Genomic DNA, 56,710 nt, shown 5'->3' with positions numbered 1-56,710 from the left:
AAGCGCGTCATCGATATCTCTGCCGTCGTCAATGATCACTATATGCATCAGGCGGGTTTGAACCTTGTTGCAGATACGGGCGAAACGCTGGAAGCCATCGCAAAGGGCAACCCTGCCCATACGACTTGGCCAAGTGGCGAACCCTCGCATGTCAAAGCTGCTCTGGCAGAGGCTTTTCCCAGTGATGAAGACTGGGGACCTGCGGCTGTCATCGCCGAAACCCGGGCGGTTCTGCCGCCTGAAACGCTGGCAACAGCTGACAGCGGCGCGCATCGTATCTTGTTGAGCCAGATGTGGGAGTGCAGCGAAGAACGCGGGCTGATCCAGTCTTCGGCGCTGTGTACTATGGGCTGCGCGGTTCCGATGGCCATTGGCTTGAAACTGGCCGAACCCCAGCGCCCGGCCATCAGCTTCTCAGGCGATGCCGGGTTTCTGATGGTGGCCGGGGAATTGTCGACTGCAGCCGAAATGGGCGGCAACCCGATTTTTCTGGTCTTCGTGGACGCAAGCCTTGCCTTGATCGAGCTGAAACAACGCCAGCGACAGATGAGCAACAAGGGCGTGGACTTTGGCCATCATGATTTCGCGGCCATGGGCCGGGCCTTTGGCGGAAACGGCCACACAGTCCGCAACCGGGCCGAGTTGCGCGCAGCGCTGGAAGCTGCTGTAAAAGCCGAGACATTTACCGTCATTGCTGCTGAAATTGAGCGTGGAGGCTATGATGGCCGCATCTGAAGGCCCCCTGAAGGGCGTCAAGGTTCTGGATCTTAGCCGCATTTTGGCAGGACCCACCTGCACGCAGTTGCTGGGAGATCTGGGCGCAAGCGTCATCAAGATCGAAAATCCCGCTACCGGCGGCGACGACACTCGGCAATGGGGCCCACCCTATGTGACGGATGCCGAGGGCAACCGCTCGGACCTGAGTGCCTATTTCATGTCGGCCAACCGCAACAAGAAATCCGTCACGCTGGATATCGCCACGGCTGAAGGTCAGGCTGAGATTCGGCGACTGGCGTCACACGCGGATATCCTGATCGAGAACTTCAAACCCGGTGGGCTTGCGAAGTTCGGGCTGGACTATGCCACCCTGTCGCAAGAGTTTCCCAGTTTGGTCTACTGCTCGATCTCGGGCTATGGCCAGACCGGGCCCAATTCCAGCAAGCCCGGCTATGACCTGATGGCGCAGGGCTATGGTGGGATCATGTCTTTGACCGGCGATCCCGAGGGCGCGCCGATGAAAGTGGGTGTTGGCATCGCAGATGTGATGTGCGGGATGTACGCAAGCGTCGGCATTCTGGCCGCACTTCGCCACCGTGACCTGACTGGTGAGGGCCAGCAAATCGATCTGGCGCTGGTGGATGCCCAGATTGCCTGGCTGATCAATGAAGGCGTGAACTATCTGACCTCGGGCAGTGTCCCGCAGCGACGCGGCAACGGGCACCCGAATATCGTACCTTATGATGTGTATGAAACCGCCGACGGGCACGTGATTCTCGCGGTCGGAAATGACAGTCAGTTCAGAAAGCTTTGCAGTTTCATCAATAATCCCGAGCTGGCCGACGACCCCAGATTTGCGACCAATCCAGCCCGACTGGAGCATCGGGACGCGCTAAACGCCACTTTGCGACCTGCAATGCAAGCATTGGACACGCAGACCGTTATTTCTGGTCTCGAGGCAGTCAAAGTGCCCGTTGGCCCGGTTCAGACGCTGGATCAGGTGTTTGACACCGAACAGGTGGCGGCACGACAGATGCAGATCGCAATGCAGGCCCAGCCGGGTCAGGTCAACCTGATCGGGAATCCCCTGAACCTGTCGAGGACGCCTGTAACATATCGCAGCGCCCCTCCGGTCTGCGGGGCGGATACCGAGGCCGTTCTGAGCGCTGAAAACCCGTTCGAGGATTGAAATACTTGCACATTTAGGCGGCAAGTTGCTGAAACATGCCCTTGAATCGGCGGTTTTTTTCGTCTTTTACGCACACGTCATTTCACCAATTCGAGAGCAGGGTCGATACTGTTACGCCGCTCTCGCACACTCTGTTACATCGAACAGTGTCAAATATCGCAATCAGATTGGACCCAAGTATGAAACAAGATGTTTTTGGACAGATGAACACCCTGACCCAGCCGGCTGCTGTCGATGCCTGGAATGGTGTTCTGCTTGGTTTCATGGCCCATGCCGCCGTTACCCCCCAACATCTGGGCAAAGTGCTGGAGCTTGAGCCCGACTTCGCACTGGGCCATGCGATCAAGGGTCTGTTCATGGCTCTGCTTGGGCGACGCGAGATGATGGCGGTTGCCGTCGACGCGCTGGCTGCTGCCAACGCAGCGATGGAACGTCAGCCCATCACAGCGCGCGAGCGTCTCTATGTGGATTCGCTGGCCCTGTATTTGGCGGGCCAACAGGCTCGGGCCGCACAGAAATTCGAGGCGATTCTGCGTGATCATCCGCAGGACACGCTGGCGATGAAGCTCAGCCACGCAACCCGCTTTGTTCTGGGTGATGCTGACGGGATGCGTCGCTCGATCGAACGCGTGATGCCTGCCTATGAACCTGACCACCCGGGCCGGGGCTATCTGCTGGGCTGCCACTCCTTTGCGCTGGAAGAGACCGGCGCTTATGAAAAAGCTGAGATCGCAGGTCGTCAGGCGCTGTGGATGGTATCTGACGATGCTTGGGGTCTGCACGCGGTGGCCCACGTTCATGAGATGACCGGCAACGCGCAGCTGGGCCTTGACTGGCTGGCCGGACGAGAAGACGCGTGGGCGCATTGCAACAACTTCCGCTATCACGTCTGGTGGCATAAGGCGCTCATGCATCTGGATCTGGGTCAGGTCGATCAGGTGATGGATTTGTATGACAATCATGTCCGCAAGGACAAAACGGACGATTACCGCGACATCTCGAACGGCACTTCGCTGTTGATGCGGCTTGAGCTTGAGGGCGTAAATGTCGGAAATCGCTGGGAAGAGCTGGCTGACCTGAGCGCCGCACGCACCGAAGATGGCTGCCTCATCTTCGCCGATCTGCATTACCTTCTGGCGCTGACCGGTGACAATCGCACCGACGCCACTGCCAAGATGCTGAGCCGCATGAACACGGATGCTGCGCGCGCCAATGACGATACGACCCGCCGCATGGCCGATCCCGGAGTTGCAGCCGCCATGGGCCTCGAAGCCTTTGGTGACGGCCATTATGGCACGGCGTTTGATCACCTGCTGGCAGCGCGCGGTTCAATGCAACTGGCCGGTGGCAGCCATGCGCAACGTGATGTATTTGAACGAATTACCATCGATTCCGGCCTGCGCGCCGGGCGACTTGATGCGGTTGAACGTATTCTGGACGACCGCCGCGCCAAACGTGCCGGAGGCGAAGACAATTATGCCATCGCGCGCCGCGCCCTGATCGACGCGGCCCGTGACGGCGGCGACGTACAAAGCGTCCCCGCCGAATAACAAGAAGACCAAGAAGGACAGAGAACGTATGGCGACCATATCGCCCGCTTCTGATTTTGCACCCGCTGCGGCCCCGGCCGCAGCCCCTGCCCGCACGCGTGACCCACGGCTGGATTTTTATCGCGGTATCGCGATGTTCATCATTCTGATCGCCCATATCCCAAATGATCCCTGGGCCAAATGGATACCTGCGCGGTTCGGCTATTCCGACGCGACCGAGATCTTTGTGTTCTGTTCGGGCATGGCCTCGGCCATTGCCTTTGGCGGTGCGTTTCTACGCAAGGGATGGTGGATGGGGACAGCACGTGTCGCCTTCCGTATCTGGCAGGTCTACTGGGCGCATATCTGCCTGTTTTTCTTTGTGGCCATGACCATGGCCGCGCTGGATCAGACCGGTGCGTTCGAGAAAACCTATGTCTCATCCCTGAATCTGCAGCACTTCTTCAACGATCCTGCGTCGCAGATGGTTGGGATTTTTACGCTGACCTATGTGCCTAACTACTTTGACATCCTGCCGATGTATCTGGTGGTCCTGGCGCTGATGCCGCTTTATATGGCGCTCTACCGCGTCAGCTTTTGGCTTATGGCGGCGGTTTGCGTGGCGATCTGGTTAGTCGCTCAGACCGGCGCACTGGCATTGCCGGCTGAGCCATGGTCAAACCGTCAGTGGTTCTTCAACCCGTTTGGCTGGCAACTTCTGTTCTTCACAGGGTTCGCGTTCATGCGCGGTTGGATTCCCGCCCCACCCGTTTCTAAAACCCTGATCTGGGTTGCAATTGCCTTTGTCGTCCTGTCGGCTCCGTTCGGGTCGTGGAAGGTCTTTACCTGGATCAACACCGCCGCGCCTGATCTTGGCGCAACGATCCGTCCGGGCTGGCCCTTGACTGAGGATCTGCGTGGCAAAACAGAATTTGGCCTTCTGCGCTATGTCCACTTCCTGTCACTGGCCTATCTGGGTTGGGTCGCAGCGGGTGAGCATGGTCACCGCCTGATCGCAACAGGTCACAGTATGGGCGCACGCATCTGGCAAACACTGCTGGCGGTTATCACCAAGGTCGGCCAGCAATCCCTTGCGGTCTTTGTGTTTTCCATGGCCGCAGCCCGGTTGATCGGTGTCGCGCTTGACCAATCTGGGCGGGATGTTGCCAGTGTCTTTATCGCCAACATGATTGGCTTTGCGATGATCATCGGCGTGGCTTATCTGGCCGCGTGGTTCAAGTCACAACCCTGGAAGTCGAAGAAATGAACTTTACCCGTCGCGCATTCCTCATCTCGACGACCGCCTTGGCCTTTGCCCCGTCTGCCTATGCAACGGGTGGTGAGGTGCCATTTGACCGTGACTATGTGATCGAGATGGCGCGCGATCTGGCCAGCCGTCCCTATGCGGAACGCGAGATGGTGCCGCAGGAATGGCAGGACCTGACCTATCAGCAGTATCGCTCGATCCGGTTCCGGCTGGACCGGGCGCTGTGGTACGAAACCGAGACGCCGTTCAACGTCGATTTCTTCACACCGGGTTTGTATTTCCCGCGCACCGTGAAAGTTGAAACGGTTGAGAATGGCATGGCCACGCCGATCGCCTTCGATCTGGACATGTTCGACAAGTCCGAAGATGTGCCGCAACTGCCTATCGATGACACGCTGGGCTTTTCGGGCCTGCGCCTTCGGACCGAGATGCACCGCCCCGGCAAAACAGATGAATTCTGCGTCTGGCAAGGGGCCAGCTATTTCCGCGCCATAGGCTTGCACGAGGTTTATGGCCTGTCCGCGCGTGGTCTTGCCCTGAAAACCGGCGATCCGGATGGCGAGGAATTCCCCGAGTTCATCCGCTTCTGGCTGGAACGCCCCGCACCCGGTCAGCGCAATATGGTTGTGCATGCCCTGATGGACAGCCCCAGCGTGACCGGAGCCTATCGGTTCAACGTCACGGCGGGTGCAGATTGCATCATGGATGTCGAGGCAACCTTGTTCCCGCGCGAAGAGCTGCCCCATGTGGGCATTGCACCGGGTACTTCGATGTTCCTGTACGACCAGACCAATCACAGCCGGTTCGACGATTTCCGCCCTGCTGTTCACGACAGCGATGGGCTGCTGATCCGCAATGGCGCGGGCGAGGTTCTGTGGCGTCCGTTGGCCAACCCGACCCGGCTGCAAATCTCGTCCTTTGTTGACACGAATCCGCGCGGTTTTGGCCTGATGCAGCGCAAGCGCGAGTTTTCGGATTACGCAGATCTTGAGGCCAATTATCACAAACGTCCGGGTCTTTGGGTCGAGCCCAATGAAGATTGGGGCAAAGGCACCGTGACGCTGGTTGAAATTCCGGCAGATCAGGAAATCTATGACAACATTGTCGCCTATTGGCGCCCGGCTGAGCCCTATGCCGCTGGCAGTCAGGTCGACCTGTCCTATCGCCTGATCTGGGGGGAAGAACCCCAGCGTACGCCGATGCCGCGGGTAATCAACACCGCGATGGGCGAAAACACCTTTGGTGAGGGTCGTCTGGCCGTTATCGATTTTGAACACAGCGATCTGTTCGATGATATCGATGCGATCTCGATCTTTGTTGACTCGCCTCATGCCGAAACCTCGGACGGGGTTCTGCAACGCAATCCTGATACCGGCGGCTTGCGACTGGCTTTCTCGTTCGAACCGGGCGAGCGAAACCATGTTGAGCTGCGTGCGCAATTGCTGAAGGACAAACAGCCTGCCTCTGAGGTCTGGCTATATCGTTGGACCACATGAGCCGCGATCTGCATATCATGCCGCCCCAGGCCCCTCTGGCGATGCCCGCGCAGAACTTTGGCGCGCGGTTCCGGGATGCGGATGCACCGTCGGGCAGCCGCGCGGCGTCTGCCGGATTTTGGCGTGCGTTGGCGTTTTCCCCCGCGATGGCGGCAACATTGGGTCTGCTCTGGGTGATGAGCGATTGGTTCAGCGCCGAAGGGATTAACCTGGTCGAAGCGATCCTGTTGGCGCTGATTTCGTTCAACTTCTTCTGGATCTCTTTCACGGTCTGCACGGTGCTTTTGGGTATGGTGTCCCTGTCCAAGCAGGATCGCCCCCAAAAAAGTCACCGCGCGCAGCCGCTACGCGTGGCCCTGCTGACCCCGATCTATAACGAAGTTCCGTGGAACGTGCTGGGCAACGCCCGTACCATGCTTGAAGATTTGCAGACGCGCAGTGGTCGGCACCACTATGCCATGTTCATTTTGTCGGACACGCGCGATCCCGAGATTGCGGCACAGGAACAAGCCAGCGTCGAGGCGTTGCGTACCACGTTAGCTCCGGGGCTGGAGCTCTACTATCGCCGCCGCGAACAGAATACTGACCGTAAAGTGGGCAATATCGCCGACTGGGTCAGCCGTTGGGGTGCAGACTGGGATGCCATGCTGGTACTGGATGCCGACAGCCTGATGACCGGTCGCGCGATCTATCGCCTGACCGATGCGCTGGCGCGTGATCCGGGGGCTGGTCTGATCCAAAGCTATCCGCAACTCATTGGCGCGCAATCGGTTTTTGCCAGGATGCAGCAATTTGCCAACGGCGTCTACGGCATCGCATTTGCCGAAGGCCTGGCGCGTTGGTGCGGGCAAGAGGGCAACTATTGGGGCCATAACGCGATCATCCGCACCAAGGCTTTTGCCACCAGCGCCGGTCTGCCCAAGCTGCGTTCAATCAGCGGTCAGGACAAGCTGATCATGAGCCACGATTTTGTCGAGGCCGGATTGTTGCGCCGCGCCGGTTGGGCCGTGCGTTTCCTGCCGCGCATTCGTGGGTCATACGAAGAAACCCCACCCACCCTCATTGATCACGCCATGCGGGATCGCCGCTGGTGTCAGGGCAACCTGCAACACCTGAAGCTGCTGGGCTCGACCGGGTTCCGCGCCGTGTCGCGCTTTCACATGTTTCATGGCGCGGTCGGATACCTGATGTCCCCCCTGTGGTTCGCACTTTTGCTGATGTGGGCCTTGATCGGTCAGGGTCAGGACGCATCTGTCCTGCACTACTTCAGCCCTGACAACCCTCTGTTCCCGCAATGGCCAGAGATGTCGGAAACCCGGCATGTGCTGATCATTCTGGTCATGTACGCTATGCTTCTGGCCCCCAAGGTGCTGGGTGTTTTGGCTTTACCACTGAGCGGTGTGCACTTTTCAGACTTCGGCGGCGGGCGCAAATTCCTGACTTCGTTTCTGGCTGAGGTGCTGTTGTCCATCCTGTATGCACCGATCCTGATGGTCCAGCAGATGATCGCCGTCTTCCGTACGGCCTTTGGCATCCAGCGTGGCTGGTCGCCTCAGGCCCGCGACGGCGGCACCTATGGTCTGCGCACGCTGATCCTGTGCCATGCCCTTGAAACCGTCAGCGGTGTCGCGCTGAGCGTTGGTATCCTGTCCGGTCTGGTGTCGATCTGGCTGGCTCCGATTGCCATCAGCCTCGCACTGGCGATCCCGCTATCTGCGCTCAGCGGCGTCTCGGCAGGCGCTGCGCGCAAGATGGTCGGAATGCGGGAAGACTTCAGCGAGCCTGCTATCACCCGTTCGGCTCGCCGGTACAGGGATGAGCTGAAGCGGCTGGTCGAAGGCAAAGGCAACATGACCCCGGCAGAATAATCAGCTGCCGGGAAGCCCTTCATACCAATCGACGATCATGTCTGCCCAACCGGCAGGCACAGTATGCCCGCCGGGGAACAGCGCGAACTCTAACGCGCTGCCTTCGGTACATCCGGTCCAGCGGCGGCGCATGAAATCATCCGTGGTGCTGAAGCCGCTGGGCTTGTGATCGACGCAGCCATTGGCTTGGCGCCAAATTTCAAGCCCAGCATAGATATCACCCTGCTGGAAACGCCCGCCGCCCAGCAAGCGACCTTCCAAAGGCACGACATTGTCTGTCCAGCCATGGGTGTGGAACATGCGGATCGGACCTTCGCAAACCTCGGGGTGCGGACGCCAGAAACCTCCGGACACCGGCACATACGCGGAAAACGTGTCAGGAGCCTCACAGGCCAGATAGTTGACCATGAATCCCCCTGCCGAAAATCCGCCCAGCAGGACGCGGTCGGGATCGACGCCAAACCGGTCTGCGGCATCTTGCACGACCTCGGTCAGAAAGGCGGTTTCGTCCCGTTCGCCAAAGCCGGGATAGAAGTTCCAGCTTTTGGTGCCGCCCCGATCCGGTCGCTCCAGACCTTCAGGCGCCATGACCGCATAACCACGTTCCAACAGGGGCTCGACCATCGCGCGATTGCGCATCGTCCCCGATCCGCTGCCGCCATAACCGTGCAGGAACAGGACCATCGGTGCATTGTCCTCATCGGGCAGTTCAATGTGATACGCCCCCATCGGCGTTTCACAAACTGTCTCCTGACCAGCACAACCCGCCCATGCGGCCTGCCCGGTTGCAGCAACAAGTGCGGCCAGACTGAGTGTTCGGATCATCCTGCATCCTCATTAAATTTGCGAACCGGCAGTCCGGCCCTGACCCAACCTGGGCCTGCGGCTGAACCCAGCATACCCTCGGGCACGTCAATGATTTGAGTAAAACCGGCCGCTATGAGTTGGTTGCTTAAACGCGCTGAGCGCACCCCGCGCGCACAGATTAACGCCACTGGCGCATCCAGTTGACCGCCGGTCAACTGCTGCAATGCCTCAACGAAGTCTTCGCGCCGCATATCCAGGGGTGCTGCACCTTCGCCAATGCCCGAGGCGCGCCATTCACGCGGCGTTCGTATGTCGACCAACAGGATGCGTCCTTTGCGGGCTTGTTCATGCGCCGTTTCAACGCTGATCCGCTCACCACCGTGATCTTCGGGGATCAACCGAATTTCCCGGATCGCAAACCCCGCAGCGAGCGCAACACCACCGCCAATCAACACCCATCTTCGGGTTCGGTTCACTTGCTCGGTCACCGGTTGCCTCCTGTTCGATGCCCCTTGATCTAGCACATGTGGCCGGAAACGAATGCCTTTAAACCTTTGATCAGGATCAAGATCGCGTCATTTTTTCGCAGGTCCACCGAATAGCTGACTGTTTCAGTAGAACTTTGTGAACAAGTTACAATATCTGGACAGTCGAGAAAATATCCTTACAAAATTGACTTCACCCTGACCGCTCAGACCGGAGTATCGCATTTGTCTCTATTCCTTATCGCGGCCCTTCCTTTCCTTGGTGCTGTATTCCCTGCTCTGCTGATCCGTGCAGGCAGAAACGCGGCTGCATCTGCTGCAGCGTTGACCACGTTTCTGGCCCTTATGGGTTTGCTGATCCACATCCCATCGATCATGCGCGGAGACGTTGTGACCGCCCGGTTCGACTGGATTCCGGGGCTTGGCCTGAACGCGAACTTCATGTTGGACGGGTTGGGCTTTCTGTTCGCCCTGCTGATTTTGGGCATCGGTCTGCTGATCATCCTTTATGCGCGGTTCTACCTGTCGCGCGAAGATCCGATGGGGCAGTTCTATACCTATCTGCTGTTGTTTCAGGGCGCGATGGTCGGGATTGTCCTGTCTGACAACATCCTGCTATTGATTATTTTCTGGGAACTTACCTCGCTCAGCTCATTCCTGCTGATCGGCTACTGGAAGCACCTGCCCGAAGGCCGTCAAGGTGCGCGGATGGCGCTGGCCGTCACTGGCGGCGGCGGATTGGCAATGATCGCTGGGATGCTGATCCTGGGAAATATCGTGGGCTCGTATGATCTGAGTGTCATTTTACAAAGCAAAGAACTGATCCAAGCCTCGCCCTACTACCTGCCCGCGCTGATCCTAATCCTGCTGGGCGCTTTCACCAAATCGGCGCAGTTCCCCTTTCATTTCTGGCTACCTCACGCCATGGCCGCGCCGACGCCTGTGTCTGCTTATCTGCACTCTGCCACCATGGTGAAGGCTGGTCTGTTCCTGATGGCGCGGATGTGGCCGGTTTTGGCCGGGACAGATGCGTGGTTCTATATTGTTGCCACCACCGGTCTGGTGACGATGCTGTTGGGTGCGGTGATTGCGCTGTTCAAGGATGACCTGAAGGCCCTGCTGGCGTTTTCGACCGTTTCACATCTGGGCCTGATCACCATGCTGTTGGGTTTCGGCACGAAATTCGCAGCCGTTGCGGCGGTGTTCCACATCATCAATCACGCGACCTTCAAAGCCGCGCTGTTTATGACAGCCGGGATCGTCGATCATGAGACCGGAACACGAGACGTCAAGCGGTTGGGCGGTTTGCGCCATTTGATGCCGATCACCTTCACGATCGGCACCATCGCCGCGCTGTCGATGGCCGGTTTGCCACCCCTGAACGGCTTCCTGTCAAAAGAGATGATGCTGGAAGAGACCGTGCACACCACATGGTTGAATTCACCCTATCTGGTGCCGGGGCTGGCCTTGCTCGCATCTCTGTTTTCCGCAGCCTATTCCTTCCGTTTCGTGAGCCACGTGTTCCTTGGCCCGCAGCGCGACGATTACCCTGCCCATCCGCATGACCCACCCGTTGGTCTGTGGATTGCGCCCGCTTTCCTGGTGGTGCTTGTCATTCTGATCGGCCTTTATTCGGCGGCCATTGTCGGTCCGTTGGTCGCTGTGGTCTCCAGCGCCGTGATCGGTGGCGAAAAGCTGCCCTACTACTCGCTGAAACTGTGGCATGGTTTTGTGCCTGCCCTTTACATGTCTATCGTGGCAACGCTGGGCGGTCTGTTCCTGCTGTCGATGCACAAACGCGGTGAGCAGCTTTGGAACGCTCTGCCCCGACCCGAAGCCAAGGTGATATTCGAGGCCATCATCAACGCCTTCACCCGTCTCAGCCAGTGGGTCACGGATGAGCTGCACAATGGTGTCCTCAGCCGATATGCGATCATATTCGTCGCCTTCACCGTTGGGCTTGGCTACTACGCCTACACAACCGGCACGATTGGTGTTGAAACCCGCGTTCCGCTGCCTGCACAGATTATCCCGATCATCGGCTGGATCTGTCTGGTGGGTGCGACGCTGGGTATCATGTGGTTCCACCGCAATCGCCTGCTTTCACTGGTGCTGATTGGCGTTGTTGGCCTGATCGTTTCGGTTGCCTTCAACTATCTGTCCGCGCCGGACCTGGCACTGACACAGATTTCGGTTGAAGTTGTCACCATGATCCTGCTGTTGCTGTCGCTGAACTTCCTGCCCACGGAAACCCCGTGGGACAGTTCAGCCGCGCGGCGCTGGCGCGATGCTGCGATCTCGGTTGTTGCGGGTATCGGGACAGGCGCGTTGATCTACGCCATCATGCTGCGTGACTTTGCCTTCCCAACGATCTCGGACTTCCATCTGGCCAATTCTTACAAAGGCGGTGGCGGAACCAATGTGGTGAACGTCATTCTAGTCGACTTCCGGGGCTTTGATACCTTTGGTGAGATCATCGTTCTGGGTATCGCGGCACTGATCATCTTTGCCCTGACCGAGGCGGTTCTGAGCACAAATGTACGCGGCTATCTGCTGAACCGTAAACCGCATTGGCCGCAATCGGGGGATTCGCATCCTCTGATGATGGTGGTTGCAACCCGTGTGATGATGCCGATTGCCCTGATGGTGGGGGCCTACATCTTCTTCCGGGGCCACAACCAGCCGGGTGGCGGCTTTATCGCCGGTCTGGTCGTCGCCATCGCCTATCTGATGCAATACATGGCCAGCGGCTACACTTGGGCGATTGAACGGCAGAGGTTCTACTACCACGGCACGATCGGCTGGGGCGTTCTGATTGCCGCTGCGACCGGACTGGGCGCATGGTTTAACGAGCGTCCCTTCCTGACCAGCGATTTCGGCTACATCAACTGGCCCCCGCTGGAGGAGTTCGAATGGGCCACCGCCATGCTGTTTGACACGGGCGTGTTCCTTGCAGTTCTGGGCGCTGTAATGCTGGCGCTGGACAGCCTGTCGCGCTTTGCTTGGCAACCGGGTATGGCGCGGGAATTCCCGATGGACATCAACCCGCTGCGGGATGACCCCAAAGACGAAGACAAAGAGAAGGAGCAGGCCTGATGGAAGCGCTCGTAGCCTCTGCCGTAGGCATTATGACCGCCGCCGGGATTTTCCTGATCCTGCGTCGCCGGACCTTCCCGGTCATTCTTGGCCTGTCACTGATAACCTATGCGGTGAACGTGTTCTTGTTCGCGACGGGACGGTTGGCGCTGAATGCACCTGCCGTTCTGAACAAATATGAAGAGGTCCCCTATACCGACCCGCTGCCACAGGCGCTGGTGCTGACGGCTATTGTGATCTCTTTTGGGATGACCGCCGTGATCGTGATGATCGCGCTTTCGGCCTATTTGTCCTCGAAAGATGACCATATCGACATGAGCCCGCAGGATAGCGTGGACGCGCCGGGAGAAGACGCATGAACCACTGGATCGTTGCGCCGATTGTTCTTCCCGCGATCCTGGCCCCGTTCATCATCATGGTCCTGCGATATCATCTGGACCTGCAACGTATCTTCTCGGTCGCGGGCGTTGTCGCGCTGCTCGGCATTGCCCTGACCATCACTGCGCAAGCATCGGGTGGAGAGATCCAAGTTTATGAGCTTGGCAACTGGCCTGCGCCCTTCGGAATTGTCATGGTGCTGGACCGGCTGTCGGCCATGATGGTGCTGCTCACGGCGCTGCTTGCCCTGCCCATTGTGCTTTATGCCATCGCCTCTGGCTGGGATGATCGAGGCAAGCATTTCCACGCATTGTTCCATTTCCAACTGATGGGTGTCTGCGGAGCTTTCCTGACAGGCGACGCATTCAACCTGTTCGTCTTCTTCGAGGTACTGCTGATCGCTTCTTACGGTCTGATGACCCACGGCGGGGGCTCGGTTCGGTTGAAAGCAGGCGTGCAATACGTGGCCTATAATCTGTTGGGCTCGACCCTGTTTCTGTTTGCCTTGGGGACGATCTATGGCGTCACCGGCACGCTGAACATGGCGGACATCGCTTTGCGCGTTGCCGAAATTCCAGCCGAGGACACCGCCCTTCTGAGGGTTGGTGCAGTGCTTTTGCTGCTGGTTTTCTGCATCAAGGCCGCCGTATTGCCGTTGCATTTCTGGCTTCCCGCCAGCTACGCCAACGCCCCGCTTCCTGTAGCTGCCCTGTTTGCCATCATGACCAAGGTCGGCGCCTATTCGATCATGCGAATGTACACGCTGGCCTTCGGACCCGAGGTCGAAGCGACCCAGGGGTTGGTTAGCGATTGGCTGCAACCCGCCGCGCTTGTAACCTTGGCCGTTGGGGCCATCGGTATTTTGGGATCACAGCACATAGCGCGCATGGTGGCGTTCTGCGCTATCGCCTCGATGGGTACCCTGCTGATCGCAATCTCGCAATTCACACCGGATGCGATGGCCGCTGCGCTCTATTATGTGTTCCACTCGACGCTGGCGACTGCGCTGCTGTTCCTGGTGGCTGATCTGGTGATGGAGCGGCGCGGTGGTGCCATAACGCCAACCACACCCATGCCGCAAAACGGGCTGATCTCGGCGCTGTTCTTTGTCGGAGCCATCGCGATGGCAGGAATGCCGCCGCTGTCAGGTTTCATCGGCAAGCTGCTGGTTCTGGACGCGTCCCGCGATGCATCGGATGCCACTGCGGTCTGGGCCGTGATCCTGATCGGATCTTTCGTAACCATTGTTGGTCTCGCCCGCGCGGGTACGCTGATCTTCTGGAAAAGTCACGACGCTCAGGTTGTTACCGTCAAAGACCCAATCGAAGGAGAAGAAGCGCCTGCCCCCCTCGCCCCGGAACCACAACCCGGCCTTGCTGTCACAGCCGTGTTCGGGATGGTGGCGGGTCTGATCCTGCTGACCCTGTTTGCGGGCCCGGCGCTGGAGTACACAAGCAAAACCGCGGAACAGTTGTTTGCGCCTGAAAACTACATCTCTGCCGTATTGGGAAGGGAAGAGTGATGAAACTGCTACACCGGATTTTTCCGCACCCTCATCTGACCTTTCTGCTGACATTCGTCTGGGTGTTGCTGGCCAATAACGGGTCGTTGAACTCGTTGGTGTTTGGCCTGATCCTGGGGATCATCATCCCCTTCATCACGCAACCCTATTGGCCGGATCGCCCCAAGCTGCGCAATTGGCCGATGGTGGTAGAATATATGCTGGTCGTGCTTTGGGACATTGTTGTTGCAAACGTCACTGTTGCCCGGATCATCCTGTTCAAGCGAGATGCCGACCGCCAACCCAACTGGATCTGTGTCCCGCTGGAACTGCGCACGCCTGAGGCGATCACCGTTCTTGCTGGCACCATCACCATGACCCCGGGCACCGTCAGTTGCGATCTGTCGGCACAAGGGCATAACCTTCTGGTCCATTGTCTTGATGCGCCCAACCCCGAAGAGGTGCGCGATCAGATCAAGCAGCGCTATGAGCGCAGGCTAAAGGAGATTTTCGAATGATTTTGGAATATGCCATCTGGTTCGCCTTTGCCTGTTTCGGAGCAGCCATCATGATGTGTCTTTGGCGGATCATCACCGCTGACGGCGTCGGTACCCGCGTTCTGGCGCTGGACACGATGGTGATCAACACCATCGCCCTGATGATCCTTTATGGTCTGGATCAAGGTACCGAGATTTTTTTCGAGGCCGCCATGATCATCGCCATGCTCGGCTTTGTCTCAACCGTGGCTTATGCGCGCTTCATGCTGCGCGGAAACATTATCGAGTGAGGGGCCAGCATGACGTTTATCATTGAGCTTCTGATCGCCTTTTTCTTGATCATGTCGGGGATCTTCGGTTTTGTCGGATCCTTTGGCATGATCAAATTGAAAGACCCAATGTCCCGCCTGCACGCGCCCACCAAAGCAACGACACTGGGCGTCGGCGGTGTGCTTCTGGCCTCGATCACGCATTCTGTCCTGCTGGAAGGCAAACTGTCATTGCACGAGCTGCTGATCACACTGTTTTTGTTCCTGACTGCACCGATCACGGCGCTGTTCATTGCAAAATGGCACATTCATCGTCATGAAAAGCCTCAGGATCTGCCGGATGCGGGTGAGGATGAGCTTTGGGCCACCCACGCGGTCGAGCAGGTCGAAAACGTCCCGGACCATAGCGCGAATTAAATCCAATGCATTCACCTCCGCTGCCTTTAACCCGCGATCTGGTTCTTGTTGGCGGCGGTCACACCCACGCGTTGCTGTTGCGAAAATGGGGTATGAATCCCCTTCCCGGCGCCCGGGTAACCGTGATCAACCCTGGCCCCACCGCCCCATATTCCGGGATGCTACCGGGATATGTCGCGGGACATTACGATCGGTTGGAATTGGACATCGATCTTGTCAAACTCGCACGCTTTGCAGACGCACGTGTCATTCTGGGCGCAGTTGAGGGGATCGATACCGACACACATCAGGTGCATGTTCCCGGACACCCGCCGGTCGGGTTCGATGTGGCCTCGGTCAATGTTGGCATCACGTCGGATATGCCCACACTGCCGGGCTTTGCCGAACATGCCATTCCCGCCAAACCTTTGGGCCGATTTGCCGCGCGTTGGGCTGACTACTTGAACCATGATGGCCCTGCGGCAGTGGCGGTGATCGGCGGAGGCGTCGCCGGGGCCGAATTGGTCATGGCCATGGCACATGCTCTCAAGGCCAAGGGGCGAGCAGCGCAGGTCACACTCATCGACAATGCGTCGATCCTGACGGCCACCAAACCCAAGGCGGCGGCCACGATCCGACGGGCCATGCAGGATCTGGGTGTGCAGGTCATCGAAAACGCTGTGATCACCCGGATCGCCGCTGATCACGTCGAGTTGCAGGACGGCCGCGCAATCCCCGCCTATTTCGTGACCGGAGCCGCCGGCGCGCGCCCTTATGATTGGGTCGCAAAATCTGGGCTGGACCTGCAGGGCGGGTACATCCGGGTGAACGGCTATCTTCAATCCAGCGACCCCGCTGTGTTTGCGGCCGGAGATTGCGCCCATTTGTCGGACAACCCGCGGCCCAAGGCAGGCGTTTACGCGGTTCGCGAAGCACCCGTTCTTTTCGACAATCTGCGTGCCGCGCTGGGGGCGGGACGGATGCGCAAATATGTTCCGCAGAAGGATTACCTCAAACTGATTTCTCTGGGCGGCAAATCCGCGCTGGGTGAGCGTTTGGGTACATCGTTCAGCGGCCCGATGATGTGGAAATGGAAGAACCACATCGACCAAACCTTCATGAACAGGTTCCGCGACCTGCCACAAATGAAGGTTCCTGAATTACCGCACGACCGGGCCTTTGGGTTGGATGATGCGCTTGGGGAAAAGCCAATGTGCGGCGGATGCGGGGCCAAGGTCGGACGCGATGCGTTACAGGCCGCACTGAAATCGCAACCGGCCCCGACCCGCGAAGATATCACCCCCCTGCCCGGCGATGACGCAGCGTTGTTACAGACGGGTGGCGTTCAGCAGGTCATGACTTCGGATCACCTGCGGGCTTTCACCAATGATCCCGCCTTTATGGCGCGCATCGCTGCTGTTCACGCTTTGGGGGATATCTGGGCCATGGGTGCCACGCCTCAGGCCTCCACGGCGACGATCATCCTGCCCCGTATGTCTGCCACTCTTCAGGCCCGCACCATGTCGGAAATCATGGCAAGTGCTGGCGACGTCATGAGAGAGGCCGGGGCCGAGATTGTGGGCGGGCACAGTTCCATGGGCGACGAGATGACCATTGGGTTTACGATAACCGGCCTGTGTGAAACCCCACCGATCACGTTGGCGGGCGGGCGGCCGGGTGATCGGTTGATCCTGACCAAGCCCTTGGGCAGCGGCGTTCTGATGGCTGCGGAAATGGCCGGTTTGGCGGACGGAACCTGGGTCGCGGCCACTTTTCAGCACATGACCCAGCCGCAAGGAAAAGCGGCCCGTATACTGGCCAAAGCCCACGCGATGACCGACGTGACCGGGTTTGGTTTGGCCGGGCACCTGCAAGGTATCTGCGACGCCTCCAACTGTGGTGCCATTCTTGATCTGGACGCGGTTGAGGTCATGGACGGTGCAATGGAGCTGTCGGAACAGAGCGTGCGGTCAACGATCTTTGCCGACAACCGGGCGATTGCCCTGGATCTGCCCGCTGAAGGCAAAGCCGCTTTGTTGTTTGATCCGCAAACGGCCGGTGGTTTGCTGGCGGCTGTCGATGCCACAGCGGCCGATGCCTTGATCGAGGACTTGAAGGCCGCAGGATACCCTGCCGTAATCATTGGCGAATTGACAGATACACCGGGCCTGCGGCTTCAAAGCTGATCCAGCAGGCTTTCGATTTGGGCCGCCGCTGTTGCAAGGCCGTCGTCGTCCAAGGACGCAATATCGAATTTGGCCAGCACCTCTAATGACCGCGACCGTCGTGACTTGGTGTAGGCCGGGTCGTAATGCTGTTCCATCAACGCTTGCGTCAGCGCTTGTTTTTGTCCCGTATCGATCAGGTGCATCCACCCTTCAACAACCTCGTGTCCGCGATGAAAGCGCAGTGGGGAAAGCCGATCTCGCAAACGGTCGCAATCGGACAATATGTCGTCATATGCCCGAACCAGATAGGCGGCGCGTGCTTCAATCGGCGCCGCGACGTGGATTCGAGGCGCAGCGCATAACGTAGTCCAAAGGCTGGGCGGCAAATTCAGACTGCCGATTTTCGAAGACTCCGCTTCGACCACGACCGGGCGCGCTGGATCCATCGCGCAAAGCGCGGCGGACAACGCCGATTCGAACGCCTTTTGGCTTGGCTGCCCTCCTGGGCGTTCCCCCAGCAATGACCCCCGGTGATTGGCCAAAGCCTCGAGGTCCAGAACCTGAACGCCGCGCCTTTGCAGCAGAGCCAGCAGATCGGTCTTGGCCGTTCCGGTATAGCCATCCAGAGCGATCAATCGATGCGTTAGAGAATCATCATACAAATACGCACTTACCAAGCGGCGGTACGTGCGATAGCCACCGTCAATCACATCCGCCCGCCAACCGATTTGCTGCAACATCCAGGTGAACGAACCCGAACGCTGCCCGCCCCGCCAGCAATAGACCAAAGGCTTCCAGCTACCTTCGTGATGGCTGAGGTGTTGTTCGATGTGATTGGCCGCATTGCGGAACACAAGCGCCGCCCCCAGTTTGCGCGCCAGAAACGGGCTTTCCTGCACATAGATGGTCCCGACGCGAGCACGTTCCTCGTCGTTCAGAACCGGCAGATTTATCGCGCCTGGCAGATGATCCTCAGCATACTCCGCAGGGCTACGCACGTCGATGACCGTGTCATAGCCATGTGCATAAAGCTGCGTCAGATCGGGGAAATTCAAAGCCATGCCAAAGGTCTAACTTGCCGTGTTTCGAATGGAAAGACCACGCGCCCTTATCCGTCGAAAGGTTCGATCAGATCGGGCCCACTGGCACGGTTTGAGTTCACTGCCGGATCAACACGATGGAAGGCCAATACATCATTCGCACCCGGCTGCATCAGACGCGCAGCCCCCTTTCCCGCTTCCCCCAGCCACAATGGCCAGTCTTCGGGTTCCAAAACCAAAGGCATCCGGTGATGGATAGAGCTGAGATTTTCGTTGGCTGCCGTCGTGACAATTGCGCAGGTGCCCTGACGGTTTTCATCCGCCCCCCAATCCTGCCAGACCCCTGCAAATGCAATCGGTTCCTGATCCTTACGATGAATATACCATGGCAGGCGCGTTCCCTGTTCCGACTTGGTCCATTCAAAAAACCCTGTCGCGACGATCAGACAGCGGCGCGCCCGGCAGGCGTCACGAAAAGCGGGTTTTTCCGCCAAAGTCTCGGACCGCGCGTTGATCAACAACGGCCCAGCCGTTTCAGATTTGTACCAGTGCGGCAGAAATCCCCAACGCAGCGCGTCCAGATGACGGCCTGTCTCGCTGCTGCGCACCACATGTATCTGATTTGTCGGACAAACATTGAAGTTTGGAACGGCCGGTAGCGCATTTGCAGGTCGTGCAGAAAACAGCTGCGCCATGGCGTCATTGGGAAGAGTTATTGCAAACCGTCCGCACATGGGTAATGAACCATCGACATATTCTTGATACAGGCGCAGGATCACACGGGTCACATGAAAAACCAAACGACTCAATCCCTCAAGAGCAAAGCAATTTCCCTTCTGGAAGCAGACAAGCTGCCGCAGGCTTTGAAAAAGGCGCAGCTGGGTGTCAAGAAATTCCCCAAGGACACGGACTTCCACGCCATCGCCGGTTTTGTTCTGACCGAGATGAAGCAATACAAGAAATCCATTCCGCATTTTGTCGAAGCCTCGCGGATGAAGCCGGATGATCCGCAGTTTGTGGAAAACCTCGCCAACGCCCTGATGCAGACCGGCCAGTTTCCCAAAGCGCTGGAATATACCGAACACAAGTTGGAACAGTTCCCCAACAACAAGGAACTGAACCGCGTTCTGGATGAGATACACCTCAAAGGTACGTCCTGGCGTTCGATCATCGAGCACGCGACCAACAAGCTGGCGACTGACCCCGACAATGCCGATTTGTTGACTAAGCGGGCCCGGGCCTATTCCAAGATTGGGTTTGACGAGGAAAACTCCCGCGATATTGCGCGTGCTTATGAGCTTGACCCGGATGACATTAAGATCGCCTTCCAGAAATCGGTGAGTCTGCACCAGAACGGCGACAAGAAGGGATCAACCGAAATTCTACGCCGTATCCTTGAGGAAGATCCTGAGCACGCCCCGACACTGCTGCAATTGTCGACAATGGTCGGCAAAGAGGATGCGGCGAACCTGATGGGTGCTGTTGAGATCGCTATCGCCAATAACGAGAACGAGCTGGTAGAGCTTGAGTTCGCCAAAGCGCATCTGATGTCTCAAACCGACGGTCTGGACACGGCGCTGCCGCAATTTGCATACGCCAATGCGATTCAGCACGACAGCAATCCGTATAACTTTGCGGCAGAAGAGAAAAAACTTCGCAGTATCAAAAGCCTGTTCCCGATCGGCGCAGACATTCCGACCTCTGACAGCACAGATTCACCGATGCCTATCTTTGTAATTGGGCAGCCGCGGTCTGGTACAACGCTGATGGAAATGATGCTCAGTTCTGCGCCAAATATTGCTGGGTGCGGAGAGTTAATGCTAGGCGCGGACCTATCCCAAGACTTCGAGAACGGGAAAACCGCATTCACCGCCGCGAAGGCAGCCGAATATGCGCGGGAATTCCGTAAGCTGATGCCGCCGATCCCTGAAGACTCGGTCGCCTTTGTCGACAAGATGCCCCACAATTTCCAGCGTGTAGGGTTCTTGTTGGCCGCATTCCCGAATGCCAAGGTGATAAACATGCTTCGGGATCCTCGTGATGTCGGCTTGTCCAAGTGGATTCGCCGCTTTCCTGCAGGTGGGATGCGCTATGCATCAAATCTTCAGTCGATTGCTCATTCGGCGAACATGTACCGCCAGTACATGGCGCATTGGCAGTCCGTATTTGGCGACAAGATCCTGACAGTTCCCTATGAAAAGTTGGTGGCCGACCCAGAGACCTACAGCAAACAGGTCTCCGCGTTCTGTGGCATTGAATGGAGCGAGACCATGATGCGACCCGAGGAAAACACCAAACTGGTCAGAACTGCTAGTATCGATCAGGTTCGTAACAAAATCTCAACCAAATCCATCGGCGGGTGGCACGAGGTGGCAGATCATATCAAACCGATGCTGGACGGGTTCGACCCATCACTTTGGCCGGAATACGATTTCAGCTGACCGGTAGAAAAACAGAAAAAGCCGCATCACTTGGATGCGGCTTTCTTGTTTCAAATGGCAGAATTACTTCTGCTTGATACGACCATCCAGATAGGGCTGATACGGTGCGTTTTCCGCCAGATACTCGGCTGTGACATCGGCCAGATCCGGGCCGAAATCATAAGCGTTCTTGTCATCGCCTTCGAACATCTTGTACCCGTCACCACCATTGCGCACGTAGTTGTTGGTCACAACGAGGTAGGTCTTGTTCGGGTCAATCGGAACAAACCCGTCACCTTCAGCCACCATCACTTCGCTGATGCGGCCTTCGTTCGGGGCCACGCTTGGATCCCAGGTAAAGCTCAGGCCTGCGACTTGCGGAAAACGACCTTTCACTTCTTCGACCTGACTGACGCCATTCTCAAGCGCGTCAATCACGGTTTGTCCGGTGATCTCAAAAGTGGACAGCGTGTTCTGGAAAGGCAGTACAGTCAGAACTTCGCCCATGGTCACCTCTCCTGGATCGATAGACGCCCGCAAACCGCCCGAGTTGGCGATGGCAATCTGAACGCCCTGTTCCGCGACCCGCGCCAGCATTGCATCAGCAACCAAATTGCCCATCTGGCATTCCTGTACACGACACACAGCGCGATCGCCCTCGATGGCGTCAGCCGCGTTTGCGACAACCTTGTTTCGGATTTCATCCAGAGGCACCGCCAATTCCGCGATCCGGTCCAGTGCGGCCTGATCCTCGGTCACGGTGTTGTCCATGATCAGAGGTTCACCAACAGCTTCCAACACTTTGCCGTCGTCATCAAATGTGACGTTTAATTCACCCAAAAACTTGCCATAGGCATAAGCCTGAACGATCTGCACACCGTTGACCACCGTAGGATAGGGACCTGCGGCCTTCTCCGACGCATTCGAAAGATACGTGTTCGAATGCCCGCCAACGATCACATCGACCCCACTTGTCTCCTGAGCGACACGCTGGTCGACACCATAACCTGAATGGCTCAGCACGACGATCTTGTTGACGCCTTCACCTGTCAGCCTGTCGACTTCGGCCTGTACCGCCGGCACCGGGTCTGAAAAGGTAACGTTGGGGCCGGGCGACGCAAGCTCATGTGTATCGATTGGTGTCAGCCCAATCAGGCCGATCTTTTCGCCGCCCACCTCGATCACGGTAGATTTCTTGATATGATCAGTCAGAAGTTCTTCGTCGCGAATATCGGCATTGGACATCAAAACCGGAAAATCGACCGTGTCAATAAAGCCGCGCAACACTTCTGGGCCATCGTCGAACTCGTGATTACCGACGGTCATGGCGTCATAGCCAAGCTTGTTCATAAACTCGGCAGCAACTTTGCCCTTGTAGTAAGTGTAGAAAAGAGACCCCTGAAACTGATCCCCGCCGTCCACCAGAATCGAATTCTCGGCACGTTCCCGTGCTTCGTTGACGGCAGTAACAAGGCGCGCCGATCCTCCAAAGCACTTTCCTTCCGCATTGTCTTCTGCACCGCATCCGCTGTCGTATTTGTTGATCGGTTCGAACCGCGAATGAAAATCGTTGGTGTGCAAAATCGTCAACTTGTAGTCGGCTGCTGCAACACCAGCGGTCAGGCCCAGAACCGCAACTGAAGTCAAAAATCGGGTCTGCATCTTGGAACTCCCAGTTATTGTTTAAGGGGATCGTGCGCCCATCACGACGGAGAGTCAAAGAGGAATTCCAGCTTGATTCCAAGCGCAGCGCGGGGCATCAGATCGGTATGCTGATTTTTAAGATTATCCGGGCCGAGGAATGGGCCGCCTTGCAGGACAAGGGCGCGACAGACGGCGCACCGATCGATGTGACCGACGGATTTGTCCATTTTTCAACCGCTGAGCAAGCTGCAGAAACAGCGGCCAAACACTTTGCAGGTGTAGATGGTTTGACATTGCTGGCCTGCGATGCTGACGCCATGGGCGACGATCTGAAATGGGAAGTGTCGCGGGGCGGTGCCCTGTTCCCACATCTCTATCGCCAGATCCAGCTCAGCGACGTTGTCTGGTCGCGCCCTTTGCCATTTGACGGCGCTGTGCATCAGTTCCCCGAGGACATGGAATGACATCCTTTGTTGACCCGGATCGGGATCAGTTCGAGGCATTCAAAGCTCTGGACCGGGACCAGCCGATTGAAATGCTCAATCTGGTGAAGTTCCGGGCCGTAGCGCAGTATCCTGCTGCGCATGAATTGGCAGGCGCGGGGCTGACCGGGGCGGAAGCCTATCAGAAATACGGGGCTGAAACCGCACCGATTGTTGCACGTATCGGGGCGAGCATTATGTGGCGTGGGGTGTTTGAAACAACGTTGATCGGCCCGTCCGATGAGGTCTGGGATGCCGTCTTTATCGTACGCTATCCAACCGCACACGCGTTTCTTGAAATGGTAACCAACCCTGTATACCGGGCAGCGGTGAGCCATCGTCAGGCCGCGGTCGAAACCTCGCGCCTGATCCGGTGCGGATCAGGTGAAAGCGGAAAGGCCTTCGGATGAAACTGATTGAAAAACTGGGGCTGAGCGCCCTGCACCGTATGGACCCCGAAGCTGCCCATGGCATGTCGATCAAGGTGCTGAAGTCCGGGCTGGCACCCGCGCCGGGGCCGGTGACGACATCACGGCTCAGGACCAACGTGGCGGGGTTGGAGCTGCCCAATCCGGTCGGTCTGGCCGCTGGTTTCGACAAGAATGGTGAGGTTCTCACACCTCTGTCGCGCGTCGGATTCGGCTTTATCGAAGTGGGCGCCGTCACCCCCCGCCCGCAACCGGGAAACCCCAAACCGCGCCTGTTTCGCCTGACCGAGGACAAGGCAGCCATCAACCGCTTTGGTTTCAACAACGAAGGCATGGAGGTGATGGCCAAACGGCTGGCAGAGCGCCCCAAGGACGCAGTGATCGGCCTGAACCTAGGGGCCAACAAAGACAGCGAAGACCGCGCTGGTGATTTTGCAAATGTTCTGGCGCATTGCGCTGCGCATCTGGATTTCGCTACCGTAAATGTATCCTCGCCGAACACGGAAAAACTGCGCGATTTGCAAGGCAAGGCCGCGCTGACCGCGCTGTTGAACGGTGTGATCGAGACACGGGACGCGCTGCCATGCCCTCTGCCCATCTTTCTGAAAATTGCACCAGATCTGACCGATTCCGAGTTGCAGGACATTGCCAAGGTTGCGCACGAAACCCGTGTGGATGCGGTGATCGCCACCAACACCACCCTGTCGCGCGACGGGTTGCGCAGCGCGCATAAAGGTGAGGCCGGAGGCTTGTCTGGTGCGCCGTTGTTCGAAAAATCCACCCGCGTTCTGGCAAAGCTGAGCCAGATGACCGGTGGTGATTTCCCGCTGATCGGCGTGGGCGGCATCAGCAACGCCGAGCAAGCTTATGCCAAGATCTGCGCCGGGGCGTCAGCCGTGCAATTTTATACCGCGATGGTGTATGGCGGGATTTCCTTGGCGGCTGACATAGCGCATGGACTAGATCAATTGCTGGCCCGTGATGGCTTTGACACAGTTGCCCAGGCCGTTGGCAGCAAACGTGAGGATTGGCTGTGATCGAGTATTGGCACAACCCCCGCTGTTCCAAATCCCGCGCCGGACTGGCACTGTTGGAAGAAAATGGCGCACAGATAACAGTGCGAAAATATCTTGAAGATGCGCCCTCGGCCGATGAATTGCGGGCCGCTCACGCTGCGCTGGGACTGCCTGTGATTGACATGGTGCGCAGCGGCGAAAAACGGTTCAAGGAATTGGGACTGACCAAAACCGCTTCGGATGACGAACTGATCCGCGCTATGGCAGCGAACCCCATTCTGATCGAACGCCCCCTTGCCATTGCCAGGGACAAAGCCGCAATCGGGCGTCCGCCGGAGAACCTGCTGATCTTGCTTTAGGCCACTTGCGCTTCAAGCTTGGGATAGCGCCAGCCCATCGTCGCGCCACGCGCGATGTTCAGAACCATCAGCGCGGCCCAAAGGCCGTGATTGCCAAAGCTCGGCACCAGTATGAACAAGGCGACCACGTAGATTGCCACGGATTGAATCATCGCGTTGCGCATGGCCCGGGTCCAGGTCGCACCGATATAGATGCCATCAAACATCCAACTCGCCACGCCGATTACCGGAGCTAAGGCCGCCCAGAACAGGTAGTCACGGCTAGCCAGACGCACCTCGGGCGAGGTCGACATCAGGTCAATCAGGGCCGGTCCTGCCAAGAAGAACAAAGCCCCCAGAACAACGGCCCCACCAATCCCCCATTGCGACGCCATGATACTGGCGCGCCGCAGTTGATATCGATCCCGCGCTCCAACTGCGCCGCCGACCAACGCCTCGGCCGAAAAAGCAAAGCCGTCCAGAGCAAAGGCGGTGATCTCCAGGAATTGCAGCAGAACCTGATTAGCAGCCAAGGTTACGTCGCCCAGATCCGCGCCCACAAACAGGAAGGTCGTAAATGAGCCTGTCAAAAGGACCGATCGGATCATGATGTCCCCGTTGACCTGCATCATTCGGCGCAGACGCTCGGCATCGAAAATCCGGGCCCAGTCACGCCAGATTTTGCCTTCGAAACCTTCCCGGCACAGCCACAGGCCCAGCGCCAAACCGGTCCACTCCGCGATCAGAGTGGCAATCGCGACCCCTTCCACGCCCCACCCCAGTCCGAGAACGAACCACAGATCCAGAACTATATTCAGCCCGTTCATCCAGATCTGCAGAATGAATACACCACGTGTGCGTTCAACCGCGATCAACCATCCGGTCACGGCAAAAAGCGCAATGGTGGCCGGGGCCCCCCAGATGCGAATCTCAAGATAGGAGCGGGTCAGCGCCTCAACCTCGGGGCTGGCAGGTGACAGGGCAAACGCCCCGGCAAACACCGCAGCTTGTGCAATGACAAAGCACAGCCCGGCCGCCGCACCCAGCAGCAATCCCCGGATCAGCAAAGCGCGGGTTTCGACCACATCTCCGGCACCGCGCGCCTGCGCGGCCAGACCGGTTGTGCCCATACGCAGAAACCCGAATATCCAATAGATCGAGGCCAGAATGACCGCGCCCACACCCACAGCACCAATCGGTGCGGCCTGCCCCATCTGACCTACAACGCCCGTATCCACCGCGCCAAGAATGGGCACGGTTGCGTTCGACAGCACAATCGGGGCTGCGATCTTCAGCACCCGTCTATGCGTGATAGGCGCCGATGCGTCCTGCATGGTCAGTTCTTGTCCATAGGGGGTTGAGGCATCAGGAAATGCCCCGATGCCTGCGCAAACAGTTTTGCGTGATTGTCCTGCCAGGCTTCGACCCGGACCGAGGCATAGCGCCGTCCGGACCGGCTGATAAAGGCCCGTGCATAAGCATCCCGCGGCAGACCCGAACGCAGATAATCTACGGTAAAGTCAATTGTCTTGGGGAACCGAATGCTCTTGTCCGTCACGATGGCCTCGGCGTCTATCTCTCCGCTTTCTATGCTGGCGAACATGTGTTCCCAGCTTAGTGTGATGACGGCTGTCACTTCGAGAAATGCAGCCGTCACGCCGCCATGAATCGCAGGCAGAAACGGATTGCCAATCAGTTTGTCATCAAAGTGCAGAACACCGGTCAATTCATCTCCGCGTCGGTCGAAGCTGATGTTGAGAAACCGGATGTAAGGGACACCATCAACCAGCGCACGCAATGCCGCATCACGCCTTTGCTTGACCATCTGCACCGGTTCGGGACGAGGTCTTGCCATATTAATTCCCCTCAACCGTAAAGGATCCCGCAGCTGTGGCCACAGGCAAGTCGTTGTCATTATCCACAGCAGTGGCCCGTACAAAGGCCACGTTCCGCGTGATGTGATAGCAGGTCGCGCGCGCCGTTATCGTCTGACCTGGCGTTGCCGCCCGCATGTAATCAATCCGCAGGTCGATGGTTGCGGTCCCTCCGGGCGCGGAGGGGTGGCTCATCACCGCAGCACCGCAGCACGTATCCAAGATGGTCGAGATTGCTCCGCCATGGATCACACCGGTGCGCGGATCTCCGATCAGATCCTCGTTGTATGGCAGCGTGATCTCTGCCTCACCCTCGCCGATATGGGTCAGCGTCAGGTTCAGAGCCCGCGCATGAGGTATCGCCTCGATAAACTGTCGGGCTAAAACTGTCTTATCGACCATAGGTATGTGTCCTGTTCTCTGCGCCTCCTTTATGAGCCGCTGTTTCGGCAAAGGGCAAGCCCACCTGTTGCGCTTGAGATCGGGACCGCCTAGGTTGCTGGCGAGGAGACCAGGAATGTCCAACAACCGTTTGTCATTCAAAGAAATGTGCGCCGAGTTCGATGTAACACCGCGCACCCTGCGCTATTACGAATATATCGAGCTTCTGCAACCGGACCGCGAAGGTCGGTCCCGGTTTTATGGCGCCAGGGAATGCGCGCGGATGAAGCTGATCATGCGTGGCCGCAAGTTCGGATTCCCTCTGGAAGAGATTCGCCAATGGCTGTTGATCTATGAAGATCAGGGCAACGAGGCGCAAATGGCCACATTTTTAGACATGGCGGATCGCCAGATGAGGGAGCTTGAACAGCAGCGCCAGCAACTGGACGAGGCCATGGACGAGCTAAAGCGCCTGCGCGACCAGACGGCAAAGTCTCTGGAATAAACCTGCCGTTTCCTTACGTCCGCTTCGACAAATAATCGCGGCTTGGCGCACCACATGCGTGTGTGGGCAGCTTTTGCACACTTAAAAGACGCGGGTTTTGCCTGACCTTAGGGAAAGAAAATTTCACCAAACGGTGTTTACGCGTTTGGATGTTACGTCAACTTTAAAGTGACGCAGCGTCTGAATTACGTAAACGTCACTCACGTGTTGTAAAGCTCAAAGCAACTGCGCAACTCATGTCTCATGACGCCAGCGACGAGAGTATGACGAATGACCGAAGATGTGATGACAATCCGCGAGATGTGCGAGACCTATGATGTCACACCACGCACATTGCGGTTCTACGAGGCCAAGGAACTTCTGTTCCCGATCCGCGAAGGCCAAAAACGTCTGTTCACCAAGCGTGACCGGGCGCGGCTGAAACTGATCCTGCGCGGCAAACGCTTTGGCTTCAGCCTGGAGGAAATCCGCCAGCTTCTGGATCTGTATCATGTGGGCGACCAACAGGTCACTCAGATGACCCGCACTTATGAAATCGCGTTGGAACGTCTGGCCGACATGGAATCGCGCCGCGAAGAACTGACACAAGCCATCGACGACCTGAAAGAGCAGTTGCGCTGGGGCGAAAAGGTGATCGCCTCGATGAAACAGGAAAAGAAGGCGGCCGAATAACCTCGCCCCGCCATCCGGACATATGAATTAAGGGAGCTTCACATGCCCGTTTACAACGCGCCAACAAAAGACACGCAGTTCATCCTGCATGACGTTCTGAAAATCTCGCAGTCGGATATTCCCGGCTATAACGAACTGGAAGCCGAGTTTACCGGTGCCATTCTGGAAGAGGCGGGCAAGGTCGCAACCAATGTCCTGCACCCGCTGAATGTTGTGGGCGACACCGAAGGGTGCCGGTTGGAAAACGGCATTGTATACACCCCTACCGGGTTCAAAGACGCCTTCGAGCAGATGAAAGAAGGTGGCTGGACTGGCCTCGACATGCCGGAAGAGTATGGCGGTCAGAATATGCCATATGTCATTGGTACTGCCGTTGGCGAGATGTTCTCAGGCTCCAACCAGGCCTTCACCATGTATCAGGGCCTGACCCATGGCGCGGCCTCGGCCATTCTGGCGCACGGAACCGACGAACAGAAGAACAAATACCTGCCCAACATGGTCAGCTGTGAATGGACCGGCACCATGAACCTGACCGAACCGCATTGCGGTACCGATCTGGGCCTGATGCGCACCAAGGCGGAACCGCAGGGCGACGGCAGCTACAAGATTTCGGGCCAGAAGATCTTTATCTCGTCCGGCGATCACGACATGTCCGACAACATCATCCATCTGGTACTGGCCAAAATCCCCGGTGGCCCTGACGGCATCAAGGGCGTGTCGTTGTTCATCGTCCCTAAGTTCATCGTCAACGAAGACGGCACCCTGGGTGAGCGTAACGGTGTCTCGGTCGGCAAGATCGAAGAGAAAATGGGCATCCACGGCAACTCGACCTGCGTCATGAACTATGACGAGGCCACCGGCTGGCTGCTGGGCGAAGAGCACAAAGGCATGCGCGCCATGTTCACCATGATGAACGAAGCGCGCCTTGGCGTGGGGATGCAGGGTCTGGCACAGGCAGAGGCCGCGTTCCAGAATGCTCTGGAATATGCCAAGGACCGCCTGCAGGGGCGCGACGTGACGGGTGTAAAGAACCCGGACGGTCCTGCCGATCCGTTGATCGTACACCCTGACATCCGCCGCAACCTGATGGACCAGAAAAGCTTTACCGAAGGCGCACGTGCGTTCATCCTGTGGGGTGCGACGATGCTCGACAAAGCGCACCGGTCCGATGACAAGGATGCCGATGGTCTGATCTCGCTGCTGACCCCGGTCATCAAAGGTTTCCTGACCGATCAGGGCTATGACATGACCGTTCAGGCGCAACAGGTCTATGGCGGCCATGGCTACATCGAAGAATGGGGCATGTCTCAATACACCCGCGACGCCCGTATCGCGATGATCTACGAGGGCGCGAATGGCGTGCAGGCGCTTGACCTTGTGGGCCGCAAACTGGCGCAGGATGGCGGCAAGCACGTCATGGCGTTCTTTGAGATGGTCAAAACCTTCTGCAAGGAAAACGGTGGCAAGGACGAAGCGTTTGACAAGGCGTTCATCGAACCGCTGAAAGCCGCATCCAAGGATCTGCAAGCCGCTGGCATGTACTTCATGCAAGAGGGAATGAAGAACCCGAACAACGCTCTGTCCGGTTCTTACGACTTCATGCACATGTTCGGTCATGTCTGCTTGGGACTGATGTGGGCGCAAATGGCCAATGCTGCACAGGATGCTCTGAACGTCGGCGCATCGGATAAAGAGTTCTACGAGACCAAGATCAACACCGGTCGGTTCTACATGGCGCGTCGTCTGCCCGCGACTGGGATGCACTTGGCGCGCATTCAGACTGGCGCGGACACGGTAATGGCACTGGACGCAGCGAGCTTCTGATCTCAGTGTGGGTTCGGGCCCCCTGCCCGGACCCATCTTACCGGAGGACACACATGCCAAAGCGTTTTCGCCTGACCCGCCGCTTTCCTGTCGCCATGACCGAAGACGGATATCGCAAACTCAGGGCCTTCGCGCGTGAAGCAGGTCTGGACGAAGGCGAAGCACTGTCTTTTTTGTTCGAGAACTTCAACAGCGTGATTGATGAGGAGAACCTGACCCACCGCTTGCGCATCTTCAATTCCGAGCTTGAGGCGCGGAAACGTTAACCACACCAGCCACCTGTTTTCGGGTGGGCGTGTTTTCAGAAAGACGAACCCCGAAGGCACTCTGCCTTTTGGTTGGTCTTTCTCGAAATACGCGAATGCCGACTTCGCGCTTGTGCCTTGGGAGGGGCGATCACATGTCCATCAAACTTCATTGCTTCGGAGAAAGCGGAAACAGCTACAAGGCTGCGTTGGCACTGGAAATGTCCGGTTTGGAATGGGAACCGGTCTTCGTCGATTTCTTCAAAGGTGTTACCCGCACGCCCGAGTATCGCGCCGAAGTGAATGAAATGGGCGAAGCGCCAGTCCTGATCGACGGTGATTTCCGTACCAGCCAATCCGGCGCCATTCAGGCTTATGTGACTGAAAAATCCGGAAAGTTCGGCGGCAAGGATCGGGAAGAGAACTACGACATTCTGCGCTGGGTCCTGTGGGACAATCACAAGCTCAGCTCGATGGCCGGTTTGACCCGCTTTCTGATCAATTTCCTCCCGGACCAACATCGTAATCCCGATGTAATCGCATTCAATCAGGGGCGACTGAAGGCAGCCTACCAAGTGCTGAACGCTCACTTGGACGGCCGCGACTGGATCGTTGGCGACGGCGTGACCAATGCTGACCTCAGTTGCTGTGGCTACCTTTATTATCCCGAACCATTCGGCTTTGACCGCGCCGACTGGCCCCATATCGACGCCTGGCTGACTCGCCTGTCCGAGCAGCCCGGCTGGAAACACCCCTATGACCTGATGCCCGGCAACCCGTCGGATCGAGCTTAAGGAGAAGACCCATGACCGAAGCTTATATCTATGACGCCCTGCGCACCCCGCGCGGCAAGGGCCGCAAGGATGGCAGCCTGCACGAGGTAACCTCGGTGCGCCTGTCCGCCCTGACCCTGAACGCAATGAAAGAGCGTAACAACCTTGAAGGCCACGCCGTCGAAGACGTGATCTGGGGCAACGTCACGCAAGTGATGGAGCAAGGCGGCTGCTTGGCGCGTTCTGCCGTTCTGGCCTCGGATCTGGACCAATCGATCCCCGGTCTGGCGATCAACCGTTTCTGCGCGAGCGGAATGGAAGCCGTGAACCTTGCCGCAAACCAGGTCAAAGGCGGCGCGGGCGAAGCCTACATCGCAGGCGGTGTTGAGATGATGGGCCGTGTGGCCATGGGGAGCGACGGCGCGGCGATCGCTGTTGACCCTTCGCTGGCGATGGACACCTATTTCGTGCCGCAGGGTATCTCGGCGGACATTATCGCGACGGAATATGGCTTTAGCCGTGATGACGCGGACGCGCTGGCTGTTGAATCTCAGAAACGCGCGGCTGCAGCTTGGGAAGACAATCGGTTTGAGAAATCTGTCATCAAGGTGACTGACCAGAACGGCCTGACCATTCTGGACCGCGACGAATACATGCGCCCCGGCACTGACATGCAGAGCCTCGGCGCGCTGAACCCGTCTTTCCAGATGATGGGTGAGCAGATGCCCGGGTTCGACAAGGTGGCGATGATCAAATACCCGCATCTGGAACGGATCAACCACATCCACCACGCGGGCAACAGCTCGGGCATCGTGGACGGTGCAGCTGCTGTCCTGATCGGCAACAAGGAATTTGGCGAGAAGTATGGCCTGAAGCCGCGCGCGCGCATCAAGGCAACCGCCAAGATCGGCACCGACCCGACCATCATGCTGACCGGTCCGGTTCCTGTGACCGAGAAGATCCTGGCCGACAACGGAATGAAGATCAGCGATCTGGACCTGTTCGAAGTGAACGAAGCCTTTGCCTCGGTCGTGCTGCGGTTTCAGCAGGCGTTCGACGTCGATCCTGCGTTGGTGAACGTCAATGGCGGCTCGATCGCGATGGGCCATCCGCTGGGTGCAACCGGTGCGATGATCATCGGCACGCTGTTGGATGAGCTTGAGCGTCAGGACAAGGAAACCGGTCTGGCGACGCTCTGCATTGCGTCCGGCATGGGTGCAGCAACTATTATCGAGCGGGTCTGATGCCCAAGCTGGACCTCTCTCAGATCCCGTTCAAGGGCGGCTCGTCCTATCCCGGCAAGCTGGCCGAAGCGACCGCGGGTCGTTTTGTTCAGCGCGTGGGCGATGCGGGTGGTCTGACCCAATACGGGGTCAACATCGTGCGGCTTGAGCCGCAGGGCCTGTCCTCTCTGCGCCACTACCACATGGAGCAGGACGAGTTTGCCATCATGCTCAGCGGCAAATGCGTGCTGATCGATGAGGATGGCGAGCATGAGATGCAGCCCGGTGATTGCGCCGCTTGGCCAGCAGGTGAGGCCAACGGCCACCACCTTGTGAACAAAACCGATGCGCCCGCGACCTTTCTGGTGGTGGGCACCCGGACCCCGACCGAGACCGGCTATTACAGCGACATAGACATGATGGTGAAGGATGATGAGAACGGATTCTCCTTCACCCGCAAGGACGGTAGCCCGCTGACGGCTGACCAGATTGGAGATGACAATGACTGATTTCACTCTGAGCAAAGACGCAGACGGCGTCGCCTTTGTGACCTGGGACGCCCAGGGCAAATCCATGAACGTGCTGACCCGCGAGGCCTTTCAGGAGGTTAGCCAACTGATTGATCAGGCCCTGAACGACGACGACATTAAGGGTATCGTCATCACCTCGGGCAAAGAAGGCTCGTTTGCAGGTGGCATGGACCTGAATACGCTGGCCACGATACGGCAGGAAGCGGGAGATGAACCGGCACAAGCTCTGTTCGATTTCGTCATGGGCGGCCACCACATCCTGCGCAAGCTGGAACTGGCGGGTATGGACCCCAAGACCAAGAAAGGCGGCAAGCCGATTGCCTGCGCGATCAACGGCACATGCGCCGGGATCGGGACTGAAATCGCTCTGGCCTGTCATCACCGTGTCATGACCGACAACCCGAAATCCAAGATCGGCCTGCCGGAAATTCTGCTTGGAATCTTCCCCGGTGGCGGCGGCACAATGCGCTATAGCCGCATGGTCGGCGCGATGGCGGCGGCCCCTGTCCTGCTGGAAGGCAAGATGATGGACCCGAAGAAAGCCAAGGGCGCGCAGCTGATCGACGCAGTGTCGGACGATCCGGTTGCAGCGGCCAAGGAATGGGTCCTGAATGCTAAGGATGCCGATCTGGTCAAACCTTGGGACGCGAAGGGCTATAAGATGCCCGGCGGCGCGCCTTACCACCCCGCTGGCTTCATGACATTTGTGGGCGCAAGCGCGATGGTCAACGGTAAGACGCAAGGTGCTTTCCCGGCGGCCAAAGCTCTGCTGAGTTCGATCTATGAAGGCGCTCTGGTCGACTTTGACACCGCTTTGAAAATCGAAGCACGCTGGTTCACCAATGTCCTGATGAACCCCTCCTCTTCGGCCATGATCCGGTCGCTGTTCCTGAACAAGGAAGCACTGGAGAAAGGCGCAGTGCGTCCCAAAGATGTTCCCGATCAGCGAGTAAAAAAGGTCGGCGTTTTGGGCGCGGGCATGATGGGGGCCGGCATTGCACTGGTCTCGGCCCAGGCCGGGATGGAAGTCGTTCTGATCGACCGTGATCAGGAAGCTGCCGACAAGGGTAAAGCCTATAGCGAAAGCTATATGGACAAGGGCATCAAGCGCGGCAAAGCCACGCCTGAAAAAAAAGAAGCCTTGCTGGCCCGCATCACGGCCACCCCTGATCTGGATCACCTGAAAGGGTGCGATCTGATCATCGAGGCTGTCTTCGAAGACCCCGGCGTCAAAGCTGAGATGACCAAAAAGGTCGAGGCGATCATCCCCGAGGATTGCATCTTTGCCTCGAACACCTCGACCCTGCCGATCACCGATCTGGCCAAAGCATCCATACGTCCGGACCAGTTCATCGGCATCCACTTCTTCTCGCCGGTCGAGAAGATGTTCTTGGTTGAGATCATCAAGGGCAAGGACACCGGAGATCGCGCGGTGGCAAAGGCGCTGGACTATGTGCGCCAGATCCGCAAAACGCCGATCGTGGTCAACGATGCGCGCTTCTTCTATGCCAACCGGTGCATTATTCCGTATATCAACGAAGGTGTACGGATGATTGCCGAAGGTGTGAACCCGGTTCTGATCGACAACGCCGCGCGTCAGTTGGGCTTCCCGGTTGGTCCGATCCAGTTGACCGACGAAACATCGATTGATCTGGGTGCCAAGATTGCCCGCGCGACCAAGGCCGCCATGGGCAATGCCTATCCGGACAGCCCGTCGGACGACTTGATCTTCTGGATGGAAGAACTGGGCCGTTTGGGCCGCAAGGCCAATGCGGGCTTCTTTGACTATGACGAAAAAGGCAAGCGCGTCGAATATTGGAAAGGGCTGCAAGACAAGTACCCGCACGCAGCTGATCAGCCTGACCTGATCGAAGTGCAGGAACGCCTGATGTTCGCACAGGTTCTGGAAGCGGTGCGCGCGTTGGAAGAAGGCGTTCTGGAAGACATCCGTGAAGGCGACGTGGGCGCCATTCTGGGTTGGGGCTTTGCGCCTTGGTCAGGTGGTCCGCTCAGCTGGCTGGACATTATCGGCACGCCGTATGCAGCCGAGCGGTGCGATCAACTGGCCGCGACCTATGGCGAGCGCTTCACCTGCCCGCCGCTGTTGCGTGAGATGGCTGAAAAAGGTCAGAGCTTCTATGGCCGTTTCAGTCCCGAAGCAAAAGCCGCTTAAAGCAATGATGCAGGCGCGTGAAACCACGCGCCTGCATCGTTCTTGTCAGTGTTTGGTTAGATCTGCCATTCGGGCCGCAGGAACAGAACCGGCGCATTGGGACGCCCCGGTCGACCCGGCCGCCTGACCCCAAATGACGGGCGGATCGGAAATATCGGGTCCTGCGAAATGGGTGCAGGCAAAGCACCCAATGGGTTGGCAAGGGCTGACATATCGCCCTTAGCTGCAATTATGTTGACGAGGTCAGTAGCAGCCTCTTCGTCAGCGACATCATACTGTTGCCTGTTGGGCGTTCCGCGCATATTGAACCGACCTGAGGGACAGTAGGTCTGCAAGCCACCTTCGACAAAGATCACCTGATCATCGTCGAAGAACAGAGAGCATACCTCAAACGACGAACCCGGTGCCTGCGACATCAACCTGCCCACACCATTCAGCATTCGCGCAGGCAGAATGGAAATCCCGTTGGCTTCGGCGTCAATCTTGGACAGGTTCAGCGCTATGCCCTGCTCGGGCATCAGCCAAACCGGCCGCCCGTTATACGCGGCACGTGCAGGTACAAAAACCGGCAAATATTCTGTGCGGCGTTCGTCGGCCGGAATGACCACAACACTGGTCGAGATGCGACGCACCTCTTTGAACCCGTGATCTAGCGTTCGAACCCGCTCGCCAACGACAATCCGCTCAATTGGTTTCCAGCCGCTGGTGGTGGCAATTTTCGTACTGCGCAGAAATCCCCCACGGCGCGCATTCACCGCCTGGTTCAGATTGGTTGGATCACCGTCAGGTGCTTGATTTAGATAAACAGAAATACTCGTTACTTCAGACACGTGCCTAACCCCCTTTGGCACAAACTCGTTATGTCAAAGAGCTAGCACCAAAAATGAAGAGTGTCTTATTTCGGACATATTTACGCCCAATTTGGGCCGAATCCGCCTGAAAACCGAGGGAAACTGTGAACACTCACAAAAAAACCTCTGGCTTTTGTGCTAATTCCGAAACGAACAGCCTGTACAAGCTTTCGAATCCGTACGCCAACAGCTAAGGAATGCCGCTGTCGATCTTGGCAAATGATACGAAACTGAATTTCAGGCAAACAAAACGTACAAAGACGTCAGAAAACCTCTTGCTGCTGGGATGCCTGTCTGGACCGCCATCCCAGTAACGCCCCGGCTGCTGCAATCAGAACAATGCCCGAAATCTGCATAATGCCGAGGGTCTGCCCCAAAGCCACAAATGCAAAAAGCGGGCCGAAAATCATGACCGAATATTCAAACACCGCCACATAAGACGGCTCGCCGACCTGATAAGCTTTAACCAGCATGAAAACAGCTGCGGTCGAACCGACGGCCTGAATGGCGATCCACAACATCGCTGGGGCCATATCCCAGACCCATCCGCGCGTGACAAAACCATCCGGCCCATCCGGCGCGGCACCAGGTAAAAGAGTGAACAGAAGAACGCCCGCCAAACCGGCCAATGCGAGTGTTATCGACATCACTGCTATCATGGCCACTGTGCTTTCCTGGGAACAATGCGTTCGTGTGATAATCGAACTCAGGGCATAGAAAAATCCGGCGGCGACCGGCAACAAGGTGCGCACGTCAAATTCCGTCGGGCTTAGCTGCAGGACCAGAAGAATGCCTGTGAACCCGATCAACACTGCGCAAATACGCCACGGTCCTATTGTTTGCTTGAGCACCAATGATGAGATCAAGAGCACGAAAATGGGTGACGAAAACAAACCAGCCAATGACTGCGCAATCGGCATCATGGCCAGTGATGCAAAATACAACAGCAATGCTGTAGTCATCAAAAGGCTGCGCAGAATGACGGCCCCCCATCGCTGCGGTCGCAGGCTGCCCAGCCCCAGAAGCGACAAGCCGACAATCAGCGGCAGCATCAAAAGCGCTCGGGTCAGATGGAATTGCCACAGACCAACCGTTTCGGCCAACAGAATCACAACATTATCGATCACGCCGATAATCGCCATTGCGCCAACCATCAAAGCTGAGGCCAGCACCGGGGACGAAGTTGAAGTTGCCTGCATGTTCGCGCCTCAATTGCGATCTTAAAATTGCGCTTAACCCTGTTGGGCGTCCACCACAACTCAGAAAGATCGTGCAACAGGTTTGCGCCCTGTGAACGCGCCATGCTAAGCTGCGTCAAAACAATATCGAGCAGACCTCATCCAGATGACGGCCCTGAAACAGTATCAGCGGATCGAAGCCACCGGTCTGTGGCGCCCCTCGCCCGATGAACAGCGGCGTGAGGTTGTGGTATCGATTGGCGAAGCCACCCTGACCATTTCCGATTTCAACGACAGGGCTTTGACCCATTGGTCTCTGGCAGCGGTTGAACGGCAGAATCCCGGTGCCTTTCCGGCCATCTTCAACCCTGATGGCGACCCGGATGAAACGCTTGAACTGGGAGAATCCGAAACCACGATGCTTGAGGCAATCGACCGGTTGCAGCGCGCCATCGATCGCTCGCGCCCCCATCCCGGGCGCTTGCGCTGGCTCAGTGTTGGAGGCGTCGTTGCCGCGGTTCTGGCTGTGCTGCTGTTCTGGCTGCCCAGCGCGCTGCAGAACCACGTCGTCTCGGTCGTGCCCGAGGTCAAACGGCAGGAGATCGGCGACACAATCCTGCGCCGGATCGAGCGCGTCTCGGGGCAGGCTTGCACCTCTCGGGATGCGCAGGCTTCGCTGGAACGACTGGCCCGGCGCACGGGCGTGCGGCAGATCATCATTTTGCCCGCAGGTGTTCAAGACAGCCTTAGTCTGCCTGGCGGCACCGTTCTGCTAAACCGCACGCTGGTTGAAGATCACGAAGACCCTGCGGTCGCTGCAGGATACGTTGTTGCGGAACGGGTGCGGGCGGCTCTCAAAGACCCGCTGGATGACTTGCTGGACAAAACCGGTGCATCCTCGGCCTTTCGGTTGTTGACCACCGGGGGGCTGACACCCGAGATTATCGACGCCTATACCGAACAGGTGCTCTCGCAACCCCGCCCCTCCATTCCAGACGGAGACTTGCTGGCGATGTTCTCGCAAAGTGCCCTGCCCTCAACCCCATACGCCTACGCTCGCGACATTACCGGAGAGACTGTATTGGGTCTGATCGAGGCCGATCCCATGGCGGGCCGGACCCTGGAACAGGTGTTGCCGGACCGCGATTGGGTCCAGCTTCAGAATATCTGCGGCGAATAAACCCGGCTACTTGGTTCCGAACATCCGGTCGCCTGCGTCGCCCAGACCTGGCATAATATAACCTTTCGAGTTCAACTCGCGGTCCAATGCAGCGGTCACGATGTGCACATCCGGGTGCGCCTCTTTCATGCGCGCGACGCCCTCGGGCGCGGCCAACAGGCAGAGGAAGCGGATATCCGTTGCGCCCGCCTCTTTCAGCAGATCAATGGCTGCGGCCGAGCTGTTGCCGGTGGCCAGCATCGGATCCACGGCGATGACCAAGCGGTCTTTCAGGCCCTCAGGTGCTTTGAAATAATATTGTACGGGCTTCAAGGTTTCTTCGTCACGGTACAGCCCGACAAAGCCAACGCGTGCAGAGGGCACAAGTTCCAACACCCCATCCAGCATCCCGTTTCCGGCGCGTAGGATTGACACAAGCGCCATCTTCTTGCCTGCCAGAATAGGGGCGTCCATCTCTTCCATCGGCGTTTCGATGTGACGCGTGGTCAACGGGATTTCCCGTGTTACCTCATAGGCCAGAAGCAGGGTGATTTCGCGTAGCAATTGCCGGAACTCGGCGGTCGAGCGCCCCTTGTCCCGCATGAGCGTCAATTTGTGTTGCACCAGCGGGTGATCGACGACGGTCAGATGTTCGCTCATGTTCTCTCCAGTCTTTTCTTGACCCGCGCGCGGGTGTCTTCATCGCAAAAGGCCGCTGCAAGGGCCGTCTCATTCAGTGCCGCAAAATCTTCGGCCTCCCAGCCAAATGCTGCGCTCAACATCTCATATTCCCGACGCATGGTTGTGTGAAAAAACGGCGGGTCGTCCGTGGATACCGTGACCTTCACGCCCGCTTCGCGCAAGCGCGCAATCGGGTGGGTCGCGAAATCAGGGAAAAGGCCCAGAACCACGTTCGAACCTGGGCAGACTTCAAGAATGATGTCCCGATCCACCAACTCGCGAACAAGGTCGGGGTCTTCGATGGCGCGAACACCGTGACCGATGCGCTCGACTCCCAGATCGCGGACTGCATCGCGCACACTTTCAGGACCACCGAACTCACCCGCATGTGTGGTCAGACGCAGCCCCGCTTCGAGTGCGCAGTCGAAGGCCCATTTGAAATCGCCCTGTGTTCCAATGGATTCATTTCCGCCCATGCCAAAACCGGTGATCCAGTCGCTCGCGGTCTCTGCCGCGCAATGGGCGCTGCGCTTGGCCTGTTCGGGGCCAAAATGGCGCACACAAGTGATCACACCACGCAAAGTGATATCGAACTTGCGCTCGGCCTCGTCTGCGGCGTCCTGAATGGCGTTAAGATAATCCCGCCATGCGTGCAGATCGCCGCCACCGCAGAAATCCGGGCTGAGAAAGGTTTCAGAGTAGACCACGCCATTCTCGGCGCTTTCTTCCAGAATGGCCAAAGTTAGCCGCCGAAAGTCTTCGGGCGTTTTCAGCACCTCACAAGCGGCTTCATACACGCTCAGGAAATGCGCGAAGTCTCGGAAGTCATACGATCCGTCGGGCTTGAAGATACCGCTCAGATCAACGCGCTTTTCGTGCGCAAGCTGACGGATGAAAGCCGGCGGGGCTGCGCCTTCGTGATGCAGGTGCAGTTCTATTTTGGGTAAGTCAGCGACACTCATAGAAAGTTCCTTCCCGGTCCTTGTACCGGAACGTTCAGGTGGTGGGCGATACTGGCGGCGACGTCGGCAAAATCCACTTGCTCGATCTGTCCCGCACCCTGCCCTGCAATCAGAACCGGCACCTGTTCACGCGTGTGATCCGTTCCGGTCCAGCTGGGATCATTGCCATGATCCGCAGTCAGCAGCAACACGTCGCCTCGGCGGAGTTTGGTCAGAATTTTCCCGATCTCCTGGTCGAACCATTCCAGCGCGCGGGCATATCCGCTGATGTCGCGGCGATGGCCATACAAGCTGTCGAATTCGACGAAATTGGCGAAAGTCAAACTGCCCTCTTCCGCCTCGTCCGCGAGATCAGACAGGTGCTGCATCAATTCGGCATCCGACCCTTTGCGCAGCGTGTCGATGCCCTGCATCGAAAAGATGTCGCCGATCTTGCCCACGGCGTGAACCGTGCGCCCCGCATCCTGCACCCAGTTGGTCAGCACCGGTGCAGGCGGTACAATGGCGAAATCCTTGCGATTGGTTGTCCGTTCGAACCCGGCCTCAGGCGTTCCAACAAAGGGGCGTGCAATGACACGTCCCACTTTCACTTCATGCAATCGCGGGGCAAGCCTGCGGCACAAGTTCAGCAGCCGTTCCAACCCAAAGCTTTCTTCATGCGCGGCGATCTGAAACACGCTGTCAGCAGAGGTGTAACAGATCGGCCAGCCGGTGCGCATGTGCTCGGCCCCCAAATCGGCAATGATCGCTGTGCCCGAAGCATGACAATCCCCAAGGATCCCTTCGGTTCCGGCGGCCTCAGCCGCTGCACGACTCAGGTCCTCGGGAAAAGCTGGAACCGTGTCTGGGAAATAGTGCCAGTCCCATGGCACTGGTAGGCCAGCCAGTTCCCAGTGGCCAGAGGGCGTATCCTTACCGGGCGAATGCTCGCGCGCGCAGCCCCACAGGCCAGTGGGTTCGGCATCCAATCCCGGAGTCGCGTCCCCGGATGCCAAGCGTGTTGCCGCGCCCAGCCCCAATGCATCCAGGTTCGGCAGATCCAAAGGGCCAGAGCGCCCGTCTTCTGCACGCCCTTCCGCACAAGCCAGCGCGATGTGAGCCAGTGTATTCGCCCCGGTATCCGGAACGTCGCCGTTGAAAAACTGACTGGCATCAGGTGCTCCGCCTATACCAACAGAATCCATGACAACAAGGAAAGCACGGCTCATAGGCTGATCCTTTCGTGGATCAGATCGGGCAGCGTCGGAGCGGTATCGCTGATCGTGATCGCGGTGAGCACGCTTTCTGCGGCCCGCCGTGCCGCATCTTCCCGAGCAGCATGGATCACGGCGATTGGTGAACCTTTGGTCACACGATACCCCAGTCGGAGAATATCCGAGATCCCAACAGCGGGGTCGATCTCGTCATTTTCGATCTGTCGGCCACCGCCCAGCGCCACAACGGCAAGGCCCAACGCTTCCCCGTTGATGGCAGAGATATAGCCATCTTCAGGGGCTCTGACTTCCTGAATAACATTCGCCTCTGGCAGGAACCGAGCCCAGTTCTCGACGAACTGAACGGGTCCACCGACCGCAGCCATCATGCGACCAAATCGTTCGGCGGCACGCCCGTCGCGGATGATTTCCGCAATCTGTTCGCGCCCTTCCTCAACCGACCCGCACATTCCGGCATCCGTCAGCAAAACACCCCCTAACTCGGCAGAGATGACCGCCAATGGTGAAGCCTGCGGCCCAGTCAGGGCCTTCATCACCTCTGCGACTTCCAAAGCATTGCCCAACGCGGGGGCAAGCGGCTGATTCATATCCGTGATCACCGCAGACGTTCGGCACCCAGCCGCGTTTGCAGTCTCGGTCAAGGCTGTGGCCAGCTTATGGGCGTCCTCCAGCGTTTTCATGAAGGCACCGCTGCCGACCTTGACGTCAAGAACCAGCGCATCCGGGCTGGCCGCCAGCTTTTTGGACAGGATCGATGCCGTGATAAGGTCCAGGCTTTCGACCGTCGCGGTTACGTCACGCACCGCATAAAGCCGCTTGTCTGCCGGTGCGATCTGACCCGTCGCACCTACGATGGCCGCGCCCGTTTCACGCAAGATCTGCGCAAGGCGATCTTGCCCGATCTGCGTGCTGACACCCGGTATCGCCTCAAGCTTGTCCAGAGTCCCACCAGTGTGGCCCAAGCCTCGGCCCGAAATCATTGGAACATATGCCCCGCATTCCGCCAGCGCCGGGGCAAGAATTAAGCTTACACTGTCCCCGACTCCGCCGGTCGAGTGTTTGTCGATAACCGGCCCGTCGACATCCCACGAAAGAACATCGCCGCTGTCGCGCATCGCAACCGTCAAATCTGCGCGCCCTTGCGCGCCCAAACCACCCATACAGACAGCCATGGCAAAAGCACCGGCCTGCGCATCGCTGACGCTGCCGTCGGCCAGCCCCTGCGCGAACCAGATCAGCTCCTCGCGTCCCGGCACCTTATGCCTGCGCAGTTTTGCAATGATTGAACGGGCGTCCATGCGCTCAGACATCTTCCATGTGAGAGGCATCGAACGCGCCTGGCAGCAATTCTCCGATGGTGGTTTCGAACTCTGCACCGTCCACTGTCGCCAGAGTGACTTTCACATCACGCGTGCCAAACTCGGCCAGCTTTTGTCGGCACCCACCGCAAGGTGGCACGGGCTGAGGGCTGGAGGCGACCACATAGACCTCGGTCAGTTCTTGTTCACCCGCGGCAACCATCGCAGCAATTGCACCGGCCTCGGCACAGGTGCCTTCGGGGTAGGCCACGTTCTCGACATTACAACCGGAATAAACCTGACCCGAGGAAGACCGCAGCACCGCTCCAACCTTGAAGTTCGAATAAGGCGCATAAGCGTTTTCCCGTACGGACAAGGCAGCGTCTTTAAGCGACATGGCGATTCCCCATTTTTGATCATCTGGTCAGAAAATTGGACCCTAACGGAAAAAGGCGGGGGAATAGAAGCCCCCTCAACCTTGTTTTTCAGTCCCCCAGCGTTGTGTTGAATGTACCGGGCAAGGTGACTTCCAGCAATTCAATGTCGTCCGACGGCGCAGACAGTCGCGTACGCATCCCCGGTGGAATGACAAATGCGTCGCCCTGCTCCAGCCGGTATGGCTCGCGGCCTTCACCTTCCAGCGTCACTTCACCGTCCATCACGAAAGTGAAGTGGATATCGGTGTCATGGCTGGCCCATTCCGGATCACCCTGGCCTTTGCGCACAACCTGAACTCCGGCGACGCCTTTTGTATTTTCAGCAATCGTAGTGTCACGGCAGAGATACCCCGGCAAACGGAACGGCACCCATTCGGCCCCCGTTGCCTGATTGTAGACAAAGCGCTGTCCCTGCCATTCACGCTCAGGACGAAAATGCGGCGTGGGTAGCTGCATGTCATGGTCGATTTCCGTGACATGTTCGGCTGGCACGCCGATCTCAATGACCTGTACATTGTCGGATGCTTCCAGCACGCGGTGCCGAATTTCTGGCGGCTGGATAAAGCAATCCCCAGCGGTCAGACGCATTTTCTGACCCTGATCTTCATAGACCACATCCACCCAACCATGGATGCAAAAGATCAACTGAAACCCGACCTTGTGAAAATGCACCATGTCTGGCACGGGGCCTCCGTCAGGAATACGGATATGGCTGGCGATGATCGAACCGCCCAGACGGTCTGGCACCAGATCACGGTAATGCATTCCGGCACGCCCAATGATCCATGGCGCCTGATCCTTGAGCCTGCGCACCACGAAGGAATGGACCGTTTCAGGCATCACCAGCGGCGGGTTCCGCTCTTCGATTTCAACACGGGTCCCGTTTGGCGCAACAAGAACGCGTTCACCATTGGCGAAACCTTCGGGGTCATCGGTCAGAATCCGCAGCGTTCCAGCGCTTTCAGGTGCATCCTTTTCGATGCGCAACCGCAATCCATGTCCTGAGAACACCGCTACGCGCGGATCGTCTGCGGGATAGATCATGTCCATCTTCATCCCCAACCGCTTTGTGTAAAAGGGAATGTCGTCGCGCAATTCCTGTGTGGGCAGGCGGAATTCAGCGTAGGTCTGCGATGGATCGGCTGTCTTGGTCATGGGTTGTTCCGTTGGATTGCGTTTTGGGCCATCCGATCAGAACAGAGGCCAAAATGCCAATCGAAAAGAACATCTCGAGCGTTTCTTCCAGAACAAAAAGCCGCACTTTCATAAGATCTGACAAAGCCCCGCTGTACAGCCCGGCATACTCTTCCAGAAGCTGGGCAATTACGGCAACACATCCTGCCGCGAAAAACACCATCAGGGAGAGGTTACGGCGTTTGAACGCCCGCAATCCTGTGGGAATGCCGTGCCAGATGGCACCACCAAGCATTATCAATACCAGCGCAACCCTAACCCAGGAGATATCCAGAAATACATCCAGACTGTCTAAGAGCATGAACGGCAAACTGTCCTTGGAATAAATATCGGCCTCCAGTTCTCGCTCGGCAAGCAATAGGAACGTGAGGCCAATATATGATCGGCAAAAGCCTCGGTAGCGCCACAGCGCCACCAAACCCGCGGCGAACAGACCCGCAGCGGAAACAGTTTCGATCACGCCGCCTTCTTGATTGTAACCCGCCACGTGCCCGGGCCAAATGAGAACCGTGACAACAAGAGCAGAAGCCAAAAGCACTGCACCCCACAACACCAGTTGGATAAATTCGAATCCGGTCACAGGACCGGTGAACAGATTGTCGACCTGATCATCTGCTTTGAACGTCATGACTGCTTCGATATGCCTGTGTGCCATTGTGGATCGCAAAGTCGATCAGATGTAAAAGTCTTGTGACAAGTATCAATCCGCATTCACTTCACAGTTGCGACAACTCGCCAAGGTGACGCTACGTAGCCAAGCGCGAAAATATAGTTTAAAGTTAAATTATATTTCTTAGGGAGAAGAAACGCCGATGTCTGACACCCCCAGTTTGCGACAGGCCGCGCTTGAATATCACGCCCATCCGAAGCCCGGAAAGCTTGAGATCAAGGCCACCAAGCCAATGGCCAACGGGCGCGATCTGGCGCGGGCCTATTCCCCCGGCGTGGCCGAGGCCAGTCTTGAAATCAAGGCCGACGCGGCAAATGCCGAACGCTACACCGCGCGCGGCAATCTGGTTGCGGTGGTGTCCAATGGTACGGCCGTTCTGGGTCTGGGCAACATTGGGGCACTAGCCTCAAAACCGGTGATGGAGGGCAAGGCCGTCCTGTTCAAGAAGTTCGCAGGCATCGATTGCTTTGATATCGAAGTCGATCAATCCGACCCCGAGAAGCTGGCGGATATCGTTTGCGCACTCGAACCCACCTTTGGCGCAATCAACTTGGAAGACATCAAGGCCCCCGATTGTTTCATCGTCGAAAAGCTTTGCCGCGAGCGCATGAATATACCTGTTTTTCATGACGACCAGCACGGCACTGCCATTGTGGTTGGGGCCGCCGCGAAGAACGCGCTGCACGTGACCGGGAAGTCCTTTGACACCATCAAGGTGGTGTCGACCGGAGGCGGGGCTGCCGGGATTGCCTGCCTGAACATGCTGGTGAAACTGGGCGTCAAGCGCGAGAACATTTGGCTGTGCGACATTCATGGGCTTGTCTATGAAGGCCGGGCCGAAGACATGAATCCGCAGAAATCCCAATTCGCTCAGAACTCGGATCTGCGGACATTGGATGACGTCATCGACGATGCGGATCTGTTTCTGGGCCTCAGCGGCCCAAATGTGCTGAAACCCGAGATGGTTGCAAAAATGGCCAGCCGCCCGATTATTTTTGCGCTGGCCAATCCGACCCCGGAAATTCTGCCTCAAGCCGCACGTGAAGTTGCGCCAGACGCGATCATAGCCACGGGACGCAGCGATTTTCCCAATCAGGTCAATAACGTGCTGTGTTTTCCATTTATCTTCCGAGGTGCGCTGGATGTGGGTGCGACCGAGATCAACGATGAGATGCAGATCGCGTGCGTCGACGGTATCGCCGAAATGGCCCGCGCGACAACAAGTGCCGAGGCTGCCGCAGCTTACAAGGGTGAACAGCTGACCTTTGGGCCGGATTACCTGATCCCCAAACCCTTCGACCCACGACTGGTAGGCGTGGTTTCATCCGCCGTGGCCAAGGCCGCCATGGAAAGTGGAGTGGCCAAGCGGCCTATCGAGGATTTTGAGGCGTACAGGGAAAAGCTGAACCAATCCGTTTTCAAATCTGCACTTCTGATGCGTCCCGTTTTCGAGGCCGCTGCGGTCGCATCCCGTCGGATCGTCTTCGCCGAGGGCGAGGACGAACGCGTGCTACGCTCTGCACAAGCGATCCTAGAAGAGACAACGGAAACGCCAATCCTGATCGGACGTCCTGAAGTGATCGAGGCACGCTGCGAAAAGCTGGGCCTGACCATTCGTCCCGGATCGGATTGCCAGATCGTAAACCCGGAAAACGATCCGCGTTATTACGATTACTGGAACTCCTACCATCAGATCATGCAGCGCCGTGGTGTGACGCCGGATTTGGCCAAGGCGATCATGCGCACCAACACCACCGCGATTGGCGCAATCATGGTGCATCGCGGTGAGGCAGACAGTCTGATCTGCGGCACGTTTGGCGAGTATCGCTGGCACCTGAACTATGTGGAGCAGGTTCTGGGCAATGGCGACCTGCGCCCGCATGGCGCCTTGTCTCTTATGATTTTGGAAGACGGGCCCCTTTTCATCGCCGACACCCATGTTCGACAACTGCCCACCCCTGAAGAACTGGCCGAGTCCACCATTGGTGCTGCGCGCCATGTACGCAGGTTTGGGATCGAACCCAAGATTGCCTTCTGCTCGCAGTCACAATTCGGCAATCAAGCAGAAGGGTCTGGAAAACGGTTGCGTGCGGCGCTGAGCATTCTGGATCAACAGCCGCGTGATTTTGTTTACGAAGGTGAAATGAACTTGGACGCCGCTTTGGACGCAGACCTCCGGGCACGCATCTTTCCGGAATCACGGCTGCAAGGCGCGGCAAATGTGCTGATCTTCGCCCATGCGGATGCCGCCAGCGGGGTGCGCAACATCCTCAAGATGAAAGCGGATGGAATTGAAGTTGGACCCATTCTGATGGGCATGGGTAACAAGGCTCATATTGTCACGCCGTCGATTACGGCGCGCGGGCTTCTGAATATGGCCGCAATCGCAGGTACTCCGGTTGCGCATTACGGCTGAGCAATTCTGCCCAACAACGTACTGCACTCCGGGCCGGAGTGCGGTACACTAAATATTCACTTTTGCTCTGCTAAATGTGGTCGCGTCGACCATGCCCCATCGAAGGTTGCCCGACAGGCCGAGTGCTGTACGCCCTTTTGAGTCGTTCCCCAGTTCGTTTTTTTTGCATCGGATAGTTTGCAACTTTGCAAAACAGGTTAACAGACATCGATTTCCCAATGATGAAAAAGGGGTTTGCAAAAATTTGCAGGTCTTAAGGCGGTTTCCTGCAAATAATTCGCGATAAACTGACGCGTCGTCATTTGACACGCTTGCCCGAAAGTTTTCTGGGTCCTAACACAATGTCCAAGTCGTTGTGAGGAGGACGAAATGGTGTATCAGGACGTTTATGACAGCTGGAAAACTGACCCCGAAGCGTTCTGGATGGGCGCCGCCAAGGGGATCGACTGGGTAAAAGAACCCAGCAAAGCGTTGTTCGACGACAATGCACCACTGTATGAATGGTTCAGTGACGCGCGGGTCAACACCTGCTGGAACGCAGTAGATCGTCACGTCGAAAATGGCCGTGGCGAACAAACAGCCATCATCTATGACAGCCCGATTACCCACACCAAGCGCGAGATTTCATATGTTGAACTGCGCAACCGTGTGGCCAACCTTGCCGGTGCGCTGCGGGCAAAAGGCGTTGAAAAAGGTGATCGCGTCATCATCTACATGCCGATGATCCCCGAAGCGCTTGAGGCGATGCTGGCCTGTGCGCGTCTGGGCGCGGTGCATTCGGTTGTATTCGGTGGGTTCGCCAGCAACGAGTTGGCCGTACGCATTGATGACGCAAAACCCAAAGCGATCATCGCCGCGTCGTGCGGGATGGAGCCGGGTCGCGTGGTCCACTACAAACCCCTGCTTGACGGCGCGATCGATCTGGCCGAGCACAAGCCTGAGTTCTGCGTTATTTTTCAACGCGAGCAAGAGGTTGCCCAGCTGATCGAAGGGCGCGATTTCAACTGGCATGGCTTCCAATACGGCGTTGAACCGGCCGAGTGCGTACCAGTCGACGGAAATGATCCAGCGTACATCCTCTACACTTCGGGCACGACAGGCGCGCCCAAAGGGGTTGTGCGCCCCACTGCCGGGCATCTGGTTGCGCTGAACTGGACGATGAAGAACATCTACAACGTCGATCCGGGCGACGTGTTCTGGGCGGCATCCGATGTGGGCTGGGTCGTGGGCCACTCCTATATCTGCTACGCGCCGCTAATCCACGGGAACACGACCATCGTGTTCGAAGGTAAACCGGTCGGCACCCCTGATGCGGGCACCTTCTGGCGCGTGATTTCAGAGCATAAGGTGAAAAGCTTCTTCACCGCACCCACCGCCATCCGCGCCGTAAAACGAGAAGACCCAAAAGGCGAACTGATCGCCAAATACGACCTGTCTGATCTAAGCGCTTTGTACCTCGCAGGTGAACGCGCCGATCCCGACACCATCATCTGGGCGCAAGATGCACTGAAGGTTCCCGTAATCGACCACTGGTGGCAGACCGAAACGGGTTGGGCCATCGCAGGCAACCCGATGGGTATCGAAGAACTGCCGGTCAAGCTGGGCTCACCCGCCAAACCGATGCCGGGCTATGACGTGCAGATTCTGGACGAAGGCGGCCACCCAATGAAAGCGGGTGAGCTGGGGGCCATCGCAGTCAAGCTGCCGTTGCCTCCGGGCACGTTGCCGACCCTGTGGAACGCAGAGGCACGGTTCAAGAAATCCTATCTGGAGCACTTCCCCGGGTTTTACGAAACCGGTGATGCAGGCATGATTGATGAAGACGGGTACCTCTATATCATGGCGCGTACCGATGACGTCATTAACGTGGCTGGCCACCGCCTGTCGACCGGCGGCATGGAAGAGGTGCTGGCCGCCCACCCGGATGTGGCCGAGTGCGCAGTCATCGGCGTATCGGATCAGTTAAAGGGTCAGATGCCGGTTGGGTTCCTGTGCCTGAATGCGGGCGCTGACCGGGATCATGGCGACGTGGTACAGGAAGTGGTCAAGATGGTGCGCGAAAAGATCGGCCCTGTTGCAGCCTTCAAATTGGCCGTGGTCGTCGACAGGCTGCCGAAGACCCGTTCAGGCAAGATTCTACGCGGCACGATGGTCTCGATTGCTGACGGTCAGGACTATAAAATGCCCGCAACGATCGACGATCCTGCCATCCTCGATGAAATCAAGGACGCCTTGCAAACAATCGGTTACGCTAAGTAATCTTGGGGCGGCCCAGGTCGCCCTTTTCATGTCTGTACTTGCAACCTGAAACAGGCCCCCTACTGTCGCTCTAACACAGTGAGGGCCCATGACACATTCCGATATCTGGCGTCTCAGCGCCACAGACTTGACCACTCTGACACGACGCGGCGATCTGAGTGCGACCGAGGCTGTTCAGGCTTCGATTGACCGGATGGATGAGGTCAATCCCGACCTGAATGCCGTGGTAGAGGATCTGCGCACAGAGGCTTTGGAGCGTGCACATTCTCTTGACCACGTACGTGCAAGCGGTCAAGCAACGGGCCCGCTGCATGGTGTGCCGGTCACGATCAAAGTGAACGTCGACCAAAAAGGTCATGCGACGACCAATGGCGTTGTGGCATTGAAAGATGTCATCGCGCCGGATGACGCGCCGATCGTCAGCAATCTGCAAAAAGCTGGTGCCGTTGTCATTGGACGAACCAATACGCCGGAATTTTCGTTTCGCGCCGACACGGACAACGCGCTTTACGGGCGCACACATAACCCCTGGGGAAGCCACATCTCGCCCGGCGGGTCATCCGGAGGGGCGGGCGCAGCCGTGATGGCCGGCATCGGCGCGCTGGCCCACGGTAATGATATCGGCGGCAGCCTGCGCTTTCCCGCGGCGGCCAACGGGGCGGTTACAGTGAAACCAGGGCTGGGGCGAGTTCCCGCCTGGAACCCAAGCCAAAAGGCCGAGCGCGGCCTGCTGGCCCAATCAATGTCCGTTCAGGGTCTGATCACCCGCTCGGCGGCGGACTTGCACCTGTCGATGCCCAGCCTGATCGCGTCTGATGCGCGCGACCCGTTCCATGTGCCGATGCCTTGGCGCGGCGAAGTCCCGGATAGGCCGATCAGGGTGGCGTTCACGAAAAACACCTTTGGTTATGCTCTGCATCCGGAAGTCGAAAAGGCCCTTGATACGGCACGCGACGCATTGGTTGATGCAGGTTATGCCGTGGAAGAGGTTGATCCGCCGGACGTTTTCGAATGTGGGCGGGTTGGGTACCGCGCGCTTATGGGCGAAGTGCTTACGCTGATGAAATCGGATATCGAAGCGGCCGGTTCGCAAACCATCCGAGAGATTTTTGACGTCTACTTTCAGGAGTTCCCGCCGATCGTCGAAATCGAGCTGGTAAAAATGCTGGCCAAACGCAGCCACTACGCGCGGGAGTGGTCGCTTTTCTTGCAAGATTATCCGCTGGTTCTGTCCCCGTTCCTGCCGCAACCCTTCTTCAAACCCGACCGCGACACAGAAGGGGCGGAAGGCGTTCACGAGGTTCTGGGCTGCGCGGTGTATTCTTACGCGATGAACTTCCTGGGGCTTCCGGCGGCCTGCGTGCCCGCGCGGCTGGCCGATCTACCCAAGGGGCCACAACCGATCAATGTTCAGATTGCGGCGCAGCGATGGCGCGAGGATCTGGCCGTGGATGCGGCGGCTGCAATCGAAGCTCGCGTTGGGCAGATGTGTGCGCCACTTTGGAACCAAATGGCTAGGGTTTAAAAAAATAGACCTCGGGTCATTGTGCCCGAGGTCCAACTGCTTAAATAAGCCCGGAATTCAGATGACGAGCGTAGCACCACCCACCCTCGCCAGCGCGAAATTTGCGCAACCATTCTACAACGCCGTTCAGGTGGCCACTCACTTCCACCTTGGCGTGATTTCCGGGTAACCTCACATTAGCCAATCGGTAAGGATTTCCCTGTGAACTGGTTCACACAAACTGAAAAAAATGCGTAACGCCCCGAATTTAGGTGAATTGCTCGGAAATGAGGCGTTCTTCCAGCCCATGCCCCGGGTCAAATAGGATACGGTGGCCAATCCCAGGTTCGGACCTGATTTCAACCCAGTCGATATCAGGGAAGGAAACAGAATCTGCATCTGCCATGACGGGGCGTTTGTCCGCGTCCAAGACATCAAACCGAACCTTCGCAATCTTGGGCAAGAGCGCACCGCGCCATCGGCGGGGTCGGAAGGCCGCTATCGCCGTCAACGCTAGAACGTCCGATCCAATCGGCAGGATCGGCCCGTGCGCCGAGTAGTTATAGGCCGTCGAACCAGCTGGCGTAGACAGCAAGGCTCCATCGCACATCAACTCCGACATGCGCACGCGGCCATCGACACTGATCTTCAGCCTTGCAGCCTGTGGGCCTGCTCGCAGCAGCGACACTTCATTGATGGCCAGCGCCTCGTGCAGCTTGCCAGACTGATCCATCGCCCGCATCGCCAGCGGGTTGATGACCTCTTCTTCGGCATCTGCAAGCCGCGCCAACAGGTCGTCTTCGTGGTATTCATTCATCAGGAACCCGATCGTACCGCGGTTCATTCCATAGACCGGTGTATCAAGGTGCTGCATGTTGTGCAGGGTGTGCAACATGAAGCCATCACCGCCCAGCGCCACTACAACATCTGCGTCGCGAGGCGCCGCGTTACCGTGTTTGGCCACCAGAATATCCCGGGCCGTTTGCGCCACTTTGACCTCGCTGGCAAGAAAGGCGATTCTCTTTTTCATGTTTTCCGGTTTCCGGTGCTGCACATTTGGTTCCGAAACAAACATACCTTTCCCCAATAGGCCAGTCTTGACGCCTCAGCAGGCAAAATCGTCGCTTTAAGCCTTTTGCGCATGGGGCGTTTCCGATAGGAAATCCGCAAGTTTTACCCAGCCATGTGGAGCGCCCATGAACGCCAATATTCGTGACACCGGATTTTTCACCCAGTCGCTTGCCGACCGTGATCCCGAGCTTTTTGGCTCGATCACGTCGGAACTGGGCCGTCAGCGCGATGAGATCGAGCTGATCGCATCCGAGAACATCGTCTCTGCCGCCGTGATGGAAGCGCAGGGCTCGGTGATGACCAACAAATACGCCGAAGGCTATCCCGGCCGTCGCTACTATGGTGGTTGCCAGTTCGTCGACATTGCCGAGAACCTCGCCATCGACCGTGCAAAGCAGCTGTTCGGCTGCGGCTTTGCCAACGTGCAGCCGAACTCGGGCTCTCAGGCCAATCAGGGTGTGTTCCAGGCGCTGATCAAACCCGGCGACACCATTCTGGGCATGAGCCTGGATGCAGGCGGCCACCTGACCCACGGTGCGGCCCCCAATCAGTCGGGCAAATGGTTCAACGCCGTGCATTATGGCGTGCGCAAGCAGGATAACCTGATCGACTATGATCAGATCGAGGCGCTGGCGAAAGAGCATCAGCCCAAGCTGATTATTGCCGGTGGTTCGGCCATCCCGCGCACCATCGACTTTGCCCGCATGCGCGAGATTGCCGACATGGTGGGCGCATACCTGCACGTGGACATGGCCCATATCGCCGGTCTGATCGCGGCGGGTGAACATCCCAGCCCCTTCCCGCACGCGCATGTTGCCACAACGACCACGCACAAGACCCTGCGCGGCCCGCGCGGCGGCATGATCCTGACCAATGACGAGGCGATCGCCAAGAAAGTAAACTCGGCCATCTTCCCCGGCATTCAGGGCGGCCCTTTGATGCATGTGATCGCGGCCAAGGCCGTGGCCTTTGGCGAGGCGCTGCGGCCTGAGTTCAAAGGCTACATCCAGCAGGTCGTCACCAACGCGCAGGCACTGTCTGATCAACTGATCAAGGGCGGTCTGGACACCGTAACCCACGGTACCGACACTCACGTTGTGCTGGTCGACTTGCGCCCGAAAAACGTGAAGGGCAACGCGACCGAAAAGGCCCTGGGCCGGGCGCATATCACCTGCAACAAGAACGGTGTACCGTTTGATCCGGAGAAACCGACCGTGACCTCGGGCATCCGTCTGGGCAGCCCGGCAGGTACCACTCGTGGTTTCGGCGAGACCGAATTCCGCCAGATCGCCGACTGGATCATCGAAGTGGTCGATGGCCTGGCCGCCAATGGCGAAGACGGCAACGGCGCGGTCGAAGCAAAGGTCAAGGCCGAGGTCGCGGAGCTCTGCGCGCGGTTCCCGATCTATCCGAATATGTAATCGGTAAAAAACGAAGGATTACGGCGCCTCCGAGGCGCCGTTTTTCTTGCTAAAGCTCAGTCCGAAACCAACGGCTCGGACGGATGGGATCAAACCTCGCCCTCGGCCTCTTTCAAGGCTTCTTCCAGCAGCTTTTCATTTCGCGCCTCTTCGATCCTGTTGATGCGATCCTCGGCCGAGCGGCCGTCAAAGCGATATTTCACAACGTTGATCAGGCTGAGCGTCAGCAAAACGATGCCCATGCCCCAGTATCCTTTGGTGGCCAGCGGCACGTCTGTGGACAGATACAGAGAGATGCCCAGCAGCAGGTAAGCCACGGCCACGCCAGCACCGTTCAGCATCAGGATCAGGTTGTTTTCGCCACGATTGGTCATTGGAAGTCTCCTTAGTTAAAATACGAGTTTGTCAGTTTCAGGATTGAGCCTTGAGACGACTCAGAACATCCGCCGCACTGGAGCGGGTTTTGGGGCCATAACCGGCCTCTTCCATTCGCTGGGCCACGGTGCTGTGATCCAGACCCGCGTCGATCTCGCGCAGGATTTCGGATTGTTCGAACGGGTCAGCCTGTGTCATGACACGGGCGATCAGCTCTTCAGCTTCTTCAGCAGGGCTGGTGCCACCCACATGACGGTTCAGTCGCTTTTGCAGCCCCTGCTCTCGTTTTACCGCACGCGCCGTAATTGCCCCCTGCTTGAGATCCAGGATACGGCGGTTGGCGGTCTGAACCGAATGACGCAGCTGCAGGATACGCGCCTCAAGCCGGTCAACGGTTTGCTGGCGCAGCGCCAGTTCGTTTTCCAAATCTGCAACCGCCTGCGCGGCGCTTTGAACAAGATCCTGTTGATCATCCTCCAGCGCTTGACGGGCCCGTTCCATCAAATCTTCGATGCGGGTTTGCAAGGTTTCGATTTGGCGGGATTCGCCGCGTTGTTTTTGGGTCAGGCTGGCAAGCGTCAGCTTGGCGGCCTTCAGGTTTTGGTCTGCCTCTCGGATTTTCTGGTCAATTAGCTCAATAGAAAAGTTATCGCGCAGACGGTCTTCGGCCCGTGCATTTGCACCACTCATTAGGGTCTTCAATGTATTGAACATGTGATCCTCCAAATTCATGAACAACGTTCATAAAATGGAGATAGCAATACCGTGAACGTCGTTCAAGTATTTATTGAACGACGTTCAAGAAACTATTTGTTTCCAATTCGTGAAAGAACCTGTGCAATCATGCGTTCGATCTGTTCCGGTGGAACGCCCGAGATACGGTTTTCCAAACCAAGGGTGACGATTCCGTGAACTGATGAGAACAATGCACGTGTCATCAGATCCATCTCGAACCGATCCAGTTCAGGGAACAATTCGCTGACGGGTTCGGCAATGAAAGAAAACAGCTCTTTCAATGCGTTGCGATACCATTCCGGTACGGGGCCATCATCCGGCATCTGCAGGTCAAACAAGGCTCGCCATAAGTTGGCGTTTGCGTCAGCGAAATGCAGATAGGCAGTACTCATGACAATCAGCCGTTGCACTGGGGGTTCGCTGCCATCAAAAGACGTTCCGACCGCTTGCCCCAGACGTTTGAACGTGCGCCCGTTCACAGCCATGACAATCGCGTTCAGATCTTCAAACACGTTATATATGGCCCCCAACGCGCATCCGGCGTCCTTGGCCAGATCGCGTGCACGAAGATCGCTCAGACCGTGTCGATCAATGCGTATCTCGGCGACCTCAACCAGTTTTTCGCGCAACTGCTCTCGCCGGATTTGTGCTTTGGTTGACATCGCGCCCTCGAATTTTGAACCACGTTCAGATCCCTGCGCATAATCCAGAACCCAAGGTCAGATCAAGCCGCGCCACCACAGAAAAACCAGCAGCAGTGTCGTCAGTGCCAACAGGTTAAAGGCCAATCCACCCAACATCCCCAGAAACCAGCCCCATCTTCGGTCGGCCAGATTGATTGCGCTGAGATGACCTTGCACCACCTCCGATGCGTGGTTCAGCTTGGGTGTGTCCAGAACCAGCCTCAGTTTGGGATGTGCAGCCATTGCCTCGGACCGGGCCAGCACCATGGCCTGTTTATAGACGCGTCGGGGAAGTCGCCGTTTGGCTTTTCGGATCGACGCCTCAAGCGTTTTATCCCGCACGCCAAGCTTGGCCCGCAACAAGGCCACGGTTTCTGCGATACGGGTTTGAATGTCTGGATCTTGCGACATAGGGCGCCTCCTGCCGCGCAATCTAGCGTCTGGTTCATGGACCGACAATGGGGCTGGTCGTCAGCAGTGCGCGCGAGTATCACTCGGGATATGCTGAATACGATTTTACATGGCGCGCCAACCGCCCTTCCCCCGCTCATCATTGCACATGGCCTGTATGGATCCGCCCGCAACTGGGGCGTGATTGCCAAAAGGCTTTCGGACGAACGGCAGGTTGTGGCCGTGGATATGCGCAATCACGCCCGCAGCGCGTGGGACCCCCAGCATGATTATCCCCATCTGGCGCAGGATATTGCCGAAGTGATCGAACAAGTTGGCGGCTTGGCCGATGTGCTGGGTCATTCGATGGGTGGCAAGGCCGCGATGACGCTGGCGCTGCAACATGGGTCCTTGGTGAACAAAATGGTTGTCGCCGACATTGCACCGGTGAAGTACACGCACAGTCAGATCCAGTTCATCGAGGCCATGCGAGCGGTTGATTTTTCACGCATCGAACGCCGTTCGGACGCAGAGCAACAACTGGCAGAACTGGGCGTTGAAAAAGCGCTGCAGAGTTTCTTCACCCAATCCCTGGACATCAATGGAAAACGCTGGCTGCTGAACCTGGATGTTTTGGCGGACCAGATGCCCAATATCATGGGCTTTCCCGACCTGGATGCATCGTGGAACGGGCCCGCGCTGTTTCTGTCCGGTGGTGCGTCGGATTATGTCCTGCCGGAACATCGCGACAAAATCCGCGCACTGTTTCCCAGCGCACGGTTTGCCAAGATCCCCGGAGCTGCGCATTGGCTGCACGCCGAGAAACCGCGCGAGTTCGAAGCTGCCGTCAGAACGTTTCTGAATGCTTGATCATGCGCCCTGATAAAGCCGCTTGGCGACCATCCAGGAGGCCGGTACAGCGATCACGGCCCCTGCCGCAGCGGCACCAACAATTGCACTGACGGAAACCAACCCGGCAGA

General features: G+C 57.7%; 55 protein-coding genes (2 of these 55 only partly in view). 32 read left to right on the top strand and 23 right to left on the bottom strand.

Features of this window, described 5'->3' with window-relative positions:
* The 6 genes from ALB80_RS07120 to mdoH all read left to right on the top strand — a co-directional run.
* Nucleotides 1-735: the end of a thiamine pyrophosphate-binding protein gene (locus tag ALB80_RS07120; RefSeq protein ID WP_050603327.1), read on the top strand. Its footprint begins 885 nt before the window's first position; the window shows 735 of its 1,620 coding nt (coding positions 886-1,620); the start codon falls outside the window, past its left edge; the stop codon is at nucleotides 733-735.
* The gene (locus ALB80_RS07115) at nucleotides 722-1,906 is read left to right on the top strand and encodes a CaiB/BaiF CoA-transferase family protein (protein ID WP_050603326.1); all 1,185 of its coding nucleotides are present in this window, start codon (nucleotides 722-724) and stop codon (nucleotides 1,904-1,906) included. The genes ALB80_RS07120 and ALB80_RS07115 overlap by 14 nt, the downstream gene beginning before the upstream one ends.
* Before the next feature lie 179 nt (nucleotides 1,907-2,085).
* On the top strand, nucleotides 2,086-3,456 hold the full coding sequence (locus tag ALB80_RS07110) for a tetratricopeptide repeat protein (RefSeq protein ID WP_050603325.1): 1,371 nt from the start codon (nucleotides 2,086-2,088) through the stop codon (nucleotides 3,454-3,456).
* 28 nt (nucleotides 3,457-3,484) lie between these two features.
* Nucleotides 3,485-4,702: an OpgC family protein gene (locus ALB80_RS07105; protein ID WP_050603324.1), complete on the top strand. Its 1,218-nt coding sequence runs from the start codon at nucleotides 3,485-3,487 to the stop codon at nucleotides 4,700-4,702.
* Entirely contained in the window at nucleotides 4,699-6,198 is a 1,500-nt protein-coding gene (locus ALB80_RS07100) for a glucan biosynthesis protein (RefSeq protein ID WP_050603323.1), read from the top strand. Before ALB80_RS07105 ends, ALB80_RS07100 begins: the two co-directional genes overlap by 4 nt.
* Nucleotides 6,195-8,066 carry a glucans biosynthesis glucosyltransferase MdoH gene (gene mdoH, locus ALB80_RS07095; protein WP_050603322.1) on the top strand — a complete coding sequence of 624 codons (1,872 nt, stop codon included), beginning with the start codon at nucleotides 6,195-6,197 and terminating at the stop codon, nucleotides 8,064-8,066. Before ALB80_RS07100 ends, mdoH begins: the two co-directional genes overlap by 4 nt.
* Here the strand turns inward: mdoH and ALB80_RS07090 are convergent, their stop codons facing one another.
* On the bottom strand, nucleotides 8,067-8,891 hold the full coding sequence (locus tag ALB80_RS07090) for a PHB depolymerase family esterase (RefSeq protein ID WP_050603321.1): 825 nt from the start codon (nucleotides 8,889-8,891) through the stop codon (nucleotides 8,067-8,069).
* A complete protein-coding gene (locus ALB80_RS07085; RefSeq protein WP_050603320.1) occupies nucleotides 8,888-9,361 on the bottom strand; it encodes a rhodanese-like domain-containing protein in 474 nt (157 codons plus the stop codon). The genes ALB80_RS07090 and ALB80_RS07085 overlap by 4 nt, the downstream gene beginning before the upstream one ends.
* 222 nt (nucleotides 9,362-9,583) lie before the next feature.
* Here ALB80_RS07085 and ALB80_RS07080 point away from each other — a divergent pair, with 222 nt between their 5' ends.
* The 7 genes from ALB80_RS07080 to selD are packed head-to-tail and all read left to right on the top strand — an operon-like array spanning nucleotide 9,584 to nucleotide 17,681.
* On the top strand, nucleotides 9,584-12,454 hold the full coding sequence (locus ALB80_RS07080) for a monovalent cation/H+ antiporter subunit A (protein WP_050603319.1): 2,871 nt from the start codon (nucleotides 9,584-9,586) through the stop codon (nucleotides 12,452-12,454).
* Nucleotides 12,454-12,813 (top strand): Na+/H+ antiporter subunit C, encoded by a 360-nt coding sequence (locus ALB80_RS07075; protein WP_050603318.1) that lies wholly within the window; start codon nucleotides 12,454-12,456, stop codon nucleotides 12,811-12,813. Before ALB80_RS07080 ends, ALB80_RS07075 begins: the two co-directional genes overlap by 1 nt.
* Complete coding sequence (locus ALB80_RS07070) at nucleotides 12,810-14,354, top strand: monovalent cation/H+ antiporter subunit D (protein WP_050603317.1); 1,545 nt, start codon at nucleotides 12,810-12,812, stop codon at nucleotides 14,352-14,354. Before ALB80_RS07075 ends, ALB80_RS07070 begins: the two co-directional genes overlap by 4 nt.
* Nucleotides 14,354-14,851, top strand: coding sequence for a Na+/H+ antiporter subunit E (locus ALB80_RS07065; RefSeq protein WP_050603316.1), 498 nt, complete (start codon nucleotides 14,354-14,356; stop codon nucleotides 14,849-14,851). Before ALB80_RS07070 ends, ALB80_RS07065 begins: the two co-directional genes overlap by 1 nt.
* Entirely contained in the window at nucleotides 14,848-15,120 is a 273-nt protein-coding gene (locus ALB80_RS07060) for a K+/H+ antiporter subunit F (RefSeq protein WP_371255958.1), read from the top strand. The genes ALB80_RS07065 and ALB80_RS07060 overlap by 4 nt, the downstream gene beginning before the upstream one ends.
* Nucleotides 15,121-15,129: 9 nt before the next feature.
* Nucleotides 15,130-15,516 (top strand): Na+/H+ antiporter subunit G, encoded by a 387-nt coding sequence (locus ALB80_RS07055; protein ID WP_050603315.1) that lies wholly within the window; start codon nucleotides 15,130-15,132, stop codon nucleotides 15,514-15,516.
* Nucleotides 15,517-15,521: 5 nt separating this feature from the next.
* Nucleotides 15,522-17,681, top strand: a complete 2,160-nt coding sequence (gene selD / locus ALB80_RS07050) for a selenide, water dikinase SelD (protein WP_050603314.1) — start codon at nucleotides 15,522-15,524, stop codon at nucleotides 17,679-17,681.
* Here the strand turns inward: selD and mnmH are convergent.
* Nucleotides 17,672-18,724 (bottom strand): tRNA 2-selenouridine(34) synthase MnmH, encoded by a 1,053-nt coding sequence (gene mnmH, locus ALB80_RS07045; RefSeq protein WP_050603313.1) that lies wholly within the window; start codon nucleotides 18,722-18,724, stop codon nucleotides 17,672-17,674. The two genes, selD and mnmH, sit on opposite strands and share 10 nt — an antisense overlap.
* A 47-nt stretch (nucleotides 18,725-18,771) precedes the next feature.
* Entirely contained in the window at nucleotides 18,772-19,437 is a 666-nt protein-coding gene (locus ALB80_RS07040; RefSeq protein WP_050603380.1) for an SOS response-associated peptidase, read from the bottom strand.
* A 54-nt stretch (nucleotides 19,438-19,491) separates the two neighbouring features.
* On the opposite strand from ALB80_RS07040, the gene ALB80_RS07035 reads away from it, so the two are divergent.
* Nucleotides 19,492-21,144, top strand: coding sequence for a sulfotransferase (locus ALB80_RS07035; protein WP_050603312.1), 1,653 nt, complete (start codon nucleotides 19,492-19,494; stop codon nucleotides 21,142-21,144).
* A 63-nt stretch (nucleotides 21,145-21,207) separates the two neighbouring features.
* On the opposite strand, the gene ALB80_RS07030 is transcribed toward ALB80_RS07035, so the two are convergent.
* Nucleotides 21,208-22,785, bottom strand: coding sequence for a bifunctional UDP-sugar hydrolase/5'-nucleotidase (locus ALB80_RS07030; RefSeq protein WP_050603311.1), 1,578 nt, complete (start codon nucleotides 22,783-22,785; stop codon nucleotides 21,208-21,210).
* 107 nt (nucleotides 22,786-22,892) lie between these two features.
* On the opposite strand from ALB80_RS07030, the gene ALB80_RS07025 reads away from it, so the two are divergent.
* From ALB80_RS07025 to arsC, 4 genes are read left to right on the top strand one after another with little or no spacing between them, the layout of a single operon-like run.
* Entirely contained in the window at nucleotides 22,893-23,231 is a 339-nt protein-coding gene (locus ALB80_RS07025; RefSeq protein ID WP_050603310.1) for a DUF952 domain-containing protein, read from the top strand.
* Nucleotides 23,228-23,659 (top strand): DUF1330 domain-containing protein, encoded by a 432-nt coding sequence (locus ALB80_RS07020; protein ID WP_050603309.1) that lies wholly within the window; start codon nucleotides 23,228-23,230, stop codon nucleotides 23,657-23,659. Before ALB80_RS07025 ends, ALB80_RS07020 begins: the two co-directional genes overlap by 4 nt.
* Nucleotides 23,656-24,714 (top strand): quinone-dependent dihydroorotate dehydrogenase, encoded by a 1,059-nt coding sequence (locus ALB80_RS07015; protein ID WP_050603308.1) that lies wholly within the window; start codon nucleotides 23,656-23,658, stop codon nucleotides 24,712-24,714. Before ALB80_RS07020 ends, ALB80_RS07015 begins: the two co-directional genes overlap by 4 nt.
* Nucleotides 24,711-25,052: an arsenate reductase (glutaredoxin) gene (arsC, locus tag ALB80_RS07010; protein ID WP_050603307.1), complete on the top strand. Its 342-nt coding sequence runs from the start codon at nucleotides 24,711-24,713 to the stop codon at nucleotides 25,050-25,052. Before ALB80_RS07015 ends, arsC begins: the two co-directional genes overlap by 4 nt.
* Here arsC and ALB80_RS07005 read toward each other — a convergent pair.
* The 3 genes from ALB80_RS07005 to ALB80_RS06995 are packed head-to-tail and all read right to left on the bottom strand — an operon-like array spanning nucleotide 25,049 to nucleotide 27,307.
* Complete coding sequence (locus tag ALB80_RS07005) at nucleotides 25,049-26,365, bottom strand: MATE family efflux transporter (protein ID WP_050603306.1); 1,317 nt, start codon at nucleotides 26,363-26,365, stop codon at nucleotides 25,049-25,051. The two genes, arsC and ALB80_RS07005, sit on opposite strands and share 4 nt — an antisense overlap.
* 2 nt (nucleotides 26,366-26,367) lie before the next feature.
* Nucleotides 26,368-26,886 carry a PaaI family thioesterase gene (locus ALB80_RS07000; RefSeq protein WP_050603305.1) on the bottom strand — a complete coding sequence of 173 codons (519 nt, stop codon included), beginning with the start codon at nucleotides 26,884-26,886 and terminating at the stop codon, nucleotides 26,368-26,370.
* Nucleotide 26,887: 1 nt separating this feature from the next.
* A complete protein-coding gene (locus tag ALB80_RS06995; RefSeq protein WP_050603304.1) occupies nucleotides 26,888-27,307 on the bottom strand; it encodes a PaaI family thioesterase in 420 nt (139 codons plus the stop codon).
* A gap of 115 nt (nucleotides 27,308-27,422) precedes the next feature.
* Between ALB80_RS06995 and ALB80_RS06990 the strand changes: the two genes are divergently transcribed.
* The 8 genes from ALB80_RS06990 (at nucleotide 27,423) to ALB80_RS06955 (ending at nucleotide 35,231) form a co-directional block, all read left to right on the top strand.
* Nucleotides 27,423-27,791 carry a MerR family DNA-binding transcriptional regulator gene (locus tag ALB80_RS06990; RefSeq protein WP_050603303.1) on the top strand — a complete coding sequence of 123 codons (369 nt, stop codon included), beginning with the start codon at nucleotides 27,423-27,425 and terminating at the stop codon, nucleotides 27,789-27,791.
* A gap of 270 nt (nucleotides 27,792-28,061) precedes the next feature.
* On the top strand, nucleotides 28,062-28,463 hold the full coding sequence (locus ALB80_RS06985) for a MerR family DNA-binding transcriptional regulator (RefSeq protein WP_050603302.1): 402 nt from the start codon (nucleotides 28,062-28,064) through the stop codon (nucleotides 28,461-28,463).
* 42 nt (nucleotides 28,464-28,505) lie between these two features.
* Nucleotides 28,506-30,287: an acyl-CoA dehydrogenase C-terminal domain-containing protein gene (locus tag ALB80_RS06980; protein ID WP_050603301.1), complete on the top strand. Its 1,782-nt coding sequence runs from the start codon at nucleotides 28,506-28,508 to the stop codon at nucleotides 30,285-30,287.
* A gap of 53 nt (nucleotides 30,288-30,340) precedes the next feature.
* Nucleotides 30,341-30,553 (top strand): hypothetical protein, encoded by a 213-nt coding sequence (locus ALB80_RS06975; RefSeq protein WP_050603300.1) that lies wholly within the window; start codon nucleotides 30,341-30,343, stop codon nucleotides 30,551-30,553.
* A 134-nt stretch (nucleotides 30,554-30,687) separates the two neighbouring features.
* On the top strand, nucleotides 30,688-31,326 hold the full coding sequence (locus ALB80_RS06970; protein ID WP_050603299.1) for a glutathione S-transferase family protein: 639 nt from the start codon (nucleotides 30,688-30,690) through the stop codon (nucleotides 31,324-31,326).
* Nucleotides 31,327-31,337: 11 nt separating this feature from the next.
* Nucleotides 31,338-32,549, top strand: coding sequence for an acetyl-CoA C-acetyltransferase (locus ALB80_RS06965; RefSeq protein ID WP_050603298.1), 1,212 nt, complete (start codon nucleotides 31,338-31,340; stop codon nucleotides 32,547-32,549).
* Entirely contained in the window at nucleotides 32,549-33,037 is a 489-nt protein-coding gene (locus ALB80_RS06960; RefSeq protein ID WP_050603297.1) for a cupin domain-containing protein, read from the top strand. Before ALB80_RS06965 ends, ALB80_RS06960 begins: the two co-directional genes overlap by 1 nt.
* A complete protein-coding gene (locus tag ALB80_RS06955; RefSeq protein WP_050603296.1) occupies nucleotides 33,030-35,231 on the top strand; it encodes a 3-hydroxyacyl-CoA dehydrogenase NAD-binding domain-containing protein in 2,202 nt (733 codons plus the stop codon). Before ALB80_RS06960 ends, ALB80_RS06955 begins: the two co-directional genes overlap by 8 nt.
* A 56-nt stretch (nucleotides 35,232-35,287) precedes the next feature.
* Here the strand turns inward: ALB80_RS06955 and ALB80_RS06950 are convergent, their stop codons facing one another.
* Together ALB80_RS06950 and ALB80_RS06945 are read right to left on the bottom strand one after the other, a co-directional pair.
* A complete protein-coding gene (locus ALB80_RS06950; protein ID WP_253276830.1) occupies nucleotides 35,288-36,061 on the bottom strand; it encodes a Hint domain-containing protein in 774 nt (257 codons plus the stop codon).
* Nucleotides 36,062-36,345: 284 nt separating this feature from the next.
* On the bottom strand, nucleotides 36,346-37,281 hold the full coding sequence (locus ALB80_RS06945) for a DMT family transporter (protein WP_050603295.1): 936 nt from the start codon (nucleotides 37,279-37,281) through the stop codon (nucleotides 36,346-36,348).
* A 145-nt stretch (nucleotides 37,282-37,426) separates the two neighbouring features.
* Here ALB80_RS06945 and ALB80_RS06940 point away from each other — a divergent pair, with 145 nt between their 5' ends.
* On the top strand, nucleotides 37,427-38,440 hold the full coding sequence (locus tag ALB80_RS06940) for a hypothetical protein (RefSeq protein ID WP_050603294.1): 1,014 nt from the start codon (nucleotides 37,427-37,429) through the stop codon (nucleotides 38,438-38,440).
* Nucleotides 38,441-38,446: 6 nt separating this feature from the next.
* Here ALB80_RS06940 and upp read toward each other — a convergent pair whose 3' ends face one another.
* The 7 genes from upp to ALB80_RS06905 form a co-directional block, all read right to left on the bottom strand.
* On the bottom strand, nucleotides 38,447-39,079 hold the full coding sequence (gene upp / locus ALB80_RS06935) for a uracil phosphoribosyltransferase (protein WP_050603293.1): 633 nt from the start codon (nucleotides 39,077-39,079) through the stop codon (nucleotides 38,447-38,449).
* Entirely contained in the window at nucleotides 39,076-40,062 is a 987-nt protein-coding gene (locus ALB80_RS06930; RefSeq protein ID WP_050603292.1) for an adenosine deaminase, read from the bottom strand. The genes upp and ALB80_RS06930 overlap by 4 nt, the downstream gene beginning before the upstream one ends.
* Nucleotides 40,059-41,270 (bottom strand): phosphopentomutase, encoded by a 1,212-nt coding sequence (locus tag ALB80_RS06925; RefSeq protein WP_050603291.1) that lies wholly within the window; start codon nucleotides 41,268-41,270, stop codon nucleotides 40,059-40,061. Before ALB80_RS06925 ends, ALB80_RS06930 begins: the two co-directional genes overlap by 4 nt.
* On the bottom strand, nucleotides 41,267-42,574 hold the full coding sequence (locus ALB80_RS06920) for a thymidine phosphorylase (protein WP_050603290.1): 1,308 nt from the start codon (nucleotides 42,572-42,574) through the stop codon (nucleotides 41,267-41,269). The genes ALB80_RS06925 and ALB80_RS06920 overlap by 4 nt, the downstream gene beginning before the upstream one ends.
* A gap of 4 nt (nucleotides 42,575-42,578) precedes the next feature.
* Nucleotides 42,579-42,971: a cytidine deaminase gene (locus tag ALB80_RS06915; protein WP_050603289.1), complete on the bottom strand. Its 393-nt coding sequence runs from the start codon at nucleotides 42,969-42,971 to the stop codon at nucleotides 42,579-42,581.
* 88 nt (nucleotides 42,972-43,059) lie between these two features.
* On the bottom strand, nucleotides 43,060-44,166 hold the full coding sequence (locus tag ALB80_RS06910) for a cupin domain-containing protein (RefSeq protein ID WP_050603288.1): 1,107 nt from the start codon (nucleotides 44,164-44,166) through the stop codon (nucleotides 43,060-43,062).
* Nucleotides 44,129-44,860, bottom strand: a complete 732-nt coding sequence (locus tag ALB80_RS06905) for a hypothetical protein (RefSeq protein ID WP_050603287.1) — start codon at nucleotides 44,858-44,860, stop codon at nucleotides 44,129-44,131. The genes ALB80_RS06910 and ALB80_RS06905 overlap by 38 nt, the downstream gene beginning before the upstream one ends.
* 157 nt (nucleotides 44,861-45,017) lie before the next feature.
* Between ALB80_RS06905 and ALB80_RS06900 the strand changes: the two genes are divergently transcribed.
* The 3 genes from ALB80_RS06900 to ALB80_RS06890 all read left to right on the top strand — a co-directional run bounded on the left by ALB80_RS06900 (nucleotide 45,018) and on the right by ALB80_RS06890 (nucleotide 51,075).
* On the top strand, nucleotides 45,018-47,291 hold the full coding sequence (locus ALB80_RS06900; RefSeq protein WP_050603286.1) for an NADP-dependent malic enzyme: 2,274 nt from the start codon (nucleotides 45,018-45,020) through the stop codon (nucleotides 47,289-47,291).
* 369 nt (nucleotides 47,292-47,660) lie between these two features.
* On the top strand, nucleotides 47,661-49,550 hold the full coding sequence (prpE, locus tag ALB80_RS06895) for a propionate-CoA ligase PrpE (RefSeq protein ID WP_050603285.1): 1,890 nt from the start codon (nucleotides 47,661-47,663) through the stop codon (nucleotides 49,548-49,550).
* A gap of 88 nt (nucleotides 49,551-49,638) precedes the next feature.
* Nucleotides 49,639-51,075, top strand: coding sequence for an amidase family protein (locus ALB80_RS06890; protein ID WP_050603284.1), 1,437 nt, complete (start codon nucleotides 49,639-49,641; stop codon nucleotides 51,073-51,075).
* 247 nt (nucleotides 51,076-51,322) lie between these two features.
* On the opposite strand, the gene ALB80_RS06885 is transcribed toward ALB80_RS06890, so the two are convergent.
* On the bottom strand, nucleotides 51,323-52,084 hold the full coding sequence (locus tag ALB80_RS06885; RefSeq protein ID WP_050603378.1) for an NAD kinase: 762 nt from the start codon (nucleotides 52,082-52,084) through the stop codon (nucleotides 51,323-51,325).
* Nucleotides 52,085-52,250: 166 nt separating this feature from the next.
* On the opposite strand from ALB80_RS06885, the gene glyA reads away from it, so the two are divergent.
* Nucleotides 52,251-53,546 (top strand): serine hydroxymethyltransferase, encoded by a 1,296-nt coding sequence (glyA, locus tag ALB80_RS06880; protein ID WP_050603283.1) that lies wholly within the window; start codon nucleotides 52,251-52,253, stop codon nucleotides 53,544-53,546.
* 89 nt (nucleotides 53,547-53,635) lie between these two features.
* Here glyA and ALB80_RS06875 read toward each other — a convergent pair whose 3' ends face one another.
* The 4 genes from ALB80_RS06875 to ALB80_RS06860 form a co-directional block, all read right to left on the bottom strand.
* Complete coding sequence (locus ALB80_RS06875; protein ID WP_050603282.1) at nucleotides 53,636-53,920, bottom strand: hypothetical protein; 285 nt, start codon at nucleotides 53,918-53,920, stop codon at nucleotides 53,636-53,638.
* A 37-nt stretch (nucleotides 53,921-53,957) separates the two neighbouring features.
* Nucleotides 53,958-54,635, bottom strand: coding sequence for a PspA/IM30 family protein (locus tag ALB80_RS06870; RefSeq protein WP_050603281.1), 678 nt, complete (start codon nucleotides 54,633-54,635; stop codon nucleotides 53,958-53,960).
* Nucleotides 54,636-54,727: 92 nt separating this feature from the next.
* Nucleotides 54,728-55,318, bottom strand: coding sequence for a TetR/AcrR family transcriptional regulator (locus tag ALB80_RS06865; RefSeq protein WP_050603280.1), 591 nt, complete (start codon nucleotides 55,316-55,318; stop codon nucleotides 54,728-54,730).
* A 57-nt stretch (nucleotides 55,319-55,375) separates the two neighbouring features.
* Nucleotides 55,376-55,750: a hypothetical protein gene (locus ALB80_RS06860; RefSeq protein WP_050603279.1), complete on the bottom strand. Its 375-nt coding sequence runs from the start codon at nucleotides 55,748-55,750 to the stop codon at nucleotides 55,376-55,378.
* Between the two features lie 90 nt (nucleotides 55,751-55,840).
* On the opposite strand from ALB80_RS06860, the gene ALB80_RS06855 reads away from it, so the two are divergent.
* The gene (locus tag ALB80_RS06855; RefSeq protein ID WP_083445221.1) at nucleotides 55,841-56,599 is read left to right on the top strand and encodes an alpha/beta fold hydrolase; all 759 of its coding nucleotides are present in this window, start codon (nucleotides 55,841-55,843) and stop codon (nucleotides 56,597-56,599) included.
* Here the strand turns inward: ALB80_RS06855 and ALB80_RS06850 are convergent, their stop codons facing one another.
* Nucleotides 56,600-56,710, bottom strand: the 3' portion of a protein-coding gene (locus ALB80_RS06850; protein ID WP_050603277.1) for a hypothetical protein. It continues 75 nt past the right edge of the window; 111 of the gene's 186 nt are visible here — the last part of the coding sequence; its start codon lies beyond the right edge, outside the window; it ends in the stop codon at nucleotides 56,600-56,602. It lies immediately after the preceding gene.

It is taken from the genome of Ruegeria sp. 6PALISEP08, assembly GCF_001238295.1.
Lineage (GTDB): Bacteria > Pseudomonadota > Alphaproteobacteria > Rhodobacterales > Rhodobacteraceae > Ruegeria.
This window is presented reverse-complemented; position numbering and strand designations above follow the sequence as displayed.

Bases quoted from the DNA above. Each gene is read 5' to 3' on its own strand.
- ALB80_RS06890 (WP_050603284.1), top strand. From the start codon at position 49,639: ATGACACATTCCGATATCTGGCGTCTCAGCGCCACAGACTTGACCACT.
- ALB80_RS06905 (WP_050603287.1), bottom strand. From the start codon at position 44,860: ATGGCACACAGGCATATCGAAGCAGTCATGACGTTCAAAGCAGATGAT.
- ALB80_RS07075 (WP_050603318.1), top strand. From the start codon at position 12,454: ATGGAAGCGCTCGTAGCCTCTGCCGTAGGCATTATGACCGCCGCCGGG.
- upp (WP_050603293.1), bottom strand. From the start codon at position 39,079: ATGAGCGAACATCTGACCGTCGTCGATCACCCGCTGGTGCAACACAAA.
- ALB80_RS06910 (WP_050603288.1), bottom strand. From the start codon at position 44,166: ATGACCAAGACAGCCGATCCATCGCAGACCTACGCTGAATTCCGCCTG.
- ALB80_RS06915 (WP_050603289.1), bottom strand. From the start codon at position 42,971: ATGTCGCTTAAAGACGCTGCCTTGTCCGTACGGGAAAACGCTTATGCG.
- ALB80_RS07060 (WP_371255958.1), top strand. From the start codon at position 14,848: ATGATTTTGGAATATGCCATCTGGTTCGCCTTTGCCTGTTTCGGAGCA.
- ALB80_RS07065 (WP_050603316.1), top strand. From the start codon at position 14,354: ATGAAACTGCTACACCGGATTTTTCCGCACCCTCATCTGACCTTTCTG.
- mdoH (WP_050603322.1), top strand. From the start codon at position 6,195: ATGAGCCGCGATCTGCATATCATGCCGCCCCAGGCCCCTCTGGCGATG.
- ALB80_RS06920 (WP_050603290.1), bottom strand. From the start codon at position 42,574: ATGGACGCCCGTTCAATCATTGCAAAACTGCGCAGGCATAAGGTGCCG.
- ALB80_RS06980 (WP_050603301.1), top strand. From the start codon at position 28,506: ATGCCCGTTTACAACGCGCCAACAAAAGACACGCAGTTCATCCTGCAT.
- ALB80_RS07025 (WP_050603310.1), top strand. From the start codon at position 22,893: ATGCTGATTTTTAAGATTATCCGGGCCGAGGAATGGGCCGCCTTGCAG.
- glyA (WP_050603283.1), top strand. From the start codon at position 52,251: ATGAACGCCAATATTCGTGACACCGGATTTTTCACCCAGTCGCTTGCC.
- mnmH (WP_050603313.1), bottom strand. From the start codon at position 18,724: ATGGCTTTGAATTTCCCCGATCTGACGCAGCTTTATGCACATGGCTAT.
- ALB80_RS06945 (WP_050603295.1), bottom strand. From the start codon at position 37,281: ATGCAGGCAACTTCAACTTCGTCCCCGGTGCTGGCCTCAGCTTTGATG.
- ALB80_RS06870 (WP_050603281.1), bottom strand. From the start codon at position 54,635: ATGTTCAATACATTGAAGACCCTAATGAGTGGTGCAAATGCACGGGCC.
- ALB80_RS07105 (WP_050603324.1), top strand. From the start codon at position 3,485: ATGGCGACCATATCGCCCGCTTCTGATTTTGCACCCGCTGCGGCCCCG.
- ALB80_RS07035 (WP_050603312.1), top strand. From the start codon at position 19,492: ATGAAAAACCAAACGACTCAATCCCTCAAGAGCAAAGCAATTTCCCTT.
- ALB80_RS06925 (WP_050603291.1), bottom strand. From the start codon at position 41,270: ATGAGCCGTGCTTTCCTTGTTGTCATGGATTCTGTTGGTATAGGCGGA.
- ALB80_RS06955 (WP_050603296.1), top strand. From the start codon at position 33,030: ATGACTGATTTCACTCTGAGCAAAGACGCAGACGGCGTCGCCTTTGTG.
- ALB80_RS06855 (WP_083445221.1), top strand. From the start codon at position 55,841: ATGCTGAATACGATTTTACATGGCGCGCCAACCGCCCTTCCCCCGCTC.
- ALB80_RS07005 (WP_050603306.1), bottom strand. From the start codon at position 26,365: ATGCAGGACGCATCGGCGCCTATCACGCATAGACGGGTGCTGAAGATC.
- ALB80_RS07020 (WP_050603309.1), top strand. From the start codon at position 23,228: ATGACATCCTTTGTTGACCCGGATCGGGATCAGTTCGAGGCATTCAAA.
- ALB80_RS06990 (WP_050603303.1), top strand. From the start codon at position 27,423: ATGTCCAACAACCGTTTGTCATTCAAAGAAATGTGCGCCGAGTTCGAT.
- ALB80_RS07100 (WP_050603323.1), top strand. From the start codon at position 4,699: ATGAACTTTACCCGTCGCGCATTCCTCATCTCGACGACCGCCTTGGCC.
- ALB80_RS07040 (WP_050603380.1), bottom strand. From the start codon at position 19,437: ATGTGCGGACGGTTTGCAATAACTCTTCCCAATGACGCCATGGCGCAG.
- ALB80_RS06865 (WP_050603280.1), bottom strand. From the start codon at position 55,318: ATGTCAACCAAAGCACAAATCCGGCGAGAGCAGTTGCGCGAAAAACTG.
- ALB80_RS06940 (WP_050603294.1), top strand. From the start codon at position 37,427: ATGACGGCCCTGAAACAGTATCAGCGGATCGAAGCCACCGGTCTGTGG.
- ALB80_RS06985 (WP_050603302.1), top strand. From the start codon at position 28,062: ATGACCGAAGATGTGATGACAATCCGCGAGATGTGCGAGACCTATGAT.
- ALB80_RS07055 (WP_050603315.1), top strand. From the start codon at position 15,130: ATGACGTTTATCATTGAGCTTCTGATCGCCTTTTTCTTGATCATGTCG.
- ALB80_RS06995 (WP_050603304.1), bottom strand. From the start codon at position 27,307: ATGGTCGATAAGACAGTTTTAGCCCGACAGTTTATCGAGGCGATACCT.
- ALB80_RS07110 (WP_050603325.1), top strand. From the start codon at position 2,086: ATGAAACAAGATGTTTTTGGACAGATGAACACCCTGACCCAGCCGGCT.
- ALB80_RS06930 (WP_050603292.1), bottom strand. From the start codon at position 40,062: ATGAGTGTCGCTGACTTACCCAAAATAGAACTGCACCTGCATCACGAA.
- ALB80_RS06975 (WP_050603300.1), top strand. From the start codon at position 30,341: ATGCCAAAGCGTTTTCGCCTGACCCGCCGCTTTCCTGTCGCCATGACC.
- ALB80_RS06860 (WP_050603279.1), bottom strand. From the start codon at position 55,750: ATGTCGCAAGATCCAGACATTCAAACCCGTATCGCAGAAACCGTGGCC.
- ALB80_RS06965 (WP_050603298.1), top strand. From the start codon at position 31,338: ATGACCGAAGCTTATATCTATGACGCCCTGCGCACCCCGCGCGGCAAG.
- ALB80_RS06960 (WP_050603297.1), top strand. From the start codon at position 32,549: ATGCCCAAGCTGGACCTCTCTCAGATCCCGTTCAAGGGCGGCTCGTCC.
- ALB80_RS06875 (WP_050603282.1), bottom strand. From the start codon at position 53,920: ATGACCAATCGTGGCGAAAACAACCTGATCCTGATGCTGAACGGTGCT.
- ALB80_RS07090 (WP_050603321.1), bottom strand. From the start codon at position 8,891: ATGATCCGAACACTCAGTCTGGCCGCACTTGTTGCTGCAACCGGGCAG.
- ALB80_RS06970 (WP_050603299.1), top strand. From the start codon at position 30,688: ATGTCCATCAAACTTCATTGCTTCGGAGAAAGCGGAAACAGCTACAAG.
- ALB80_RS07030 (WP_050603311.1), bottom strand. From the start codon at position 22,785: ATGCAGACCCGATTTTTGACTTCAGTTGCGGTTCTGGGCCTGACCGCT.
- ALB80_RS07015 (WP_050603308.1), top strand. From the start codon at position 23,656: ATGAAACTGATTGAAAAACTGGGGCTGAGCGCCCTGCACCGTATGGAC.
- ALB80_RS06885 (WP_050603378.1), bottom strand. From the start codon at position 52,084: ATGAAAAAGAGAATCGCCTTTCTTGCCAGCGAGGTCAAAGTGGCGCAA.
- ALB80_RS07070 (WP_050603317.1), top strand. From the start codon at position 12,810: ATGAACCACTGGATCGTTGCGCCGATTGTTCTTCCCGCGATCCTGGCC.
- prpE (WP_050603285.1), top strand. From the start codon at position 47,661: ATGGTGTATCAGGACGTTTATGACAGCTGGAAAACTGACCCCGAAGCG.
- ALB80_RS07000 (WP_050603305.1), bottom strand. From the start codon at position 26,886: ATGGCAAGACCTCGTCCCGAACCGGTGCAGATGGTCAAGCAAAGGCGT.
- ALB80_RS06900 (WP_050603286.1), top strand. From the start codon at position 45,018: ATGTCTGACACCCCCAGTTTGCGACAGGCCGCGCTTGAATATCACGCC.
- selD (WP_050603314.1), top strand. From the start codon at position 15,522: ATGCATTCACCTCCGCTGCCTTTAACCCGCGATCTGGTTCTTGTTGGC.
- ALB80_RS07115 (WP_050603326.1), top strand. From the start codon at position 722: ATGGCCGCATCTGAAGGCCCCCTGAAGGGCGTCAAGGTTCTGGATCTT.